General features: G+C 57.2%; 54 protein-coding genes and 1 riboswitch (2 of these 55 cut by a window edge). Of the genes, 28 read left to right on the top strand and 26 right to left on the bottom strand.

Annotated features, from left to right (window positions below):
• Both ACQG03_RS07220 and ybiJ read left to right on the top strand, forming a co-directional pair.
• Nucleotides 1-122: the 3' end of a DksA/TraR family C4-type zinc finger protein gene (locus ACQG03_RS07220; RefSeq protein ID WP_022647518.1), read on the top strand. 145 nt of this gene lie to the left of the window's left edge; 122 of the gene's 267 nt are visible here — the last part of the coding sequence; its start codon lies beyond the left edge, outside the window; the stop codon is at nt 120-122.
• Between the two features lie 285 nt (nt 123-407).
• Nucleotides 408-668, top strand: a complete 261-nt coding sequence (ybiJ, locus tag ACQG03_RS07215) for a DUF1471 family protein YbiJ (RefSeq protein WP_003858474.1) — start codon at nt 408-410, stop codon at nt 666-668.
• Between the two features lie 116 nt (nt 669-784).
• On the opposite strand, the gene ybiB is transcribed toward ybiJ, so the two are convergent.
• Nucleotides 785-1,747: a DNA-binding protein YbiB gene (gene ybiB, locus ACQG03_RS07210; RefSeq protein WP_022647517.1), complete on the bottom strand. Its 963-nt coding sequence runs from the start codon at nt 1,745-1,747 to the stop codon at nt 785-787.
• A 256-nt stretch (nt 1,748-2,003) separates the two neighbouring features.
• On the opposite strand from ybiB, the gene ACQG03_RS07205 reads away from it, so the two are divergent.
• The 5 genes from ACQG03_RS07205 to ACQG03_RS07185 all read left to right on the top strand — a co-directional run bounded on the left by ACQG03_RS07205 (nt 2,004) and on the right by ACQG03_RS07185 (nt 7,371).
• A complete protein-coding gene (locus ACQG03_RS07205; protein ID WP_022647516.1) occupies nt 2,004-2,540 on the top strand; it encodes a fimbrial protein in 537 nt (178 codons plus the stop codon).
• A gap of 69 nt (nt 2,541-2,609) precedes the next feature.
• Nucleotides 2,610-3,284, top strand: a complete 675-nt coding sequence (locus tag ACQG03_RS07200) for a fimbrial biogenesis chaperone (protein ID WP_022647515.1) — start codon at nt 2,610-2,612, stop codon at nt 3,282-3,284.
• 22 nt (nt 3,285-3,306) lie between these two features.
• Entirely contained in the window at nt 3,307-5,850 is a 2,544-nt protein-coding gene (locus tag ACQG03_RS07195) for a fimbria/pilus outer membrane usher protein (protein WP_139153951.1), read from the top strand.
• A 22-nt stretch (nt 5,851-5,872) separates the two neighbouring features.
• Nucleotides 5,873-6,862: a fimbrial protein gene (locus ACQG03_RS07190; protein WP_022647513.1), complete on the top strand. Its 990-nt coding sequence runs from the start codon at nt 5,873-5,875 to the stop codon at nt 6,860-6,862.
• Between the two features lie 5 nt (nt 6,863-6,867).
• Nucleotides 6,868-7,371, top strand: a complete 504-nt coding sequence (locus ACQG03_RS07185; RefSeq protein WP_063163424.1) for a fimbrial protein — start codon at nt 6,868-6,870, stop codon at nt 7,369-7,371.
• On the opposite strand, the gene dinG is transcribed toward ACQG03_RS07185, so the two are convergent.
• Complete coding sequence (gene dinG / locus ACQG03_RS07180; RefSeq protein WP_063163425.1) at nt 7,358-9,535, bottom strand: ATP-dependent DNA helicase DinG; 2,178 nt, start codon at nt 9,533-9,535, stop codon at nt 7,358-7,360. The two genes, ACQG03_RS07185 and dinG, sit on opposite strands and share 14 nt — an antisense overlap.
• A 96-nt stretch (nt 9,536-9,631) precedes the next feature.
• Entirely contained in the window at nt 9,632-11,014 is a 1,383-nt protein-coding gene (gene rhlE / locus ACQG03_RS07175) for an ATP-dependent RNA helicase RhlE (protein ID WP_017693771.1), read from the bottom strand.
• Nucleotides 11,015-11,218: 204 nt separating this feature from the next.
• On the opposite strand from rhlE, the gene cecR reads away from it, so the two are divergent.
• Genes cecR through ACQG03_RS07150 form a run of 5 tightly spaced genes read left to right on the top strand, consistent with a single transcriptional unit; the run spans nt 11,219 to nt 16,907 of the window.
• Nucleotides 11,219-11,896 carry a transcriptional regulator CecR gene (gene cecR / locus ACQG03_RS07170; protein ID WP_023299641.1) on the top strand — a complete coding sequence of 226 codons (678 nt, stop codon included), beginning with the start codon at nt 11,219-11,221 and terminating at the stop codon, nt 11,894-11,896.
• Nucleotides 11,893-12,888, top strand: coding sequence for a secretion protein HlyD (gene hlyD, locus ACQG03_RS07165; protein WP_022647509.1), 996 nt, complete (start codon nt 11,893-11,895; stop codon nt 12,886-12,888). The genes cecR and hlyD overlap by 4 nt, the downstream gene beginning before the upstream one ends.
• Nucleotides 12,881-14,620, top strand: coding sequence for an ATP-binding cassette domain-containing protein (locus ACQG03_RS07160; RefSeq protein WP_063163426.1), 1,740 nt, complete (start codon nt 12,881-12,883; stop codon nt 14,618-14,620). Before hlyD ends, ACQG03_RS07160 begins: the two co-directional genes overlap by 8 nt.
• Nucleotides 14,610-15,743: an ABC transporter permease gene (locus ACQG03_RS07155; protein WP_022647507.1), complete on the top strand. Its 1,134-nt coding sequence runs from the start codon at nt 14,610-14,612 to the stop codon at nt 15,741-15,743. Before ACQG03_RS07160 ends, ACQG03_RS07155 begins: the two co-directional genes overlap by 11 nt.
• A gap of 57 nt (nt 15,744-15,800) precedes the next feature.
• Nucleotides 15,801-16,907, top strand: a complete 1,107-nt coding sequence (locus ACQG03_RS07150) for an ABC transporter permease (RefSeq protein WP_022647506.1) — start codon at nt 15,801-15,803, stop codon at nt 16,905-16,907.
• Here the strand turns inward: ACQG03_RS07150 and ACQG03_RS07145 are convergent.
• Nucleotides 16,869-17,279 carry a YbhQ family protein gene (locus tag ACQG03_RS07145; RefSeq protein ID WP_003858499.1) on the bottom strand — a complete coding sequence of 137 codons (411 nt, stop codon included), beginning with the start codon at nt 17,277-17,279 and terminating at the stop codon, nt 16,869-16,871. The genes ACQG03_RS07150 and ACQG03_RS07145 overlap by 39 nt on opposite strands.
• Before the next feature lie 133 nt (nt 17,280-17,412).
• On the opposite strand from ACQG03_RS07145, the gene ACQG03_RS07140 reads away from it, so the two are divergent.
• Genes ACQG03_RS07140 through ACQG03_RS07130 form a run of 3 tightly spaced genes read left to right on the top strand, consistent with a single transcriptional unit; the run spans nt 17,413 to nt 20,371 of the window.
• Nucleotides 17,413-18,174 (top strand): endonuclease/exonuclease/phosphatase family protein, encoded by a 762-nt coding sequence (locus ACQG03_RS07140; protein WP_022647505.1) that lies wholly within the window; start codon nt 17,413-17,415, stop codon nt 18,172-18,174.
• Complete coding sequence (clsB, locus tag ACQG03_RS07135; protein WP_022647504.1) at nt 18,171-19,409, top strand: cardiolipin synthase ClsB; 1,239 nt, start codon at nt 18,171-18,173, stop codon at nt 19,407-19,409. The genes ACQG03_RS07140 and clsB overlap by 4 nt, the downstream gene beginning before the upstream one ends.
• On the top strand, nt 19,409-20,371 hold the full coding sequence (locus ACQG03_RS07130; RefSeq protein WP_003858505.1) for a lysylphosphatidylglycerol synthase domain-containing protein: 963 nt from the start codon (nt 19,409-19,411) through the stop codon (nt 20,369-20,371). Before clsB ends, ACQG03_RS07130 begins: the two co-directional genes overlap by 1 nt.
• A 531-nt stretch (nt 20,372-20,902) precedes the next feature.
• On the opposite strand, the gene ACQG03_RS07125 is transcribed toward ACQG03_RS07130, so the two are convergent.
• The 6 genes from ACQG03_RS07125 to moaA all read right to left on the bottom strand — a co-directional run bounded on the left by ACQG03_RS07125 (nt 20,903) and on the right by moaA (nt 24,376).
• Nucleotides 20,903-21,610: a Bax inhibitor-1/YccA family protein gene (locus ACQG03_RS07125; protein WP_015571081.1), complete on the bottom strand. Its 708-nt coding sequence runs from the start codon at nt 21,608-21,610 to the stop codon at nt 20,903-20,905.
• A 58-nt stretch (nt 21,611-21,668) separates the two neighbouring features.
• Nucleotides 21,669-22,121: a molybdopterin synthase catalytic subunit MoaE gene (gene moaE, locus ACQG03_RS07120; RefSeq protein ID WP_063164001.1), complete on the bottom strand. Its 453-nt coding sequence runs from the start codon at nt 22,119-22,121 to the stop codon at nt 21,669-21,671.
• A 1-nt stretch (nt 22,122) separates the two neighbouring features.
• Nucleotides 22,123-22,368 carry a molybdopterin synthase sulfur carrier subunit gene (gene moaD / locus ACQG03_RS07115; protein WP_022647502.1) on the bottom strand — a complete coding sequence of 82 codons (246 nt, stop codon included), beginning with the start codon at nt 22,366-22,368 and terminating at the stop codon, nt 22,123-22,125.
• Complete coding sequence (gene moaC, locus ACQG03_RS07110) at nt 22,361-22,846, bottom strand: cyclic pyranopterin monophosphate synthase MoaC (protein ID WP_006809528.1); 486 nt, start codon at nt 22,844-22,846, stop codon at nt 22,361-22,363. Before moaC ends, moaD begins: the two co-directional genes overlap by 8 nt.
• Nucleotides 22,847-22,849: 3 nt before the next feature.
• Nucleotides 22,850-23,362, bottom strand: coding sequence for a molybdenum cofactor biosynthesis protein B (gene moaB / locus ACQG03_RS07105; protein ID WP_022647501.1), 513 nt, complete (start codon nt 23,360-23,362; stop codon nt 22,850-22,852).
• A gap of 24 nt (nt 23,363-23,386) precedes the next feature.
• Nucleotides 23,387-24,376, bottom strand: a complete 990-nt coding sequence (moaA, locus tag ACQG03_RS07100; protein WP_017384935.1) for a GTP 3',8-cyclase MoaA — start codon at nt 24,374-24,376, stop codon at nt 23,387-23,389.
• A riboswitch (molybdenum cofactor riboswitch) is annotated at nt 24,364-24,497 on the bottom strand. Its footprint overlaps the gene before it by 13 nt.
• A 226-nt stretch (nt 24,498-24,723) precedes the next feature.
• Here moaA and yvcK point away from each other — a divergent pair.
• On the top strand, nt 24,724-25,632 hold the full coding sequence (yvcK, locus tag ACQG03_RS07095) for a uridine diphosphate-N-acetylglucosamine-binding protein YvcK (RefSeq protein WP_063164000.1): 909 nt from the start codon (nt 24,724-24,726) through the stop codon (nt 25,630-25,632).
• Nucleotides 25,633-26,148: 516 nt separating this feature from the next.
• Here yvcK and uvrB read toward each other — a convergent pair.
• The gene (gene uvrB, locus ACQG03_RS07090) at nt 26,149-28,164 is read right to left on the bottom strand and encodes an excinuclease ABC subunit UvrB (protein WP_003858519.1); all 2,016 of its coding nucleotides are present in this window, start codon (nt 28,162-28,164) and stop codon (nt 26,149-26,151) included.
• A gap of 748 nt (nt 28,165-28,912) precedes the next feature.
• On the opposite strand from uvrB, the gene ACQG03_RS07085 reads away from it, so the two are divergent.
• Complete coding sequence (locus ACQG03_RS07085; protein WP_022647498.1) at nt 28,913-29,635, top strand: ABC transporter ATP-binding protein; 723 nt, start codon at nt 28,913-28,915, stop codon at nt 29,633-29,635.
• Here ACQG03_RS07085 and bioD read toward each other — a convergent pair.
• From bioD to bioB, 4 genes are read right to left on the bottom strand one after another with little or no spacing between them, the layout of a single operon-like run.
• A complete protein-coding gene (bioD, locus tag ACQG03_RS07080) occupies nt 29,598-30,299 on the bottom strand; it encodes a dethiobiotin synthase (protein ID WP_074148407.1) in 702 nt (233 codons plus the stop codon). The two genes, ACQG03_RS07085 and bioD, sit on opposite strands and share 38 nt — an antisense overlap.
• Entirely contained in the window at nt 30,292-31,047 is a 756-nt protein-coding gene (gene bioC, locus ACQG03_RS07075; RefSeq protein ID WP_023299633.1) for a malonyl-ACP O-methyltransferase BioC, read from the bottom strand. Before bioC ends, bioD begins: the two co-directional genes overlap by 8 nt.
• Complete coding sequence (bioF, locus tag ACQG03_RS07070) at nt 31,031-32,188, bottom strand: 8-amino-7-oxononanoate synthase (RefSeq protein WP_063163817.1); 1,158 nt, start codon at nt 32,186-32,188, stop codon at nt 31,031-31,033. The genes bioC and bioF overlap by 17 nt, the downstream gene beginning before the upstream one ends.
• Nucleotides 32,185-33,225 (bottom strand): biotin synthase BioB, encoded by a 1,041-nt coding sequence (gene bioB, locus ACQG03_RS07065; protein ID WP_038415709.1) that lies wholly within the window; start codon nt 33,223-33,225, stop codon nt 32,185-32,187. Before bioB ends, bioF begins: the two co-directional genes overlap by 4 nt.
• 86 nt (nt 33,226-33,311) lie before the next feature.
• On the opposite strand from bioB, the gene bioA reads away from it, so the two are divergent.
• Nucleotides 33,312-34,601, top strand: a complete 1,290-nt coding sequence (gene bioA / locus ACQG03_RS07060) for an adenosylmethionine--8-amino-7-oxononanoate transaminase (protein WP_074148406.1) — start codon at nt 33,312-33,314, stop codon at nt 34,599-34,601.
• Between the two features lie 47 nt (nt 34,602-34,648).
• Nucleotides 34,649-35,125, top strand: a complete 477-nt coding sequence (locus ACQG03_RS07055; RefSeq protein ID WP_003858531.1) for a kinase inhibitor — start codon at nt 34,649-34,651, stop codon at nt 35,123-35,125.
• An 84-nt stretch (nt 35,126-35,209) separates the two neighbouring features.
• On the opposite strand, the gene hutH is transcribed toward ACQG03_RS07055, so the two are convergent.
• The 5 genes from hutH to hutI all read right to left on the bottom strand — a co-directional run bounded on the left by hutH (nt 35,210) and on the right by hutI (nt 41,455).
• Entirely contained in the window at nt 35,210-36,730 is a 1,521-nt protein-coding gene (gene hutH / locus ACQG03_RS07050) for a histidine ammonia-lyase (RefSeq protein WP_063163815.1), read from the bottom strand.
• On the bottom strand, nt 36,727-38,415 hold the full coding sequence (gene hutU, locus ACQG03_RS07045; protein ID WP_003858533.1) for a urocanate hydratase: 1,689 nt from the start codon (nt 38,413-38,415) through the stop codon (nt 36,727-36,729). The genes hutH and hutU overlap by 4 nt, the downstream gene beginning before the upstream one ends.
• A gap of 127 nt (nt 38,416-38,542) precedes the next feature.
• Entirely contained in the window at nt 38,543-39,277 is a 735-nt protein-coding gene (locus ACQG03_RS07040; protein WP_063163814.1) for a histidine utilization repressor, read from the bottom strand.
• A gap of 19 nt (nt 39,278-39,296) precedes the next feature.
• Nucleotides 39,297-40,235 (bottom strand): formimidoylglutamase, encoded by a 939-nt coding sequence (hutG, locus tag ACQG03_RS07035; RefSeq protein WP_063163813.1) that lies wholly within the window; start codon nt 40,233-40,235, stop codon nt 39,297-39,299.
• Nucleotides 40,232-41,455: an imidazolonepropionase gene (hutI, locus tag ACQG03_RS07030; protein ID WP_426726107.1), complete on the bottom strand. Its 1,224-nt coding sequence runs from the start codon at nt 41,453-41,455 to the stop codon at nt 40,232-40,234. Before hutI ends, hutG begins: the two co-directional genes overlap by 4 nt.
• A gap of 223 nt (nt 41,456-41,678) precedes the next feature.
• Here hutI and ACQG03_RS07025 point away from each other — a divergent pair, with 223 nt between their 5' ends.
• Complete coding sequence (locus ACQG03_RS07025) at nt 41,679-42,962, top strand: putative acyl-CoA thioester hydrolase (RefSeq protein ID WP_017384948.1); 1,284 nt, start codon at nt 41,679-41,681, stop codon at nt 42,960-42,962.
• 103 nt (nt 42,963-43,065) lie between these two features.
• On the opposite strand, the gene pgl is transcribed toward ACQG03_RS07025, so the two are convergent.
• A complete protein-coding gene (pgl, locus tag ACQG03_RS07020) occupies nt 43,066-44,061 on the bottom strand; it encodes a 6-phosphogluconolactonase (protein WP_022647487.1) in 996 nt (331 codons plus the stop codon).
• Nucleotides 44,062-44,180: 119 nt separating this feature from the next.
• Here pgl and ACQG03_RS07015 point away from each other — a divergent pair, with 119 nt between their 5' ends.
• Nucleotides 44,181-44,999, top strand: coding sequence for a pyridoxal phosphatase (locus ACQG03_RS07015; RefSeq protein WP_022647486.1), 819 nt, complete (start codon nt 44,181-44,183; stop codon nt 44,997-44,999).
• On the opposite strand, the gene modC is transcribed toward ACQG03_RS07015, so the two are convergent.
• The 4 genes from modC to ACQG03_RS06995 all read right to left on the bottom strand — a co-directional run bounded on the left by modC (nt 45,000) and on the right by ACQG03_RS06995 (nt 47,854).
• On the bottom strand, nt 45,000-46,058 hold the full coding sequence (gene modC / locus ACQG03_RS07010) for a molybdenum ABC transporter ATP-binding protein ModC (protein ID WP_063163811.1): 1,059 nt from the start codon (nt 46,056-46,058) through the stop codon (nt 45,000-45,002). It abuts the gene before it with no gap.
• Nucleotides 46,058-46,750: a molybdate ABC transporter permease subunit gene (gene modB, locus ACQG03_RS07005; RefSeq protein WP_006809548.1), complete on the bottom strand. Its 693-nt coding sequence runs from the start codon at nt 46,748-46,750 to the stop codon at nt 46,058-46,060. Before modB ends, modC begins: the two co-directional genes overlap by 1 nt.
• Nucleotides 46,747-47,523 (bottom strand): molybdate ABC transporter substrate-binding protein, encoded by a 777-nt coding sequence (gene modA, locus ACQG03_RS07000; protein WP_063163810.1) that lies wholly within the window; start codon nt 47,521-47,523, stop codon nt 46,747-46,749. The genes modB and modA overlap by 4 nt, the downstream gene beginning before the upstream one ends.
• A gap of 178 nt (nt 47,524-47,701) precedes the next feature.
• The gene (locus ACQG03_RS06995) at nt 47,702-47,854 is read right to left on the bottom strand and encodes an AcrZ family multidrug efflux pump-associated protein (RefSeq protein ID WP_003858549.1); all 153 of its coding nucleotides are present in this window, start codon (nt 47,852-47,854) and stop codon (nt 47,702-47,704) included.
• A 127-nt stretch (nt 47,855-47,981) separates the two neighbouring features.
• Here ACQG03_RS06995 and modE point away from each other — a divergent pair, with 127 nt between their 5' ends.
• The 7 genes from modE to gpmA all read left to right on the top strand — a co-directional run bounded on the left by modE (nt 47,982) and on the right by gpmA (nt 55,798).
• Complete coding sequence (modE, locus tag ACQG03_RS06990) at nt 47,982-48,770, top strand: molybdenum-dependent transcriptional regulator (protein ID WP_045309133.1); 789 nt, start codon at nt 47,982-47,984, stop codon at nt 48,768-48,770.
• A 67-nt stretch (nt 48,771-48,837) separates the two neighbouring features.
• Complete coding sequence (gene modF / locus ACQG03_RS06985) at nt 48,838-50,310, top strand: molybdate ABC transporter ATP-binding protein ModF (RefSeq protein ID WP_022647483.1); 1,473 nt, start codon at nt 48,838-48,840, stop codon at nt 50,308-50,310.
• Between the two features lie 201 nt (nt 50,311-50,511).
• Nucleotides 50,512-51,528 (top strand): UDP-glucose 4-epimerase GalE, encoded by a 1,017-nt coding sequence (gene galE / locus ACQG03_RS06980; RefSeq protein ID WP_022647482.1) that lies wholly within the window; start codon nt 50,512-50,514, stop codon nt 51,526-51,528.
• A 9-nt stretch (nt 51,529-51,537) separates the two neighbouring features.
• The gene (gene galT / locus ACQG03_RS06975) at nt 51,538-52,584 is read left to right on the top strand and encodes a galactose-1-phosphate uridylyltransferase (protein WP_022647481.1); all 1,047 of its coding nucleotides are present in this window, start codon (nt 51,538-51,540) and stop codon (nt 52,582-52,584) included.
• 2 nt (nt 52,585-52,586) lie between these two features.
• Nucleotides 52,587-53,735 (top strand): galactokinase, encoded by a 1,149-nt coding sequence (gene galK / locus ACQG03_RS06970; RefSeq protein WP_023305717.1) that lies wholly within the window; start codon nt 52,587-52,589, stop codon nt 53,733-53,735.
• Nucleotides 53,729-54,772 (top strand): galactose-1-epimerase, encoded by a 1,044-nt coding sequence (gene galM, locus ACQG03_RS06965; RefSeq protein ID WP_023299620.1) that lies wholly within the window; start codon nt 53,729-53,731, stop codon nt 54,770-54,772. The genes galK and galM overlap by 7 nt, the downstream gene beginning before the upstream one ends.
• A 273-nt stretch (nt 54,773-55,045) precedes the next feature.
• On the top strand, nt 55,046-55,798 hold the full coding sequence (gpmA, locus tag ACQG03_RS06960; protein ID WP_003858562.1) for a 2,3-diphosphoglycerate-dependent phosphoglycerate mutase: 753 nt from the start codon (nt 55,046-55,048) through the stop codon (nt 55,796-55,798).
• 61 nt (nt 55,799-55,859) lie between these two features.
• Here the strand turns inward: gpmA and aroG are convergent, their stop codons facing one another.
• A protein-coding gene (gene aroG / locus ACQG03_RS06955; RefSeq protein ID WP_022647478.1) for a 3-deoxy-7-phosphoheptulonate synthase AroG crosses the window boundary here: on the bottom strand, nt 55,860-56,889 show its 3' portion. 23 nt of this gene lie beyond the right edge of the window; only the last 1,030 of its 1,053 coding nucleotides appear in the window; its start codon lies off the right edge, out of view; its stop codon occupies nt 55,860-55,862.

The raw sequence follows: 56,889 nt of genomic DNA, 5'->3' as shown, positions 1-56,889 counted from the left end.
CACGACGTAAAGCCATTCCCGGAGTACGGCTTTGCATCACCTGTCAGCAGGAGAAAGATTCAAAAAATGCTTCACATTCAGGATATAATCGTAGAGGATCGAAAGACAGCCAGTTACGTTGACTTTCCTTTACCGTAGTTAACCGCACCAACAGTTTACTTTACGCTCACGACTTTCAGCGAAGCGCGTAGCAAAACGTGCCCTTCTGATTGTGTCTGTAAAGCGTATCCGCAAGAAGTGTCAATTGCGCTTCTGATTTTATTAATAATCAATAAGTTATTTGTCATTCAATTTTTTTGACCAACCACGTCAATTCTCTTCGATTTTATCTTCCGCTAAAAAGCGTGATACTTATCACATCGACGGAACATCGTCCCCTTAACAGAATAACCTGCGAGAATTGACCTATGAAAACCATCAAATATGCTGTTGCCGCTGTTGCCCTGTCCGCTCTGTCTTTCGGCGCTTTCGCTGTAGAGCCAGTCTCCTCTACTCAGGCACAGGATCTGAACAAAATCGGTGTGGTGAGTGCTGAAGGCGCGACCACGCTGGACGGTCTGGAAGCAAAACTGGCTGAAAAAGCTGCCGCCGCGGGCGCAAGTGGATACACCATCACTTCCACTAACGGTAATAACAAACTGAGCGGTACTGCGGTTATCTACAAGTAATCGAACAAATTATGCTCCACCCTCGCCATACCCTCTGGTGAGATGCTCCAACCCTCATTGACCCTGTTGTTGTTACCCTTGTTTGCCCGTCCGCCACTGGACGGGCTTTTTTTTGCTTAAAATGACTGCGCCACGCGCTGCAACCCGGCTTCCACGGACTCGACTTCCCCTGCAGCCAGCAGGCAGCAGGCCATTTGCAGCTTGATTGACTGCGGAACCGGCACCTTCCCGGCCAGACACTGCACAATCCAGCGCGCGGTGACCTGCGGATCTTTCGACTCAGGCAGGATCGCATCTCTGTTCTCTTCCCCACGTTCAACAACGACCCGCGTCCCGGCGGGCTCAATCAGCATCAGCTGTGGACAACGCTGCGGGTTGGCGTAAACCTCGCCTTCTGTCCCGTGCATCAGCAGCGCGCGTCCACCGATTTCGGCAAAGAATTGCCCGACTCGCGTCACGTATTCCGGATGGGAGACGCTGGAAAGACGCAGCGCGGCGTCTTCGGCAAACGGCGTCGCCAGCTTCGCCAGGGTGTGAGCGCTGTTACGTACGCCCATGCGCCAGCGCATGTCCAGCTGCTTTTCCAGCGGTGGGCAGAGCGCGCTAACGGGGATATAGACCGGCTGATTCCCCTCCAGCTTTGCCTGTGCCTGACCGGCATGGAGGGTCGGTTCAATACCTAACAACGCCAGGATGGTTTCTGTCAGCACGCGCGTCGGATCTTCGCTCACGCCATGCACTACTACCGGGAAACCGAGTTTCTGCAACAGAATAGCCAGCAGCGGCGTGAGGTTTGCCTGCTTACGCGCGCCGTTGTAGGTCGGGATCACAATTGGCATCGGCTTCGTGACGGGCGGGGTTAAGCGCATGGTCTGCGACTGCATGGCCTCATAAAAGCCGCGCATCTCCGCCTCACCTTCCCCTTTAATACGCAGCGCAATCAAAATGCCGCCCATTTCCAGTTCCGGCACGTCGCCATTCAGCATATGCGTGTACAACGCGCGGGCTGTTTCCTGGTCCAGATCGCGAGCGTGGTTTTTCCCACGCCCTACCTCTTTGATAATTTTGCGGTAATCCACGACATTTCTCCTGACTGCATTATCTTGTTAACAATATAGCCCGATGAACACAGACCCGATAGTGTTTTGTGATCATTATCAACCTGCTGTTTTCATATAAAAAAATTAAACTCAAGCACTATTTACATTATTTGTGATTGGGACAAAAGATCCGCAGCGACCCTTTTTTTGATTAAATAAACATCGAAAAATCATTAAGGGTCAACGGTAAAAACGTCCAGGCAACGCTTTTACCAGAATCACATCAGGATTAACTATGAACAAGGTTGCATTAGGTTTTTTTATCGCCGCAACGGTGGGATGTTCTGCATCCGCATTTGCGGCAACTAACGGTGAAGGCCAGATTAATTTCACCGGTGAAATTATCGATTCTGCTTGCCAGGTCGTGAATGGATTAAGTAATCCATTAAACGTTCAGTTGGGTAAGGTGTCTAAAACGGTATTTACCGGCGCAGGCTCTACCAGCACATCAACGAAGTTTGATATTAAGTTAACCAATTGTCCGGAAACAGTGACCTCGGCTGCGATTAACTTCGGTGGTACCCCGGATGCGGATAATAATGCCGCGCTGGCATTAACGCCAGATACCGATGCGGCAACCGGTGTAGCGATTCAGTTGATGGATGCTTCCGGGCAGCCTGTCACTCTGTATACGCCTTCGCAGCAATATCCTTTAGCCTCCGGCACAGCAGTTAACGACCTGGAATTCGGTGCGCGTTATATTCAAACTCAGGCCGCCATTACCGCAGGCCCTGCCAACTCTGTATCGACTTTCACCGTTATTTATAACTGATCTTATCAATCCTGAGATATTAATGCTTTTGCGGGCATTAATATCTCTTCTATTTATTGAGAAATCTTTATGCGCCACGGTTATTTACTGAGCACTCTTTTACTGATAGCAGCCTCTGCACATGCGGGCGTCGTGATTAATGGTACCCGGCTGGTCTATCAAGGAGATAAAAAGGAATCATCTCTTGGCCTGTCAAACCCGGATACGACGGATTATCTGGTACAGTCCTGGGTCGATTCTGGCGGTAAAAACCCGGCCAAAGCCCCATTCCTGATCACCCCGCCGCTTTTCCGTCTGGATGCAAAAGAAGATAACGTTCTGCGCGTGGTACGCACGGGCGGAAATTTACCGGAAGACAGGGAATCTCTGTACTGGTTGAATATCAAAGCGATCCCTTCCTCAAAACACGTTGAGGGAGTAAATACGCTGCAAATTGCCATTAATACCCGCATTAAATTGCTGTATCGCCCGTCCGCGGTAAAAGGCCGACCAGAAGATGTGGCGGATAAGCTTGAATGGCATCGCGAAGGTAACGACCTGGTAGTGAATAACCCTACGCCTTTCTATATGAATTTCCAGACCGTCACGCTTAACGGTCAGAAAGTCACAAAAGCGACCTGGGCTGTTCCGAAATCAGAAACACATTTTGCCATACCGGGTAATGTCGGGGGCTCAAACGTGACGTATTCCATTATTAATGATTACGGCAGCATCAGCCATTCCTGGTCGAAATCCGTTCATTAATTGTTCCGGTAATAAAATAATCATGTACAGCCACAAAAAGCCGTTCACCTGCCGAATGTCTTCATTGCTGGTCATTCTCTGTGGCCTGGCAATAGCCATCTTTGCGCAGCAGGTTATGGCTGATGATTATTTTAACCCCGCCCTGCTGGATATAGATAATCCCCAGCAGGGTAAAACCGATCTGTCCGTCTATGAAAAAGGTCCCGGCCAGGCACCGGGGAAATATGAGGTCGCGGTGTTTATCAATAATAATAAAATTGATACCCGCAACGTGACCTTTACGCTTGAGAAAGATTCGCAGGGCAACGACACGTTACAACCTTGCTTTAGCATGGGTGAGTTAAAAAGCCTCGGTATCAGGACCCAAAAGTTTCCTCAGCTCATGGCCAAAGGCCAGTGTGCCGATTTAGGTGTCATCCCTGCTTCATCTGCAATCTTTCACGTTCGCAACCAGCAGCTGCTGCTGAGCATTCCGCAAAAGGCGCTCGGACAGGTGCCACGCGGTTACATCGACCCGAAAGAGTTTGACGAAGGGATCAACGCGGGCCTGCTTAATTACAGCGTCAACGCCAGCCAGAGCCATGCGCGCCAGCAGGGTGAAGAGGATAGCAGTAGCCAGTACGTAAACCTGCGTCCGGGTTTAAACGTTGGCGCATGGCGCCTTCGCAACTATTCCACCTGGAATCGCAGCACCACAGGCAATGAGGAGGAACAGAAATTCACCTCCGTTTATACCTATGCGCAACGCGATATTGTGGCGATGAAAAGCGATATCACCGTTGGCCAGAGCTCATCACCTGCTGATGTTTTTGACAGTGTCCCTTACACCGGCGTGGAGCTGAAATCCGATAACGACATGCTTCCCGACAGCGAAAAAGGCTATGCGCCTATTATTCGTGGCACCGCCCACAGCAACGCGCTGGTGATGGTGCGCCAGAACGGGTACGTGATTTATCAGAACACGGTCGCGCCGGGGGCCTTCGAAATTAACGATCTCTACCCCACCGGCAGCAGCGGCGACCTCCAGGTCACGGTGAAAGAAACTGACGGCAGCGAAAGTCATTTCGTGGTGCCGTTTGCCTCCGTTCCGGTATTGCAGCGTGAAAAAAACCTGCGCTACAGCGTAACTGCCGGGCGTTATCGTTCTTATGACAAAGATGTTGAAAAGACCCCGTTTGCTCAGGGGAGCGCCATCTATGGTTTACCCCACGGCTTCACGGCCTACGGCGGCGTACAGCAGAGCAGTCATTATCAGTCGCAGGCGATAGGCGCCGGGAAAAACATGGGCGATTTAGGGGCGTTCTCCATTGACGTGACTCGCGCCAGAGCCCTGCTGAAAAAACAGCAGTCCAGCACAGGCAAATCGTGGCGCGTACGCTACAGCAAAGATTTCGCCGGTTCAGGCACCAACTTTTCGCTTGCGGGCTATCGCTACAACAGCAAGGGGTTTTACACCCTGGACGACACCATGGAGTCGTATACCCGCGCCGATAACTGGTCTGCGCCACAGCAGCGCCGCGCCCGTACCGAAGCCACCATCGACCAGACGCTACCAGAAGGCTGGGGATCGGTCACGCTGAGCATGGTGAAGGAAACCTACTGGAGCCAGAATCAGGACATGACCTCCATGAGCGTCAGCTACAACAACAGCTGGCACGGCGTTAGCTACAGCCTTAGCTACAGCATGAACAAAAACACCCACGACAGCGATCTGGACGGTAATGCGGTGACGAACGACAACCAGTTCTCGCTGAGCGTTTCGGTTCCGCTGGATCGCTGGATGCATAACACCTGGGCCACGTACAACCTGAACAACACGAAAGATGGCACCACGCAGAACATCGGCCTGAACGGTACGGCCCTGAAAGAAGACAACCTGAACTGGAATCTCCAGGAGGGGCTGAGCAGCACCGGCAGCGGTAACTCCACCAGCGTTAACGCCGACTACAAAGCGACATACGGTGAAGTGAGCGGTGGCGTCAGTCAGGATAAATATCAGCAAACACTGAACGTCGGCTTGCAGGGAGGCGTGATTGCCCATGCAAACGGCATCACGCTAAGCCAGCCGCTCGGTGAGACCATTGCGCTCGTGAAAGCCCCGGGTACGCACGGCACGCATATCACTAACCAGACCGGCGTTGAAACCGACTTCCGCGGCTACACCGTCGTACCGTTCGTCACCGCGTATCGCCACAACACTATTGCGCTGGATACGGAAACGCTGCCGGAGGACGCCGACGTCACCCATGCGGCACAAATTGTGACGCCAACCCGCGGAGCCATTGTGCGCGCCAGCTTCACGACGCGCGTGGGCAATCGCGTCCTGATGACGCTCACGCAAAACGGTAAACCGCTGCCGTTCGGCGCAACGGTTACCACCGAGGACAAGGACAGCGAATTTATCGTCGGGAATGATGGCCAGACCTATCTCTCGGGTCTGCCACAGCAAGGGCATCTCCGCGTTTCCTGGGGACAGGAGGCAAACGAGCATTGCGTCGCTGACTATGTGCTCACGGATGAGAAAGCGAAAACCAGCATCATTAACGCTGCCGCGCAGTGTCACTGATCTCCCCTAAAGGCAAAACATTATGCAAATGATTAAACAGTGCTTTTTCTTACTGATTCTGGGAACCGCTGCGTTATTCATGCCGCATGCGAAGGCGACCTGCACCACGCCGGATCTCCCCAAAATGATCAACGTGGCATCCATTTCTGTCCCGACGACGCTGGCAGTTGGCGCAACTATCCCGGGTACAGAGCAGAGCGTTCATGTTGCCGGGCATTGCGATCAGAGTACCGACAGCGGCCTGGAGATTGTCTCCTGCTACTACGGCACCGGAGCGGAAATGCCAGGGCTCAGGGGGGTATACGAATCCGGCGTGCCGGGGATTGGCGTAGCATTGATGAATGATCACGGGCAGCGAATTAGCGGCGCTGGCGGCGTGCAGTGCGATTCACGTGGAACGCCAGTTGGCTACGTCTCTACCGATGGAACACAGACTTTTAGCTTTGAAATAACGCTTGAGCTGGTTAAAACGAGTGACACCGTGACATCCGGTACGCTGGTGCAGTCTCAAACCGAATTTGGCATTGGCGTTTTCGGCCATGAAGGGATCGGCAACCCTAACCACATCGCCTATGCAGGTAATGTTATTCTTCATCAGGTCACCTGCTCCGTTTTACCGAAAAATCTCACCGTTAATTTGGGCGATTTTCCCGTCAGTGATTTCATCAGCGTAGGTTTTTTATCCAGCCCTGCTCAAAAATTTAATATCACCGTCAACTGTGACACAACCGTACAGCCTGAGCTAAAAATCACCAGCGCGAATGGATATGACACAGCATTTGAGGGGGTGATCAAACTCACGCAGCAGACCGGCATGGCTACAGGCGTCGGAGTAAGAATGCTATTTGATGACCATCTCGCCACCTTCGGTACCTATGTAAGTACCCAAAATCAGGCCGTAGCCAACGAAACGCTGGTGATCCCGTTTGAGGTTCGCTACGAGCAGGTCAGCAATGTAGTCACCCCCGGGCCAGCCAATACTGTGGCAACCATCACCCTCGCTTATAAGTGAACGTCATGAAAAAAACCGCATTGATTCTCGCGCTGGGGCTGATCGCCCAGACCCACGCCGATGATATACAGATCCAGATGACGGGTAACATTTACGCCAACACGTGCGTCATTGACAGTGCCAGCCGCAACCTGACGGTGGACTTAGGCCAGGCGGCATCGGGTAGTTTTAAAGACGTGGGCGATACCGGCGAGTGGAAGGACTTTTCCCTTTCGGTGTCGCACTGCCCGGCCACGCTGGCGCTTGCCACCGCCTTTTTCTACGGTCAGGCCGACAGCACCCATCCCACCAAATTTGCCAATCTCGGTAGCGCAAAGGGGCTGGCACTGGAGCTGGCAGATCGTCAGGACAAGATACTGATTGCCCCGCAGGCCGCCTTTAACGCTGCCATAAACCCGTCAGACCACACGGCCACGTTCCCGCTGGCCGCACGCTATTACGCCACCTCGATGCCCATCTCTGCCGGCACGTTCAGCAGCGTGATCCAGGTGACCTTCACTTACCAGTAGGACCGCGCCCCTTAGCACGGAAGCTTTTTCGACGCCCGGCAGCCAGTTTTGTCGGGCGTTTTTTTACTTCCGGCACGTCCGGCTGCTCAATCGGGAAGATCGGCAGCGCATTCAGCAGCCGCTGGCCGTAGTTTTTGGTGAGCAGTCGTTTGTCATAAATCACCACCTCGCCCCAGCAGCCGTGGCTACGGATCAAGCGCCCGACCTGCTGAATCAGGTTAAACGACGCTGCAGGCAGGCTTTGCACTTCAAACGGATAACGGTTAAGGCTTTTCAGCCATTCGCCTTCGGTGATCACCACCGGGCTGTCGATGGGCGGGAAGGCGATTTTATGGATATGCACCTGCGTCAGGTAGTCGCCTTTCAAATCAAGCCCTTCCGCAAAGGACTGTAACCCCACCAGCACGCTGCGCTCGCCGTTATCAATGCGTTTACGGTGGGTTTCCACCAGCCGATAGCGCGGCTGATCGCCCTGCACCAGCAGGAGTAAGCGCAGATCGGTGACGTGCTCCAGGAAGCGTTGCATCGCCCGACCGCTGGCAAACAGCACCAGCATACCGGGGTATTTTTTACTCTCAACCTGCTCGCGGAAGTAGGCCGCCATTTCCGCAATATGCTGCTCTTCGTTATCGATAAGCGGCTCATAATTCATGCGCGGAATGACCAGCTTTCCCTGCTCACAGTGGTTGAACGGCGAGTCCAGGGCCACAAAGCGGTCGCCCGCTTTCTCTTTCAGGCCGCTCATCTCCTGCAACCTTGAGAAGCTGTTCAGGGAACGCAGAGTCGCTGACGTCACTACCACGTGCGGAACGCTGCGCCAGATCAGCTTTTCCAGCTGATCGGCCACGCGGATGCCCACGCAGTGGAAGAAGAGATGTCCCTGCCCGTCTCGTACTTCGCGGGTGGCCCACTTAGTCACCGGCGCGCCGGATGCCTGCGCCATCGAAGCCAGCCGCCAGAGTTTGCTCTGCGCTTCAAACATCCCCAGCGCGCGATTCATTTGCAGCAGAATGCGGTGCAAACGCACCACGTCGTGGGTACCGGTTTTCTCGCTGAGATCGTTTAAGAACATCTCCGCCAGCCCGCGCAGCTTTTCCAGGTGCTTCGCCAGCTGCTGGCAAATCTCCATCACTTCCTGCGGCAACTCACCCATCGCAAAGCGGTGTTCCGCCTCCTGGGTGGCGGGGAGATACAGGTTAAGAATATTATTCAGCGAGGCGATGAGGCTGTACACCTCTTCACAGTGCTCGCTCAACCGCTCCGGAACCGCCAGCGGCGGCGTGGTTTTCGGACGGAACTGCTCCATGCAGGTTGCCACCAGTTTGCAGAACAGATCCAGTTGCAGGCGAAACCACGGGGCGGTAATTTCCGCGCTCATCTCCAGCGCATCTCGCGCCACGTCGGGCAGATGATGACCTTCATCGAGCACCAGCAGCAGGTTTTTGGGCTCCGGCAGGACCGCTTCACTCTCCAGTGCAGCCATGACCAGCGCGTGGTTGGCGACAACCACCTCCGCTTCCTGAATCTCACGCCGGGCGACAAAGAACGGACACTCGCGATAGTAGTGACAGTTACGGTTCAGGCAGCTTGCTTTATCGGTGCTGAGCCTGCGCCACAGGTCGTCGCCGATCGCCTGGTTGGTGTGATCCCGCAGGCCGTCCCACTTGTAGCCGTCGAGATCGGCCTTCAGCTTTGCGCACTGCTCCTGCTCCGCCTTGTTGTTTGGCGTCAGCTCGTCATCAAGAAACGCGAGCAGATCCTGTTGGGAGGGTTCACTGCTGGCCAGAGCCGTCAGATTGCGCGGACAGACGTAGCGCCCGCGACCAAAGGCGGCGGTAAACCGTAAATCGGGGATAATTTTGCGCAGCAGCGGCAAATCTTTGCTGAAGATCTGATCCTGCAAGGCCACGTTAGCGGTACTGACCACCAGCGTTTTATCTTCTTCCCGCGCGATGGCAATGCCGGGAATAAGATACGACAGGGTTTTCCCGACGCCGGTCGGGGCTTCAATCGCCAGATGTCGCCCGTCGTCCCCGGCGAGCGTTTTTGCCACGTCGGCAATCATCTGCCGCTGCGGGGCTCGGGGAATAAAATCGGGGATCTGCTGTTGTAGCGCCTTATACCATGCGCCAATTTGCGCCTTGAGCGCAGCGGTTAAAGCCATCGGAAACCTGAAATACTGTATAAACAGCCACTATTGTGGCACTTTCTCTCCGCTGCCGCAAAAAGAAAAGCCCGGCTTTACGACCGGGCTTCCAGATTACTGCGGGTTAGCAGGCTTACGCGGGCGGCGTCGGCGCTGTCCCTCGCCTGCCGGTTTCCCTTCGCCGCTACGCCATGGGTTTTCACCGGCCGGTTTGCTGTCGTTATTACGACGCGGCGGTTTGCCCGAAGATTTCGGCGCGCCGCCTTCGGCACGACGCGGCTGCTGACCGCGACCACCGCCGCCCTGACCGCGCCCGCCACCCTGACGACCGTTCTGAATTGGCTCGGCTTTGATTGACGGGTCAACTTCATAGCCCGGGGTTTCAATGCGCGGGATCTCTTTCTTCAGCAGGCGTTCGATGTCGCGCAGCAGCTTGTGCTCATCCACGCAAACCAGAGAGAGCGCTTCCCCGGTTGCCGCCGCGCGTCCGGTACGGCCGATACGGTGAACGTAATCTTCCGGCACGTTTGGCAGCTCGTAGTTCACCACGTGCGGCAGCTCTTCGATATCCAGACCGCGTGCGGCGATGTCGGTTGCCACCAGCACGCGTATGTCGCCTGACTTGAAGTCTGCCAGCGCGCGGGTACGCGCGCCCTGGCTCTTGTTGCCGTGAATGGCCGCGCTGCGGATGCCATCTTTATTCAGCTGTTCCGCCAGGTGATTGGCGCCGTGCTTGGTGCGGGTAAACACCAGCACCTGCTGCCAGTTGCCCTGGCCGATCATCTGGGAGAGCAGTTCCCGCTTGCGCTTCTTATCTACAAAGTGCACGTGCTGCGTCACCTGCTCGGAGGCGGTGTTGCGGCGCGCGACTTCCACTTCCAGCGGGTTATGCAGCAGCTTTTCCGCCAGCGCCTTGATCTCGTCGGAGAAGGTCGCGGAGAAGAGCAGGTTCTGACGACGCGTCGGCAGCTTCGCCAGCACGCGACGAATGTCGTGGATGAAGCCCATGTCCAGCATACGGTCGGCTTCGTCCAGCACCAGAATTTCGATGTTATCGAGCTTCACCGCGTTCTGGTGTTCGAGATCCAGCAGACGCCCCGGGGTTGCCACCAGCACGTCCACGCCGCCGCGCAGCTTCATCATCTGCGGGTTAATGCTTACCCCGCCGAAAACTACCAGCGAACGAATGTTGAGATAGCGGCTGTATTCACGCACGTTCTCACCAATCTGGGCCGCCAGCTCGCGGGTTGGGGTGAGGATCAGCGCACGCACCGGACGACGGCCTTTGGCGTGTGGCTGGTTTTTTACCAGCAGCTCCAGCAGCGGCAGGGTAAAGCCCGCGGTCTTACCGGTACCGGTCTGCGCGCTTGCCATCAGGTCACGGCCCTGCAAAACGGCCGGGATAGCCTGCTGCTGAATAGGGGTTGGCTCAACGTAGCCCTGCTCTGCGATGGCGCGCAGAATTTCCGGGTTCAGACCAAGGGAATCAAAAGACATAAAAACTCCGAACCGCCCCGACCATCACAGGTGTAGTTTTCAGGGAGATATAACGAATAGAAGGACAAAAACCACAATGTCGCGAAGGAGCGGAGTGTAGCAGCTTTTGTGACGTGGCGCATAAAATATCCCCGGCGATGACTCGACGTTTGCGCAAATCAGGCATAATCTTAATCAATCGATTGATTAATTCTTAATGCTGCTATGAATACAACCCCAACGACAACCAAAGGTGAACAGGCGAAAAGTCAGCTTATCGCCGCTGCGCTGGCGCAGTTTGGCGAGTATGGTCTGCATGCCACCACGCGGGATATCGCCGCGCAGGCCGGGCAGAATATTGCGGCCATTACCTACTATTTTGGCTCAAAAGAGGATCTATACCTCGCCTGCGCCCAGTGGATCGCGGATTTTATCGGCACCAGCTTTCGCCCACACGTGGAAGAAGCCACCGCGCTGTTCAGCCAGCCAGAGCCGGACCGGGTTGCCATCCGCCAGTTGATCCTTAACGCCTGTCACAACATGATCCGCCTGCTGACGCACGACGATACGCTGAACCTGAGCAAATTTATCTCACGCGAGCAGCTCTCCCCCACTGCCGCGTACCAGCTGGTACACGATCAGGTGATCGCCCCGATGCACAGCCATCTGACCCGGCTGATCGCCGCCTATACCGGACGGGACGCCAGCGATACGGACACCATTTTGCATACCCACGCCCTGCTGGGCGAAGTGCTCGCCTTCCGTCTGGGGCGTGAGACCATCCTGTTACGTACGGGCTGGACACAATTCGATGAGGATAAAGCCGCGCAAATTAGCCAGGTCATTACCTGTCACGTTGATCTGATCCTGCAAGGCTTAACGCAAAGGAGCCAGAAGTCATGAAAAAACCTGTCGCCATCATTCTGGTGGTTGTTGTCTTGCTTGCTGCGGGAACAGGCGGCTGGCTGTGGTATCAGAGCCAGCAGGATCGTGGCCTGACGCTGTACGGCAACGTGGATATCCGCACCGTGAACATGAGCTTCCGCGTCGGCGGACGGCTGGCCTCGCTGAGCGTTGACGAAGGCGATGCCATCAAAACCGGGCAGACGCTGGGGATGCTGGACAAAGCCCCGTTTGAAAACGCGTTGATGCAGGCAAAAGCGGGCGTCGCCGTCGCACAGGCGCAGTACGACCTGATGCTGGCGGGCTATCGTGATGAAGAGATCGCCCAGGCGGCCGCTGCCGTTAAGCAGGCAAAAGCCGCCTATGACTATGCGCAGAATTTCTATAACCGTCAGCAAGGCTTATGGAAAAGCCGCACTATTTCCGCCAACGACCTGGAAAATGCGCGCTCATCCCGCGACCAGGCGCAGGCGACGCTGAAATCTGCCCAGGATAAGTTAAGCCAGTACCGCACCGGTAACCGCGCGCAGGACATTGCCCAGGCGAAGGCCAGCCTTGAGCAGGCGCAGGCGCAGTTAGCCCAGGCGGAGCTGGATCTGCACGACACCACGTTAATCGCCCCGTCTGACGGTACGCTGATGACCCGCGCCGTGGAGCCGGGCAGCATGCTCAGCGCGGGCAGCACCGTGTTAACGCTCTCCTTAACCCGTCCGGTGTGGGTGCGCGCTTACATTGATGAGCCGAATCTTGGCCAGATGCAGCCGGGCCGCGAACTGCTGCTCTACACCGATGGTCGCCCGGACAAGCCGTATCACGGCAAAGTGGGCTTCGTCTCCCCAACGGCCGAGTTCACGCCAAAAACCGTTGAAACCCCGGATCTGCGTACCGACCTGGTGTATCGCCTGCGCATCATCGTCACCGATGCGGACGACGCGCTGCGTCAGGGCATGCCTGTTACCGTGACCTTAAACGACGGGGAACAACATGAATGATGCGGTTATCCAGCTCAATAATCTGGTCAAACGCTTCCCGGGAATGGCTAAACCGGCGGTCGCGCCGCTGAACTGTACGATTCAGAAAGGCTATGTGACCGGGCTGGTGGGGCCGGACGGCGCGGGTAAAACCACGCTGATGCGGATGCTGGCGGGATTGCTGAAGCCGGATGAAGGCAGCGCCAGCGTGCTTGGCCTCGATCCCATCAAAGACGACGCGGCGCTCCACGGCATACTCGGCTATATGCCGCAGAAGTTTGGTCTGTATGAAGATCTGACGGTAATGGAAAACCTCAACCTGTATGCCGATCTGCGCAGCGTTACCGGCGAATCCCGGCAGAAAACCTTCGAGCGTCTGCTGGCGTTTACCTCCCTCGGCCCGTTCACCAATCGGCTGGCGGGCAAACTTTCCGGCGGGATGAAGCAGAAGCTGGGGCTGGCCTGCACGCTGGTGGGCGAACCGAAGGTGCTGTTGCTGGATGAACCCGGCGTCGGCGTGGACCCGATTTCCCGCCGCGAGCTGTGGCAGATGGTGCACGAGCTGGCGGGTGACGGCATGCTGATCCTCTGGAGTACCTCTTACCTTGATGAAGCAGAGCAGTGCCGTGACGTGCTGCTGATGAACGAAGGCGAACTGCTCTATCAGGGCGAGCCCACCGAGCTGACGCAAACCATGGCCGGGCGCAGTTTTCTGCTACACAGCGCGCAGGAATCCAACCGCAAGCTGCTGCAACGGGTGCTGAAGTTGCCCCAGGTGAGCGACGGGATGATTCAGGGCCGTTCGGTGCGCGTGATCCTCAAAAAAGAGGCCACCGCCGACGATATCCGGCGTGCGCAGGGGATGCCTGAAATCGACATGACAGAGACCGCGCCGCGCTTTGAAGATGCGTTTATCGATCTGCTGGGCGGGGCGGGAACCTCAGAATCACCGCTTGGCGCCATTCTGCACACGGTGGAAGGCACGCCGGGCGAAACGGTCATTGAAGCGAAATCGCTCACCAAAAAATTCGGCGATTTCGCTGCCACCGATAACGTCAATTTTGCCGTGAAGCGCGGCGAGATATTTGGCCTGCTCGGGCCGAACGGTGCAGGGAAATCCACCACCTTTAAAATGATGTGCGGCCTGCTGGTACCGACCTCCGGCAAAGCGCTGGTGCTGAACATGGATCTCAAAGTCAGCTCCGGCAAGGCGCGCCAGCATCTGGGCTATATGGCGCAGAAGTTTTCGCTCTACGGCAACCTGACGGTGGAGCAAAATCTGCGATTTTTCTCCGGCGTCTACGGCCTGCGGGGACGGGCGCAGAACGAGAAAATCGGCCGCATGTGCGACGCCTTTGGCCTGACCGATATCGCCTCACACGCTACCGACGCGCTGCCGCTTGGCTTCAAACAGCGGCTGGCGCTGGCCTGTTCGTTGATGCACGAGCCCGACATCCTCTTTCTTGATGAACCTACGTCAGGCGTGGACCCCCTCACCCGCCGTGAATTCTGGTTGCATATCAATAGCATGGTGGAAAAAGGCGTGACCGTGATGGTCACCACCCACTTTATGGACGAGGCAGAGTATTGTGACCGCATCGGGCTGGTCTATCGCGGCAAGCTGATTGCCCACGGCACGCCGGACGACCTGAAAGCGCAGGCCGCCGACGACGCACAGCCGGACCCGACCATGGAGCAGGCGTTTATCACCCTCATCCACGACTGGGATAAGGAGAATCCTCATGCGCAGTAACGCCCTCTCCTGGCGCCGGGTGCGCGCCTTGTGCGTCAAAGAGACGCGGCAGATTGTGCGTGACCCCAGCAGCTGGCTGATTGCGGTGGTGATCCCCCTGCTGCTGCTGTTTATTTTTGGCTACGGGATTAACCTCGATTCCAGCAAGCTGCGGGTCGGGATCCTGCTGGAGCAGCAGAGCGAAGAGGCGCTGGACTTCACCCACGCCATGACCGGCTCGCCCTACATCGATGCCACCATCAGCGACAACCGGCAGGAACTGATCCAGAAAATGCAGGCCGGTAAAATTCGCGGTCTGATCGTCATCCCGGTCGATTTCGCCGCCAACATGGCACGCCCGGGCGCCGATGCGCCAATTCAGGTGATCACCGACGGCAGCGAACCGAACACCGCCAATTTCGTGCAGGGCTATGCGGAGGGGATCTGGCAGCTCTGGCAGATGCAGCGCGCCGAAGACCGGGGGGAGAAGTTTGAACCGCTGATTGACGTGCAGACGCGCTACTGGTTTAACCCCGCCGCCATCAGCCAGCATTTTATTATCCCGGGTGCAGTCACTATCATCATGACGGTTATTGGCGCGATCCTCACCTCGCTGGTGATCGCCCGCGAATGGGAGCGCGGCACCATGGAGGCGCTGCTCTCCACCGAAGTGACGCGCGTCGAGCTTTTGCTCTGCAAGCTGATCCCCTACTACTTCCTCGGCATGCTGGCGATGCTGCTCTGTATGCTGGTCTCGGTATTTATTCTTGGCGTGCCGTACCGCGGTTCGCTGGTGGTGCTGTTCTTTATCACCAGCCTGTTTTTACTCAGCACGCTGGGAATGGGGCTGCTGATCTCCACCATCACCCGCAACCAGTTTAACGCCGCGCAGGTGGCGCTTAATGCCGCCTTCCTGCCGTCGATTATGCTCTCCGGCTTTATCTTCCAGATTGACAGTATGCCAGCGGTGATCCGTGCCGTGACCTACATCATTCCGGCACGCTACTTTGTGAGCACCCTGCAAAGCCTGTTTCTGGCGGGGAACATCCCGGTAGTGCTGATTATCAACACCCTGTTTTTGCTGGCGTCGGCGGTGATGTTTATCGGGCTGACGTGGATGAAAACGAAAAGAAGATTAGATTAGCCATCGGATTTTGTAGGTCGGGAAAGCGCAAGCGCCACCCGACAGGAGGACGACGCGATGTTTCACCGTTTATGGACATTGATCCGCAAAGAGCTGCAATCCTTGCTGCGCGAGCCGCAGACCCGCGCCATTCTGGTGCTGCCGGTGCTGCTTCAGGTTGTACTGTTTCCGTTTGCCGCCACGCTGGAGGTCACCAACGCCACCATCGCCATTTACAACGAAGACAATGGCAAGCATTCCGTCGAGCTGACACAGCGTTTCGCCCGCGCCAAAGCCTTTACCCATGTCCTGCTGCTGCAAAGCCCGCAGGCGATCCAGCCCACCATCGACACGCAGAAAGCATTATTGCTGGTGCGCTTCCCGGCGGATTTCTCCCGCAATCTGGACACCTTCCAGACCGCGCCGATGCAGCTGATCCTCGACGGACGTAACTCCAACAGCGCCCAGATAGCGGCGAACTATTTGCAGCAGGTAGTGAAGGACTACCAGCAGGAGCTGATGGCGGGCAAACCCAAACCCAACAACAGCGAGCTGGTGGTGCGCAACTGGTACAACCCGAATCTGGACTACAAGTGGTTTGTGGTGCCGTCGTTAATCGCCATGATCACCACTATTGGCGTGATGATTGTCACCTCGCTGTCCGTGGCACGCGAACGTGAGCAAGGTACACTGGATCAGCTGCTGGTCTCGCCGCTCGCTACCTGGCAGATATTTGTCGGCAAAGCGGTGCCAGCACTGATTGTCGCGACGTTCCAGGCCACCATCGTGCTGGGGGTGGGAATATGGGCGTACCAGATCCCGTTTGCCGGATCGCTGGCGCTGTTTTACTTCACGATGGTGATTTACGGCCTGTCGCTGGTGGGGTTTGGGCTGCTGATTTCCGCGCTCTGCTCAACGCAGCAGCAGGCGTTTATCGGGGTGTTTGTCTTTATGATGCCGGCGATTTTGCTTTCAGGGTACGTGTCGCCAGTGGAGAACATGCCGGTGTGGTTACAGGATCTGACATGGATAAACCCGATTCGTCACTTCACGGATATCACCAAGCAAATCTATCTGAAGGATGCGAGTCTGGATATTGTGTGGGGAAGTTTGTGGCCGCTACTGGTCATCGCGGCCACAACGGGCTCAGTGGCCTATGCGATGTTTAGACGAAACATCGCGTAGCTTTTTCTCTTTGGTGAGCAACGACACCACCGCAGGCCCTGCGAGGATAGCCAGACCCGCCAGGGCCAGCAGCAGGTTGTTTTGCAGCACGCGTGACAACAGCCACAGGACGATCATTGCCGCACCAAAATACCAGGTGGTGGTGAGCTCTTCGAGCACATCACCCACTTCACGCCAGCGCGCGTCGTGGTGACGCTGTAAAAACAGCATCGACAGCACGGTCACGCCGTAAACCACACATAACCCTAAGCCGACACGCACCAGCGTGCCGCTCATCCAGCCCATCACCAGTACGGCCACGACCAGTAAATGCAACATTATCTGCCAGCAACTCAAACCGGTTGCGACACGAACGCGTTGTTGCCACTTCATGGCTTCTCTCCTGAAGGATTTTTCTCTGCTAATTCAGACTACCGCACTTTACGGAAAATTCCGTAACGCCGCATCTTTTTGTGACGCCTACTACACTTTATTTTCATCGGGATAGTCACCCAGGAAGGTGTTTATGAGCAAAAGAACGCAGCATTTCTCGCTTAAGGTGCTGACGATAAATATTCATAAGGGCTTCACAGCATTTAACCGCCGCTTCATTTTACCGGAGCTGCGCGACGCGGTACGCACCGTCAGCGCCGATATTGTCTGCCTCCAGGAGGTCATGGGCGCGCACGAAGTGCACCCGATGCATTTCGAAAACTGGCCCGACACGCCCCATTACGAGTTTCTGGCGGATACCATGTGGAGCGATTACGCCTACGGGCGCAATGCGGTCTACCCGGAGGGGCATCACGGTAACGCAGTGCTGTCGCGTTTTCCTATCGAGCATTATGAGAACCGGGACGTCTCCGTTGGCGAGAGCGAAAAACGCGGGTTGTTATACTGCCGCATCACGCCACCGGCGCTCGATTTTCCCATTCATGTGGGCTGCGTTCATCTTGGCCTGCGTGAGGCCCACCGTCAGGCTCAGCTACAGATGCTGGCAGACTGGACCAATGCGCTGCCGGAGGGCGAGCCCGTGGTGGTGGCCGGTGATTTTAACGACTGGCGACAGCGGGCCAATCATCCTCTGAAGGTGAATGCGGGGCTGGAGGAGATTTTTACCCGCTCACGCGGTCGTCCCGCGCGGACGTTTCCGGTGCGCTTCCCCCTGCTGCGCCTTGACCGCATCTACGTAAAAAATGCCCACGCCAGCAGCCCGACGGCGCTGGCTTTACTCAACTGGCGACATCTCTCCGACCATGCCCCACTCAGCGCGGAGATCCACTTATGAAATGCACATGGCAGGAAGGTAACCGTATTACGCTGCTGGAAAATGGCGATAACTTTTATCCGGCGGTCTTTGAGGCGATTAGCCACGCACAGCAGAAAGTCTTTCTGGAAACGTTTATCTGGTTTGAAGACGACGTGGGCAGGCAGTTGCACAGCGCGCTGCTGCAAGCCGCTCGTCGCGGTATAAAAATCGAGGTCCTGCTCGACGGATATGGTTCGCCGGATCTCAGCGACGAATTTGTTAACGAGCTCACCGCCGCAGGGGTGGTATTCCGCTATTACGATCCCGGCCCGCGTCTGTTCGGGATGCGCACCAACCTGTTCCGCCGAATGCACCGCAAAATTGTGGTGGTGGACGAAACGGTGGCCTTCGTTGGCGGCATTAACTACTCCGCCGAGCATATGTCGGATTATGGTCCCGAAGCGAAACAGGACTACGCGATCCGCATTGAGGGACCGGTGGTACAGGACATCCAGCTGTTCGTGCTGGAAAACTTACCCGGCAAAGAGGCCGCACGCCGCTGGTGGCGACGCCGCCATCGCCCGGAAGAGAACCGCAAGCCCGGCGAGGCGCAGGCGCTGTTCGTCTGGCGGGATAACGAGGAGCACCGGGACGATATCGAACGTCACTACCTGAAGATGCTGGCGAACGCGAAGCGCGAGGTAATTATCGCCAACGCCTATTTCTTCCCCGGTTACCGGATTTTGCACGCCATGCGCAACGCGGCCCGACGCGGCGTAAGCGTGAAGCTCATCGTCCAGGGTGAGCCCGATATGCCGATTGTGAAGGTGGGCGCGCGTCTGCTCTATCGCTATCTGGTCAAAAGCGGCGTGCAAATCTATGAATATCGCCGCCGCCCGCTGCACGGCAAAGTGGCCGTGATGGATGACCACTGGGCGACCGTTGGCTCAAGCAACCTCGATCCGCTGAGCTTATCGCTCAATCTGGAAGCGAACCTGATCATCCACGATCGCCAGTTTAATCAGACCCTGCGCGATAACCTTCAGGGTCTGATCAATAAAGACTGCGTGCGTGTGGATGAGTCCATGGTGCCGAAACGCAGCTGGTGGAACGTTGGCATCGGCGTGGTGGTGTTCCACTTCCTGCGCCACTTCCCGGCCATGGTGGGCTGGCTGCCCGCGCATACACCGAAACTGGCGCTGGTGGATCCGCCAGTGCAACCCGAAATGGAAACCCAGGACCGCGTAGAGGCGGAAGATGGAGGGAAAACCTGATGTCGAAATCTCATCCTCGCTGGCGGCTGGCGAAAAAAATCCTGACCTGGCTGTTCTTCATTGCCGTCGCGGTCCTGCTGGTGGTGTATGCCCAAAAGGTGGACTGGGAAGAGGTGTGGAAGGTTATTCGCAACTACAACCGGACAGTCCTGCTGGGGGCGGTTGGCCTGGTGATTGTGAGCTACCTGATGTACGGCTGCTATGACCTGTTGGGACGCGCCTACTGCGGGCATAAGCTTGCCAAACGGCAGGTTATGCTGGTGTCATTCATCTGCTACGCCTTTAACCTGACGCTGAGCACCTGGGTGGGCGGGATTGGCATGCGCTATCGCCTGTACTCCCGCCTTGGCTTACCGGGCGGCACCATCACGCGTATTTTCTCGCTGAGTATCACCACCAACTGGCTGGGGTATATCCTGCTCGGCGGGGTGATTTTCACCATTGGCGTGGTGCAGCTGCCTGCGCACTGGTACATCGATGAGGCCACCCTGCGCATTCTGGGCATCGTACTGCTGCTGATCATCGCCGCCTACCTTTGGGCCTGCGCCTTTGCCAAACGTCGTCATATGACCATTAAAGGGCAGAAGCTGGTGCTGCCGTCATGGAAGTTTGCCGTCCTGCAAATGGTGGTTTCCAGCGCCAACTGGATGGCGATGGGGGCCATTATCTGGCTGCTGATTGGCGAAGATGTGAATTACTTCTTCGTGCTGGGCGTGCTGCTGGTAAGCAGTATTGCCGGGGTGATTGTGCATATTCCAGCGGGGATCGGCGTACTGGAAGCGGTGTTTATCGCGCTGCTTGCGGGGGAGCATGTGTCTCACGGGACGATTATCGCTGCCCTGCTCGCGTACCGCATGATCTACTACTTCTTGCCGCTGGCGCTGGCAACGGTCTGTTATCTGGTGCTGGAGAGTCGGGCGAAGAAGCTGCGCGCGAAGAACGAGAAGGCGATGGCAAAATAAAAGCAAAACGGCAACTTCGTTGCCGTTTTTAGGGTTTGTTCCCTCTCCCTGTGGGCTGAGGGATCCCCAGTAATTTTTTTATGCAGAAGCAATAAAGTTGCTTTCTAAATGACTGAGGGCTGTCAGCGATGCTCTGGTCCGGCTGTAAATCGCTGAGGCGTTTCCTGCAGGCCGGGGCGAGGCGCAGGGATGCGCCGAGAGGGCGGCTTTACAGGGACGTTGCCTCCGCCCGTACCCGATAAGCCGGAAGGAATAAGCCGAGGGCACCGCGAAGCGGCGATTTACCGCCGGGAGCCCGGGTCGCCAGGGTGGTGGCGACTGAGCCACCCTGGCACGTTCACCGGTCATATCGTTACAGAGTAGCAAGGAACATAAAGTGAACGGAATGACCACCACCGCCGTATGTTCCCCTCACCCTAACCCTCTTCCCGGAGGGGCGAGGGGATTGCTCAGTGCTCGCATTAATTTGTGGGGAACCCTCAGCCCTGTGGGAGAGGGTCAGGGTGAGGGCATCAGACAGCGCCACCCTCACTAACGCCGGTTGCCAAAAATACGCAGCAGCATCAGGAACAGGTTGATGAAGTCCAGATAAAGCGTCAGTGCGCCCAGAATCGAGTATTTGCGCAGGTTTGAACTGTCGCGAACATCAATTTGTTCACCGATGTTTTTCAGTTTCTGGGTGTCGTAAGCGGTTAAGCCCACGAAGATCACCACCCCGATATAGGTCACCGCCCACATCAGCGCGTCACTCTTCAGCCACAGGTTAACCAGCGACGCCAGCACAATCCCAATCAGCCCCATAAACAGCATGTTGCCGAAGCCGCTCAGGTCACGTTTGGTGGTGTAACCGTACAGGCTCATCACACCGAACATCCCGCCGGTCACCACAAACGTGCTGGCGATGGAAGAGTAGGTGTAAACGATGAAAATACTGGAAAGCGTCAGCCCGGTCAGCGCCGAATAGAGCATAAACAGCGTGGTCGCCATACCCGCACTGAGCTTGTGCACCAGCCCGGAGAGCACGAACACCAGCGCCAGTTGCGCAATAATCAGCCCAAAGAAGGTGATTTTGCTTGAGAAGATAAACATCATCAGTTCAGGCGTGTTTGCCGCATACCACGCGATAAACGCGGTAAGCAGCAGGCCAACCGTCATCCAGCCATACACCTGAGCCATGTAGGTTTGCAGCCCGCTACGGGTCTGCTGAACTATCGAATCGGAACGCGGAAATCGGTCCATGATTCACTCCTGATTAAGTAAACACACACGTTAAGAGTAACACATCCGCGTAAACCAACTACCAACGGCTGGCGGCATGCTTATCGCTGTCGCGTGATTCTACCCAGCGCTCACCTTCCGGCGTCGCTTCACACTTCCAGAACGGCGCTTTGGTTTTAAGGTAATCCATGATGAACTCCCCCGCCGCAAAAGCACTCCCGCGATGGGCGCTGGTGACGCCGACAAACACAATTTCTTCGCCGGGCCACATTTCGCCGATGCGATGGATAACCGTAACGCGCCCCAGCGGCCAGCGGCCTCGCGCCTCTTCCACAATGGCCGCCAGCGATTTTTCGGTCATTCCCGGATAGTGCTCCAGCGTCAGCGCTTTTACGCTGTCACCGAGATTATGATTACGCACTTTCCCGGTAAAGGTCACGACCGCGCCGTCTTCGTCGCGCCCGGCCAGCCAGTCATATTCCGTGCCCACGTTAAAACGCTCATGGCCAACCAGAATTCGGGTTTCCGTCATCTCAACCCCCTGTGACCGGCGGGAAGAAGGCCACTTCATCCCCATCAGCCAGCGGGTGGGTCAACTCCACCAGCGTCTGATTCACGGCGGCCAGCAATTTGCCTTCATCCAGCGCCAGCGCCCAGCGGTCGCTTTGCGCCGCCAGATGCGCACGCAGGGCGGCGACGTTTTCGAAAGAGCCGTCCAGCGTCAGGCTGTCGGTATTGATCAGCTCACGGACCTGGGCAAAAAAGAGCACCTTAATCATGGCTTTCCACCTTAAAATCACCGGATTTGCCGCCGCTTTTTGCCAGCAGACGCACCGGGCCAATCACCATATCTTTCTGCACCGCTTTACACATGTCGTAGATGGTCAGCGCCGCCACGGAGGCTGCCGTCAACGCCTCCATCTCCACGCCGGTTTTCCCGGTTAAGCGGCACAGGGACTCGATACGCACGCGATTATGCTCCGGCTGCGCCTGCAAATTTACCTCCACTTTGCTGAGCATCAGCGGATGGCAGAGCGGGATGAGGTCCCAGGTACGTTTAGCGGCCTGAATACCGGCGATGCGGGCGGTGGCAAACACATCACCCTTGTGATGGCTACCGTCGATAATCATCGCCAGCGTCTCCGGCAGCATGGTGACGAACGCTTCAGCACGCGCCTCGCGCACCGTTTCGGCTTTGGCGGAGACATCCACCATATGCGCTTCGCCAGCGGCGTTTATGTGGGTCAGTTGTGACATAGCTTATTTCTTTAAATGGGGATGGAAATTACACGGACGGGTACGGGCATCCAGCTGCGGGGCAATAATGTTTTCCCACGCGGTGCGGCAGGCTTTGGTCGAGCCCGGCATGGCGAAGATCAGCGTCTTGTTCGCTACCCCCGCGACGGCACGGGACTGGAGCGTAGAGGTGCCAATCTCTTCAAATGAGAGCATGCGGAACACTTCGCCGAAGCCTTCTACTTCGCGATCGAACAGCGGAAGCAGCGCTTCCGGCGCCTGGTCGCCTGCGGTAAAGCCGGTGCCGCCAGTGATCAGTACAACCTGGACGTCATCACTCGCAATCCACTGTGAAACCTGAGCGCGAATGGCGTAACGGTTCTCTTTGACGATCGCTTTATCAACAATCTGGTGCCCGGCTTCGTGTGCCGCCTCGCGCAGCCAGTGGCCGGAGGTATCATCCTCTTCACCACGACGTTCGGAAACGGTAAGAATAGCAATGCGTGTCGGGATAAATTCCGCGCTTACCTGACTCATCTTCTGGTTCCTTCTAAAGCCTGATTACCCGCCGATATAGGACAGGTTCTGAGTAATGCCGGTGTTGCCCTGATGCAGGAAATGGGTCTGCTTTTTGTGCGTCAGCGCCTCGGAAATGCGTGCTTCAAGCGCGTCCTGTTGGGCGTCGTCTTCCAGCAAATCGCGCAGATCGACGCCGCCATCCCCGAACAGGCAGAGGTGCAGCTTGCCAACAGAGGAGACGCGCAGGCGGTTGCAGCTGGCACAGAAGTCTTTTTCATAGGGCATGATCAGGCCGATTTCGCCTTCATAATCCGGATGACAAAAGACCTGCGCCGGGCCATCGCTGCGCTGGCGGATCTGGTGGATCCAGCCGCGTTTCAGCAGTTCGTCACGCAGGACCATGCCGGAGATGTGATGGCGACGGAACAGCTCGCTGCCCTCCCCGGTCTCCATCAGCTCAATAAAACGCAGTTGAATGCGGCGCGGTTTGATCCACGCCAGAAAGGTGTCCAGCTGATGGTGGTTCACATCACGCATCAACACGGTATTGACTTTGACCTTGTCGAAACCGGCGGTGAACGCGGCATCGATGCCGTCCATTACCTGCTGGAACTTATCCTGGCCGGTAATGGCGTGGAACTGACGGGCGTCCAGGCTATCGACGCTGACGTTGATCGCCGTCAGCCCCGCATCGCGCCAGTTCGCCACGTCACGCGCCATGCGGTAACCGTTGGTGGTCACCGCTATCTGGCGGATACGTTCGTTTTCACGCACGGCGGCAATGATGTCAGGAAAATCACGGCGCAGGGAGGGCTCTCCCCCGGTAAGACGCACTTTTTCCGTACCGAGTTCAGAGAACGCGCGCGTGACGCGGCGTACTTCATCCACGGAGAGAAAGCCGTTGTTGGTGACGCTGCCCGGCTTGTAGCCATCGGGCAGGCAGTAGGTGCAACGGAAGTTACACACGTCGGTAATCGACAAACGTAAGTAGAAAAACTTACGCGCGAAAGCATCAGTAAGTTGTGAAGCCATGTACACCTTTCCAGATCGGGAGGCACAGTCATTTCTTTCTGTACCCTGGTGGCAAATCCGCCACGGCCAGGGCGCCATATCTCTCGACACAGGCGCCAGGGCTAGAGTGTATGTTTTCAGTTTTGAAAACGTGGTTATGGCGATAGTAGCGTGGAAATCGCCACTTCGCCATTGTCGCTTTTCGCTATATAAATTTATACATAACGATGTTATCGTGCATTTTCACTACAGAATACGCAAAAACAGCGCTTTCGCATTGATATACGTCATTATGGTTTGTGAGAGGCATCGTCTTTAAGGAGTAGTTGCGTTACTGTGACGCAAGCTTAACAGGATAAGGAATAGGTATGCGTAATCGCACTTTTGCGGATCTGGACCGCGTGGTCGCTCTTGGAGGAGGTCACGGTCTGGGACGGGTTATGTCGTCGTTATCGTCCCTGGGCTCACGCCTGACGGGCATCGTGACAACAACGGACAACGGCGGCTCAACCGGGCGGATCCGACGTGCTGAAGGCGGGATAGCCTGGGGTGATATGCGCAACTGCCTCAACCAGCTCATCACTGAGCCAAGCGTGGCCTCGGCGATGTTTGAGTACCGTTTTGGGGGAAATGGCGAACTTTCAGGCCATAACCTTGGAAATCTGATGTTAAAGGCGCTGGATCACCTGAGCGTGCGCCCTCTGGAAGCGATCAATTTAATTCGTAACCTGCTAAAAGTGGATGCGTTCCTGATCCCGATGTCCGAACAGCCGGTAGATTTGATGGCGATCGATGCTGACGATCACGAAGTGTATGGTGAAGTGAATATCGACCAGCTTCTCCTTCCGCCAAAAGAGCTGATGACCTACCCCAGCGTACCCGCAACGCGTGAAGCGGTTGAAGCGATTGGCGATGCCGATCTGATCCTGATTGGGCCGGGGAGTTTTTATACCAGCCTGATGCCGATCCTGCTGGTGAAAGAGCTGGCGCAGGCGCTACGCAGAACGCCTGCGCCCATGGTCTATATCGGTAATTTAGGCCGCGAACTCAGTCCGGCGGCGGCAAGCCTGTCGCTGGCGGATAAGCTGGACCTGATGGAACAGTATGTTGGTAAGAAAATTATCGATGGTGTCGTGGTCGGGCCAAAAGTAGATGTGTCGGGGATTGGCGATCGCGTGGTGGTGCAGGAGCCGCTGGAAGCGAGCGATATTAAATATCGCCACGACCGCCATCTGCTGCGCGAGGCGCTGGAGAAGGCGATTCAGGCATTAGGTTAGGTTCGTTTTGTGCGGCCTGATGCCCTCACCCCGGCCCTCTCCCTTTGGGCTGAGGGTTCCCCACAAATTAATGCGAGCACTGAGCAATCCCCTCGCCCCTCCGGGGAGAGGGTTAGGGTGAGGGGAACATACGGCGGTGGTGGTCATTCCGTTCACTTTATGTTCCTTGCTACTCTGTAACGACATGACCGGTGAACGTGCCAGGGTGGCTCAGTCGCCACCACCCTGGCGACCCGGGCTCCCGGCGGTAAATCGCCGCTTCGCGGTGCCCTCGGCTTATTCCTTCCGGCTTATCGGGTACGGGCGGAGGCAACGTCCCTGTAAAGCCGCCCTCTCGGCGCATCCCTGCGCCTCGCCCCGGCCGTAAGGCAAACGCCTCAGCGATTTACAGCCGGACCAGGGCATCGCTGACAGCCCTCAGTCATTTAGAAAGCAACTTTATTGCTTCTGCATAAAAAAATTACTGGGGATCCCTCAGCCCACAAGGAGAGGGAGAAAACGCCACCGGGCAAAAAACTACGATGCCGCAATAAACAGATCCCGCAGTTGATGAAGCTGATCGCGGATTTGCGCAGCCTCTTCGAACTCCAGATTCTGCGCGTGCTGCATCATCTGCCCTTCCAGCTCGTGGATCTTTTGCTGCAACGCTTTCGGGGTCAGCGCGACGGTATCCTCTTCCACCACTGAACGGGCCTTGCCGCGGCCTTTCGCTTTGGTCTTCGCAATGTTCTGACCCAGCGCCAGGATATCCACCACCTTCTTGTTCAGCCCCTGCGGCGTGATGCCGTGCTCTTCGTTATAGCGCTGCTGCTTCTCGCGACGACGTTCCGTTTCGCCAATCGCTTTGGCCATCGACGGGGTGATTTTATCCCCGTACAGAATCGCCTTCCCGTTGACGTTACGCGCGGCGCGGCCAATGGTCTGGATCAGCGAGCGCTCGGAACGCAGGAAGCCCTCTTTGTCCGCGTCCAGAATCGCCACCAGCGACACTTCCGGCATATCCAGACCTTCTCGCAGAAGGTTGATACCCACCAGCACGTCGAACTCGCCCAGGCGCAGGTCGCGGATGATCTCCATACGCTCCACGGTATCAATATCCGAGTGCAGATACCGCACCTTCTCGCCGTGTTCTTCCAGATACTCCGTCAAATCCTCCGCCATACGTTTGGTGAGCGTGGTCACAAGCACGCGCTCGTTGATGGCGGAACGGGCACGTATTTCCGAGAGCAGATCGTCCACCTGCGTCGCCACCGGACGCACCTCGATAATCGGATCCAGCAGCCCGGTCGGACGCACAACCTGGTCCACCACGTCATCACCGGATTTCTCCAGCTCGTAGTTGCCCGGCGTCGCCGATACGTAGATGGTCTGCGGAGCAAGCGCCTCAAATTCTTCAAACTTCATCGGACGGTTGTCCAGCGCTGACGGCAGTCGGAATCCGTACTCCACCAGCGTCTCTTTACGCGCGCGGTCACCGCGGTACATCCCGCCGATCTGGGGGATCGTAACGTGGGATTCGTCGATCACCAGCAGGCCGTCCGCCGGAAGGTAGTCAAACAGCGTCGGCGGCGCTTCGCCCGGCCCGCGTCCGGAGAGGTAGCGCGAGTAGTTTTCGATGCCGGAGCAGTAGCCCAGCTCGTTCATCATCTCCAGATCGAACTGGGTACGCTGGCTCAGGCGCTGCTCTTCCAGCAGCTTGTTATTCGCCAGCAGCACCTTGCGGCGGTCTGCCAGCTCAATTTTAATCTCTTCCATCGCCTGTACGATACGCTCGCGTGGCGTCACGTAGTGCGTTTTCGGGTAGATGGTGAAGCGCTGGATCACCGACTCCACATGACCGGTCAGCGGGTCGAACAGCGACAGGCGTTCAACCTCTTCATCGAACAGCTCCACGCGCAGCGCCATGTCGTCCGATTCCGCCGGGAAGATATCAATCACCTCACCACGTACGCGGAAGGTCCCGCGCTGGAACGCCTGATCGTTACGGGTGTACTGCAGCTCCGCCAGACGGCGCAAAATCGCCCGCTGATCGATGATCATCCCCTGCGTCAGGTGCAGCATCATCTTGAGATAGAGATCCGGATCGCCCAGGCCGTAGATCGCCGACACCGAGGCCACCACCACCACATCACGACGCTCCAGCAGCGCCTTGGTCGCCGACAAACGCATCTGCTCGATATGTTCGTTCACCGAGGCATCTTTCTCGATAAACGTGTCGGAGCTGGGAACGTAGGCTTCCGGCTGGTAGTAGTCGTAGTAGGAGACGAAATACTCCACCGCGTTTTCCGGGAAGAACTCTTTCATCTCACCATACAGCTGCGCCGCCAGCGTTTTGTTCGGCGCGAGAACCATCGTAGGACGCTGGAGATCGGCAATGACGTTGGCAATAGTGAAGGTTTTACCCGAACCGGTTACCCCCAGCAGGGTCTGGTGCGCCAGCCCGTCTTCCAGCCCCTCTTCCAGGCGACGAATGGCCTCGGGCTGATCCCCGGAAGGACGGAAAGCAGAATTCAATTTGAACGGTTTACTCATGGGCGACGACCTGATGACAGAATAAGCGGCAGGTGAGTAATTTTACTCGTTGTGGCCAGGATTGCCAGTAAAAAACACTGGATGGAAAACCAGTAGCGTGTCAGGATATTTAGCGTAGCGCAGAGAGGATTAGTGCGTTCGCGAGCTAAATTTCAACTGTGACAATATAAAACACCAGCCTCAGGGGGTTATCCCCAGAACTATTACTTTTTTAACATTTGTCAAGGGCGGTTATGAAAGTTTTATGGCAACAGGTGTCGCTGGCGCTGAGGGAATTGCTTTTATCTAATTCGTTAAAAAATATAGACTATTTCCTAAAGCCGCGTTTCGCATCAATTTGGGCGTAACCCGCGTATTCTCTCGCTTATCGCGTGTTTTCTAACTCTAATGCACAAGGTTATCCACAGGAATAGTGGATAACTGCCTCCAGCCCGTACAGCATGCACTCCAGCAAATTCCCGGTTTTTCCCACGAAGCGGCAGTAAAAAATTTTTATCACTCTTTTTTGCCTGGAAAACGTTCATTTTTTCATAAGTAACCGGCGAGATCTTAATCACAATTCCGTCATTTTCCCTGCACCACGATTCGACACGCACGGCACCGGGAGCGTGCAATTCGAACAAACGTTAAGCTTTTAGCAGTGGGTTATTCCTAAAAATGGCTCTTTTTTAATCATTATTTTGTTTCTGGCAGGCGTTTTGCAAATATCAGTCTGAGCATTACCCCACACATTTTTAAGGAGAGAAAGATGTTGAGTCTGCGTGCTGTAAATCAGTTTTACGGAAGCCAACATACGCTATGGAACGTGAATATCGATTTCCCGCAAGGCATCTGTACGGGCATTGTTGGCCTGCCTGGCATGGGTAAATCCACGCTCATGAACTGCATTACCGGAAAGGTGCCCGTTGAGAGCGGCACCATCATCTGGCATGAGGCTGGCGCGCCGCCGCGTAATTTGCTCAGCCCTGCGTCAGCATTCACGGCGCCGCCAACGATAGGCTACGTCCCGCAGGATCGGCGGATATTTTCCCAGCTGACCGTCGATGAAAATCTGCATATCGCTATGCGGGCGACGGGGAAATCCGACCCGACATCAAAAAATGACGTGTACGCCCTGTTTCCGGAGCTCTATCCGCTGCGACAGAGCCGTGCCTCTGCGCTGTCCCCCGACGACCAGTATCAGCTGGCCCTCGCCAGTGCTCTGGTTAATCGCCCGCGCGTGTTGATTCTGGATGAGCCCATGTATGGCGCAGGGCAAGGCTTCGCCCGCAGGCTGGGTCAACTGCTGGTACGGTTGAATCGGGAGCTGGGAATGACGGTGCTGTTAGCGGAGCAACAGCTGTCGTTTATCCGCCGGGTAGCGGATCGTTTCTGCATGCTCTATCGCGGGCGTAACGTGGCACAGGGCCACGTTAACGAGCTGGATGACGACCTTATTGCGCACTGGATGGCGCGGGACATAAGGCGCTGAGGTCAAGATAGCGTCCGGTTTCCGCCTGCTCTGCGCCGTCGGCAAGCCACGGGATCTCGCCGAGAAACGGCGCAGGCAGCACCCGCTTCAGCGTCGCCAGATACTCAGCATGACGTTTACCCGGCGCAACCACGTCATTGGCAATCCACCCTGCCAGACGCAACCCGGCCTGCTGCACGGCCTGAGCGGTCAGCATGGCGTGATTGATACAGCCAAGCTTCACCCCCACCACCAGAATGACCGGAAGCTGTTCGGCCTGCACCCAGTCAGCAAATGTCTGCTCGTCGGACAGCGGGGTAAACCAGCCGCCAGCCCCCTCCACCAGCACCCAGTCGGCCTGCGTTTCCAGGTTGCGTAATCCGGAAGAGAGCACCGAAAAATCAATCGGACGATCTTCATCGGCGCTGACGATGTGCGGCGAGGTGGGTTCAGCAAAGGTATAGGGGTTCACCGCAGAATAGGCCAGCGCAAGGCTGCTGTTACGCTGTAGCGCCAGCGCATCAGTATTGCGTAAGCCTTCCGGCGTCATCTCGCTGCCGGAGGCTACGGGCTTATACCCGGCCGTTGTTTTCCCCAGCAGACGCGCCGCCTGCAACAGCGCAGCGCTGGCAACCGTTTTACCGACCTCAGTGTCCGTACCGGTAACAAAATAACGTTCAGTCACGTTCAATAATCCCATGAAAAAGATGATAAGAGAGCGGGAACCGGCCCCGATCCTGCGGCCAGGCCAGCCCGAGACGCTGGAGTTGTCCGCGGGTAAGGGGTTTCTTCTCCCGTCCGGCGTGCAGGTGCGTCGCGCCTATGCCCTTAAGAGAGCGCATGGCGCTTAACGCATCGCTAAATTCGAGGGTGACGGTCTGGACCTCACTGCGATAGCGCCAGCCTGCCAGCGCCTGAGTGACCTGTTCGTGTGAGAGAAACCGGTTGGCGTGCGGCTGCGCATCCACCGCCCTCCACGCCTGATTCAGCTCCGGCAACGAACTTTCCAGCAGGGTGGTAAAGGCCACCGCTCCGCCGGGCCGTGCCACGCGGTAAAGCTCGCGTAGCGCCTGCGACAGGCTGGTGCACCACTGCACCGCCAGATGGCTCCAGACGAGGTCAAACAGGGCATCCTCCAGCGGGATGGCCTCGATATCGGCCACCAGATAGCGCTCTGCTGACTGCTGCTGGCGGGCTTCATCCAGCATCTGCGCGGATAAATCCAGCGCCGTGACGTGGCTCCCCGTTGCGCGCCAGTAGCGGCTATTGCCGCCTGGCCCGCAGCCCGCGTCCAGCACCTGCATAAAATGCCCCTCACCGAGCGCGGCCAGCAGCCCGCGCGCGCTCAGGCGTTGCAGCTCATCGTGCTGTGAATAGCTTTGCGCTGCCCGGCCAAACGCAGCGGCAACGGCCTGTTTATTGACGGGAGACATACAGTGCCTCCAGAAGCGTATCGATATCCTGCGGCTCGTGCGCTGCCGTAAGCGTCAGACGCAAGCGCGCGGTGCCTGGCGGCACGGTGGGTGGGCGGATCGCCGTGACCCACTGCCCGCTTTCTCGTAGCGCCTGTGCCAGCATCAGCGCCCGATGGTTTTCACCCACAATCACGGGCTGAATGGCGCTGTGCGAGTCGGTAAGCCGGTAAGGCAGTTCGCTTACCCCCCGGCGAAAACGCTGAATATGGTCGGCCAGGCGAGCCCGGCGTTCAGCGCCGTCTTCGCCGCGGATCACCGCAAGCGACGCAGAGAGTGCCACGGCCTGCGCCGGGGGCATGCTGGTGCTGTAGATCAGGTGCCGGGCGAACTGTACCAGGTAGTCGGCCACCGGCTCGCTGCACAACACCGCGGCACCGCTGACGCCGAAGCCTTTGCCGAAGGTGACCACCAGCAGTTCCGGCCTGACGCCCTGCTGATAAGCGCTTCCGCGCCCCTCCTCGCCGATGACGCCAATGCCGTGGGCATCGTCGACCAGCAGCCAGGCGTTCTGTTGTTTTGCGGCGTCGTGCAACGCGGCCAGGGGCGCGCTGTCGCCGTCCATGCTAAATACCCCTTCCGTGACCGCCAGCTGAAGCCCTGAACAGGGTTTACCCAGCAGGACGTTCAGCTGAGAGGCATCGTTATGGGCAAAACGCCGCAGCTGTGCCGGGCTGAGACTGGCGGCTTCAAGCAGGGAGGCGTGGCTCAGGCGGTCCGCGATGATGCGGTCGTCTTTGCCCATCAGGGCGGCAATCACCGCCTGATTCGCGGCAAAACCGGAGATAAACAGTAGCGCCCGCGGGTAGCCCAGCCAGTCGGCCAACGCTTCCTCCAGCGCCTGATGGGCCGTGGTGTAGCCGCTGACGTGCCCGGAGCCACCGCTGCCCACGCCGTAACGATCCGCGCCCTGCTGCCAGGCACGAACGATCTGCGGGTGCTGGCTCAGGCCCAGATAATCGTTGCTGGAGAAATTACAGAACCGCTCTCCTTCCCGGGTGAGAAAACGGCCTGCACCGTTTTCCACTACCCTGCGTACCCGAAATGCATCCGCCGCCCGCCGCTCGTCGAGCGCGGTCCTGATACGTGCCTGCCAGGTCATACGGCTGCCGCGTTGTAGAACTGGTCAGTGTCGGCGTTGAAAATCTGCTGCTCCAGCTGCTGCTGTTGCTCGTTATCCCCCGCCTGTACCCCGGTCTGGTGTGGGTTCAGCCCCAGCTTGCGGAACAGCTGAACGTCTTTGTCCTCTTCCGGGTTTGGTGTGGTCAGCAGTTTGCAACCGTAGAAGATGGAGTTGGCCCCGGCCATAAAGCACATCGCCTGGGTCTGCTCGCTCATCTGCTCGCGACCGGCAGAGAGGCGAACGTAAGAGGTTGGCATCATGATGCGCGCCACCGCGATGGTGCGGATGAAATCGAAGGCATCCACGTCCTCATTATCCGCCAGCGGCGTACCTTTTACCTTCACCAGCATGTTGATGGGCACACTTTCCGGCGGGGTCGGCAGGTTCGCCAGCTGTAATAGCAGGCCGGCACGATCTTTTACCGTTTCGCCCAGTCCCACGATCCCGCCGGAACAGACCTTGATCCCCGCATCACGCACTTTATCCAGCGTGTCCAGACGCTCCTGATAGGTGCGCGTGGTGATGATGTTGCCGTAGAATTCCGGCGAGGTATCGAGGTTGTGATTGTAGTAATCCAGCCCTGCCGCCGAGAGGCGCTGCGCCTGCTCCTCGTTCAGCGTACCCAGTGTCATGCAGGCTTCAAGCCCCATCTCCTTCACCCCCTTCACCATCTGCTCCAGATAGGGCATGTCGCGCTCATGGGGGTTTTTCCACGCCGCGCCCATGCAGAAGCGGGTTGAGCCAGCGTTTTTGGCCTTGCGCGCTGAGTCGAGCACCTGCTCGACTTCCATCAGGCGCTCGGATTCGAGACCGGTTTTATAGCGCGCGCTTTGCGGGCAATATTTGCAGTCTTCCGGGCAAGCCCCGGTTTTAATCGACAGCAGCGTGCTGACCTGAACATGACGCGGATCGAAGTGCTGGCGGTGCACCTGTTGCGCCTCAAACATCAGCTCCAGGAAAGGTTTGTTGAATAATTCAGTGACTTGCGACATCGTCCAGCGTGCGTGGTGAGCCATCGGGCTTCTCCAAAGGGTTTTGTTAATTGTCGGTTCGGTTTATACTTGTAAACCTAAAACTTTTCAAAATGGTTTACAAGTCGATTATGACCCAGGACGATCTCGCCTTCGACAAGCAGCATATCTGGCACCCTTACACCTCCACGACCCGCCCCCTTCCCGTCTATCCGGTAGCCTCGGCCCACGGCTGCGAGCTGCATCTCGCCAGCGGCGAGCGGCTTGTTGACGGGATGTCCTCCTGGTGGGCGGCGATCCATGGCTACAACCACCCGCGTCTGAACGCGGCGATGAAAGCGCAGATTGACCAGATGTCACACGTGATGTTTGGCGGGATCACGCATCAGCCCGCGGTGGATTTATGCCGTCGCCTGGTAGCGATGACGCCTGAATCGCTGGAGTGTGTTTTCCTTGCTGATTCCGGCTCGGTGGCCGTGGAAGTGGCGATGAAAATGGCGTTGCAGTACTGGCATGCGAAGGGCGAAACGCGCCAGCGGTTCCTCACCTTCCGCAACGGCTATCACGGCGACACCTTCGGGGCGATGTCGGTGTGCGATCCGGACAACTCCATGCACAGCCTGTGGAAAGGCTACCTGCCGGAAAACCTGTTTGCGCCAGCCCCGCAGAGCCGCTTCGACGGCGAATGGGACGAGATGGACATGGTGGGCTTCGCGCGGTTGATGGCGGCCCATCGCCACGAGATTGCCGCCGTTATTCTCGAACCGATTGTGCAGGGCGCGGGCGGAATGCGGATGTATCACCCCGAGTGGCTGAAGCGCATTCGGAAGATGTGCGACCGCGAAGGGATTTTGCTGATTGCCGATGAGATCGCCACCGGCTTTGGTCGTACCGGGAAGCTGTTTGCCTGCGAGCATGCGGGGATCGCGCCGGATATTCTGTGCCTGGGGAAAGCGCTCACCGGCGGCACCATGACGCTCTCCGCCACGCTCACCACCCGCCAGGTTGCCGACACCATCAGCGACGGCGACGCGGGCTGCTTTATGCACGGCCCGACGTTTATGGGCAACCCGCTGGCCTGCGCAGTGGCAAGCGAAAGCCTCGCCATTCTGGAGAGCGGCGAGTGGCAGACGCAGGTGGCGGCGATTGAGGCGCAGCTGAAGCAGCAGCTAAGCGTGGCGGCGGATGCGGAATACGTCGCGGACGTCCGCGTGCTGGGCGCCATCGGGGTGATCGAGACAACGCATCCGGTGAACATGGCCGCGTTGCAGCGCTTCTTCGTTGACCTGGGCGTTTGGGTGCGACCTTTCGGTAAGCTGATTTACCTCATGCCGCCGTACAGCATTTCTCCGGATCAGCTCCACAAGCTGACCGGGGCAGTGGTTAAAGCCGTTAACATATCAGCGCATTTCACGATTTAACCCCATGCGTTACACTTTCTGAATGAGTGAGTAACGAGGGAAATAGGATGAAAATCATCAGTAAAGATTTGCGCGACGGCGAAAAGCTGCCGGAACGTCACGTGTTTAACGGGATGGGTTATCAGGGAGATAATATCTCTCCCCATCTGGCGTGGGACGATGTACCAGCGGGAACCAAAAGTTTTGTCGTGACCTGCTACGATCCGGATGCGCCAACCGGCTCGGGCTGGTGGCACTGGATCGTGGCAAACCTGCCCGCCGACACCCGCGTGCTGCCGCAGGGTTCCGGTTCCGATCTGGTTGCCCTGCCCGACGGTGCGATTCAGACCCGCACGGACTTTGGCAAAGCGGGCTACGGCGGCGCGGCGCCGCCAAAAGGGGAAACGCACCGCTATATCTTCACGGTGCACGCGCTGGATGTGGACAAGATTGAGGTTGACGAAGGGGCGAGCGGGGCAATGGTAGGCTTTAACGTCCATTTCCATTCGCTGGGCAGCGCGTCGATTACGGCGATGTATTCATAAAAAAAGCCGGGTGGCGGCTACGCCTTACCCGGACTACATTTCGTATTCGTAGGCCCGGTAAGCGCAGGCCACCGGGCAAAAAAATCACAGCACGGAAGGTAGCAGTCCTGCAAGGGTTTCTTCTTCCAGAAGCTGTATCGCCTTATCAATATCCGGCGCAAAGAAGCGGTCCTCATCGTAGTGCGTAACGTGCTCGCGCAGCGTATGACGCGCCTGCTCCAGCAGCGGGCTGGATTTTAGCCCTTCGCGTAAATCAATACCCTGACACGCCGCCAGCCATTCCACCGCCAGCACGCCGCGGGTGTTGGAGGCCATCTCCCACAGTCGACGCCCGGCAGCCGGGGCCATCGAAACGTGATCTTCCTGATTTGCTGACGTTGGCAGGCTGTCCACGCTGTGCGGATGCGACAGGGCTTTGTTTTCGCTTGCCAGTGCCGCGGCGGTGACCTGGGCGATCATAAAGCCCGAGTTCACGCCGCCGTTGCGCACCAGGAACGGCGGCAGCTGGGACATGTGTTTATCCATCATTAGTGCGATTCGACGCTCGGACAACGCTCCGATTTCGGCCATCGCCAGCGCGATATTATCTGCGGCCATCGCCACCGGCTCGGCGTGGAAGTTGCCGCCGGAGACCACCTCGTTTTCCTGAGCAAACACCAGTGGGTTGTCGGACACAGCATTGGCCTCCACCAGCAGCACTTCTGCCGCCTGGCGAAGCTGTGTCAGGCATGCGCCCATCACCTGCGGCTGGCAGCGCAGAGAATACGGATCCTGCACCTTCTCGCAGTTGTGATGCGAATCGGCAATGTCGCTGGTATCGGTAAGTACGTGGCGGTACATGGCTGCGGCATCAATCTGACCACGCTGGCCGCGCACCTCGTGGATGCGGGCATCGAACGGACGACGCGAGCCGAGCACCGCTTCAGTGGTCAGCGCACCACACACCACCGCGGAGGCGAACAGATCTTCCGCTTCAAACAGGCCGCGCAGCGCAAAGGCCGTCGACGCCTGCGTACCGTTGAGCAGCGCCAGCCCTTCTTTTGCCGCGAGGGTGATCGGCGCTAAGCCGGCTTTTTTCAGCGCCTCTTTCGCAGGCAGCCACTCCCCTTGCCAGCGCGCCTTGCCTTCACCCAGCAGGAGCAGCGACATATGCGCCAGCGGTGCCAGATCGCCGGAAGCTCCAACGGAGCCTTTTGCCGGTATCAACGGATAAACTTCCGCATTCACCAGCGCCATCAGCGCCTGGATCACGCTCAGACGAATGCCGGAAAACCCACGCGCCAGGCTGTTGATTTTCAACACCATCATCAGGCGGACGATCTCATCGTCCAGCGGCTGGCCAACCCCCGCCGCGTGCGACAACACCAGCGAACGTTGTAAATTCTCCAGATCGTGCGTGGCAATGCGGGTCTGTGCCAGCAGGCCAAACCCGGTATTGATGCCGTAGGCGGTGCGCCCCTCCGCTACAATCGCCTCCACGCAGGCCACGCTGTCGTTAATGGCACGGTGGGCGCTTTCATCAAGGGCGAGTGTCACCGGCTGACGCCAGACGTGACGCAGCTGTTTGAGCGACAAAGAGCCGGGAGTAAGTGTTAACGCGTTCATGCAGGCTTTCCTTGTGTGGCGGGGATCATCGGCAGGTTCAGGCCCTGCTCTTTGGCACAATCAATGGCAATCTCGTAACCCGCATCCGCGTGGCGCATCACGCCGGTTGCCGGGTCGTTATGCAGCACGCGAGCAATACGTGCCGCCGCTTCGTCGGTACCGTCACAGACGATGACCATCCCGGAGTGCTGGGAGAAGCCCATCCCGACTCCGCCGCCGTGGTGCAGCGACACCCAGGTTGCGCCGCTGGCGGTGTTCAGCAGGGCATTCAGCAGCGGCCAGTCGGAGACCGCATCCGAGCCGTCGCGCATGGCTTCGGTTTCACGGTTCGGACTGGCGACAGAGCCGGAGTCCAGGTGGTCGCGGCCAATGACGATCGGCGCGGAGACTTCGCCGCTGCGCACCATTTCGTTAAAGGCGAGGCCGAGTTTTTGCCGCCACTCCAGCCCGACCCAGCAGATACGCGCTGGCAGGCCCTGGAAATTAATGCGCTCGCGCGCCATGTCCAGCCAGCGGTGCAGGTGCTCGTCGTCGGCGACAATTTCCTTCACTCTGGCGTCGGTTTTGTAGATATCCTCCGGGTCGCCGGACAGGGCAACCCAGCGGAACGGCCCGATGCCGCGGCAGAACAGCGGACGAATATAGGCGGGCACGAAGCCGGGGAAGTCAAAGGCGTTATTCACCCCCATCTCTTTCGCCATCTGGCGGATGTTATTCCCGTAATCAAAGGTCGGAATACCCATCTTACTGAAGGCCAGCATCGCGGAGACGTGTTCCGCCATGGCGCGTTTAGCCGCCAGTACCGTGCCCTCAGGATCGGTTTCCGCTTTTTGCTGGTAATCTTCCCACGTCCAGCCTTTTGGCAGGTAACCATGAAGCGGATCGTGAGCGCTGGTCTGGTCGGTGACCAGATCCGGACGCACGCCGCGCGCCACCAGTTCCGGCAGAATATCCGCCGCGTTGCCGCACAGGGCAACCGACACGGCTTTGCCTTCAGCGGTGTACTTTTTGATGCGCGCCAGCGCGTCATCGAGGTTGTCGGCCTGTTCATCAACATAGCGGGTACGCAGACGGAAATCGATGCGGCTCTGCTGGCACTCAATGTTCAGGGAGCACGCGCCGGCCAGCGTCGCGGCCAGCGGCTGCGCGCCGCCCATGCCGCCCAGTCCGGCGGTGAGCACCCAGCGGCCTTTCAGTGAGCCGTTATAGTGCTGTCGGCCCGCTTCCACGAAGGTTTCATAGGTGCCCTGCACAATCCCCTGGCTGCCGATGTAGATCCAGCTACCCGCGGTCATCTGGCCGTACATGGCCAGCCCTTTTGCGTCCAGCTCGTTGAAGTGTTCCCACGTCGCCCAGTGCGGCACCAGGTTAGAGTTGGCAATCAGCACACGGGGCGCATTTTTATGGGTTTTGAATACGCCAACCGGTTTGCCGGATTGCACCAGCAGCGTTTCGTCGTTTTCGAGATTCGTCAAAGACTCGACAATCGCGTCATAGCACGCCCAGTTGCGTGCGGCGCGACCAATGCCGCCGTAGACCACCAGCTCATGGGGATTTTCTGCTACCTCAGGATCAAGGTTGTTCATCAACATGCGCAGCGGTGCTTCGGTGAGCCAGCTTTTTGCGGTGAGCGTGGTGCCGCGCGCGGCGCGGACATCCTGCTTGCGGTATTTATCTGACGACATTGTGTGTTCCTCATAAGGGACAGGTGATGCATTTAGATATACTTGTATAGACAAGCACACACAAGGTCGGATTTAACAAAAAAGATACAATTTTGCTATATTGCGTTAGCGATCACGCTTATAAAACTTATGATATAAAGTGGCCCTGCAACCGGTAACGATTCCCCGGGAACAGCAGCTTCGCATGCGACACGATCTGCGAGGATGACCAGGTACGACGGCGGATCAGCAGGCAGGGATCGTGCTCTTTAATACGCAACAACTCGCACTCCTGAGGCGTGGCGCGCACGGCCTCCACGATATGCTCCCCTTCCGTCAGCGGGGCGACGAGCGAGAGATACGCATGCGGTGTGGTTTGGGTGTAATCCTGGTTCAGGTAGTCCGGGATCCGCTCCGCGTTGACGCAGCGATCTTCAATCTGGACCGGAATATCGTTCTCATAATGCACCATCACCGAATGGAAGATCCGGGTGCCCTCTTTAACGTTCAGCTCGATGGCCTGTTCGGCGCTGGCCTGCGTCTCTTCAAGCACCAGCACTTCGCAGTGGTGCTGATGGTTGCGGGCGGCAATTTCATCGGCAATGCTGCGGATTTCAAACAGCGCCGACTGTCCTTTTGGCTCGGCGACAAAGGTTCCGACACCCTGCAAACGCACCAGCAACCCTTCATCGGTCAGTTCCCGCAGCGCCCGGTTAATGGTCATTCGACTAAAGCCATACTGCGCGACCAGTTCAGCTTCGGAGGGAATACGGTCGTGCGGACGCCAGACGCCGGCAGCAATTTTTTCGCTGATCGCCTTTTTCACCTTCTCATAAAAAGGTGCGGGTGGGCTGGAGGGTTGCTGCGGTGAGCGTGAAAACATGCTGACTCCTGTAATGTGGTTATGCCCACCAGTGAGCAATTTGCCAGGCCAGTCGGGCGGCAAGCTTCGCCCCCTGACCGTCCCGGTCGTAGTGCGGATTATATTCCACCAGATCCGCCGCCTGTAGTTTACCGCTTCGGCAGATACGCTCAATCACCGGGAACAGATCCAGCGCCGGGATCCCCAACGCCGCAGGGGCGGATACGGCGGGCATTTCTGCGGCGGGCAGCACATCAAGGTCTATGGTGAGATAAACCCGGTCTGCCTGCGCAAGCACGCTATCCAGCGCGGATAGCGCATCCCGGCGAAAATCGAGATCTTCAACCAGCATCACGTTCAACCGTTCAGCTTCCTCCCACAGCGCCTGGGTATTCGCCGCACGGCTTACCCCCAGGCAGGCGTAGTGAAACGACCGCGACTGCGACGCGCAGTAGTGCGCCAGCTGGCGGAACGGCGTGCCGGACGTAGCCCGTTCAGCCTTACGCAAATCGAGGTGCGCATCCAGGTTGATCACCGCAATGCGATCGTTCGGAAAGGCATCCAGCACGCCGCGCCCGTGCGCCCAGGCGGTTTCATGTCCACCGCCGAAAACCAGAGTACGCATCCCGGATTGCTGGCACGCGGTAATGGCCTCGCTCAGCGCCTGCTGTGCCGCCTCCAGCGCATTGCCTTCAACAAAAATGGAGCCCATATCCACGAGGCGCGCATGCCCCTGATGGCTCGCCATATTCGCCAGCGCGCCGCGCAGCACATCGGGAGCCTGTGCAGCACCGGGCCTGCCCTGGTTACGCTTAACCCCTTCATCACATTCAAAGCCCAGCAGGGCGATGCCTGACGGCACGGGTGCAAAGTGTTCGCGCTGCTGTATGGTCTGGAAGAGACGTTTCGCGGTGCTGGATTCGGCGCTGTCGTCACGACCCTGCCAGACCTGCGGGGAAACGGGATGCCACAATTTCATGCTACCTGCCCCCGAAACACGCGTTGATATAAAGGATTCCGCCCCGGCTCGTAAACCATCTCAACCGGATGATTCGCCTCCCAGACGACGAAATCAGCCACATAACCGGGCTTTAACTGCCCGTGTGTCGCACCACGACCTAGCGCCTGCGCCGCATGCCGCGTCACGCCAGCCCAGGCCTCTTCCGGCGTGAGGCCAAACTGGACGCAGGCCATGTTCATTGCCAGATGCAGGCTGGCAAACGGGCTGGTGCCCGGGTTGTAGTCGGTAGCCACCGCCATCGGCACGCCCTGCTCTCTGAGCTGCGCCACCGGTGGACGCTGGCGCTCCTGAAGAAAATAGAACGCGCCGGGGAGCAATACCGCCACCGTGCCGCTTTGCGCCATCGCCCGAATACCTGCATCATCGAGATACTCAATATGATCGGCCGACAGCCCCTTATACTGGCTGACCAGCGCCGCGCCGCCCAGATTCGACAGCTGCTCTACATGCCCTTTAACCGGTATCCCGAGCGCGGCGGCGGCCTGGAACAGGCGCTCGGTTTGCGCCGGGGTAAAGCCGACGTTTTCACAAAATACGTCCACCGCTTCAAATAACTCTTTTTGCCACAGCGTGGGCAAGATCTGCTCACAGACCAGCGTGAGATAGGCATCCGGATCCTGTCGGTACTCGGCAGGAACGGCGTGCGCGGCCAGCAGCGTCGGGCTGATATCGACCAGATTGTTCAGGCTGAGCTGGCGGGCAACCAGCAGCATTTTCTCTTCGGCCTGGGCATTCAGTCCGTATCCCGATTTGATTTCAATGGTCGTTACGCCTTCATTCATCAGCCGCTGGAGCCGCTGCTGTGCCACCGTCAGGAGCATTTCCGGCGAACTGTTGCGGGTCGCCGTGACCGTGGCGTTAATACCGCCGCCCTGCGCGCTGATGGTCTGATACGACACGCCGTTAAGCCGTTGTTCCCATTCCGCTGCGCGATCGCCGCCGAACACCAGATGGGTGTGGCAATCGATCAGGCCGGGAGTAACCAGACGCCCGTCGAGATCGACACACTGACGATGCCCGGAGGGGATCTCGGCTTCAGTAATAACGGCCGCAATCGTCTGGCCGCGCACGACGAGGGCATGTTGTTCTTTCAGGCCGTAGGGTTCCGGCTCACCTGTCGCCAGGGTCACCAGTCGCGCATTTCGCCATATCACATCATCGGGATGAAGCTGCTGCATGTGCCTTCCGCTTGTCATGGGTTGTATAGACATTTATTTTCATCTGTCACCTGCTGTCAACCGCCTTGCAGCAAAATGTTATTTATTTGTGATGACTTTCCCGTCGCCTGCGGGCAAAAATGCAACTTTTCCCGTTTTTATCTTCCCGTTTCGCTCAACTTAGTATAAAAAAGCAGGCTATTTCGTCTATTCAGATAAGACTTGCATACCCAGGAGCATTACCTTGAATATTTCCAGGATTTCCCGTCTGGCGTTGGCACTCGCCTTTGGCGTGACTTTATCCGCTTGCAGTTCAACACCACCGGATCAGCAACCTTCTGAGCAGGTTGCTCCGGGCACCGCTTCCCGTCCGATCCTGTCAGCGGCTGAAGCGAAGAACTTCACCCGTGCGCACTATTTCTCGGCGATGGATCCCAATGCAGCCCCATGGACGCCTTCTTCTATTAACCTGCCGAAACAGCCAGACTTCGTTGTCGGCCCGGCCGGGGCAGAGGGCGTTACGCACACCTCAATTCAGGCAGCTGTTGATGCCGCAATCACCAAACACAGCGCATCTCGTCAGTACATTGCCATCCTGCCGGGTGAGTACGAAGGAACCGTTTATGTTCCGGCTGCACCGGGAAGCATTACGCTTTACGGACTTGGCGAAAAAGCGGTCGACGTGAAAATTGGCCTGGCGATTGATTCAGAGATCGACAGCACCACCTGGCGCCATCTGGTGAACCCGGCCGGTAAATACATGCCAGGTAAACCGGCGTGGTATATGTTTGATAACTGCCAGCGCAAACGTGCCGCCACCATTGGCGTGATGTGCTCGGCAGTATTCTGGTCACAGAACAACGGCCTGCAATTGCAGAACCTGACCATTCAGAACACCCTGGGCGACAGCGTTGACGCCGGTAATCACCAGGCCGTGGCGCTGCGTAGCGATGGCGACAAGGTACAGATTAACAACGTCAATATCCTGGGCCGCCAGAATACCTTCTTCGTGACCAACAGCGGCGTGCAGAATACCCTTCAGAACAATCGTCTGACGCGTACTCTGGTCACCAACAGCTACATTGAAGGCGACGTGGATATGGTCTCCGGTCGCGGCGCGGTGGTATTTGATAACACCGACTTCCGCGTGGTGAATTCACGTACGCAGCAGGAAGGTTACGTCTTTGCCCCGGCCACGCAGTCCAATCTGTTCTATGGCTTCCTGGCCGTGAATAGCCGCTTTACTGCTGCTGGCGATGGCGTGGCGCAGCTTGGCCGCTCTCTGGACGTGGACTCCGCCACTAACGGCCAGGTCGTGATCCGCGACAGCGTGATTAACGAAGGCTTTAACATGGCGAAACCGTGGGCGGATGCGGCGATCTCGAAACGTCCTTTCTCCGGCAACACCGGCACGGTGGATGATAAAGACAACGTGCAGCGTAACCTGAACGACGCTAACTTCAACCGCATGTGGGAATACAACAACCGCGGTCTGGGTAGCAAAGTGGTTGCTGAACCGAAGCAGTAAAATGCCTGCTGCCGGGTGGCGGCTACGCCTTACCCGGCCTACCTCATGCATTAACCACGCATAAAAAAACCTCGCATGTGCGAGGTTTTTTTTCGTCTACGGATCAGTGAGCGTTAATCACAACCCACATCGGCCCTTGTCCGACCGCATAGCGTCCTTTCTCTTCCAGTAGACCCTGCACGCCTTTGATTTCATAGAGCGCGATGTGGTGGGATTTCTGCCCCGCCGCAATCAGGTATTTGCCGCTGTGATCGACATTAAAGCCGCGCGGCTGGGTTTCTGTCGGCTGGAAGCCCTCAACTGCCAGAACGCTGCCGTCTTCAGAGACGCTGAAGATGGTGATCAGACTGGAGGTACGGTCACAGGCATACAGGTGGCGGCCATCCGGCGTGATGTGAATGTCTGCCGCCCAGCGTGTGTCGGAGAAATCAGCTGGCATCATGTCCAGCGTCTGTACGCACTCGATCTGCCCGTTAGGATCGTTCAGCTCCCAGACATCTACCGAGCTGTTCAGCTCGTTAACGACATAGGCATACTGCTGATTCGGGTGGAAGACCATATGGCGCGGGCCTGCGCCTTCCACGGTGGTGACTTCCGCCGGGCTCTGCGCGACCAGATGACCGTCATCGCTCAGGGTAAACAGGCAGATGCGATCCTGCTTCAGCGCTGGCACCCACAGCGTGCGGTTATCCGGCGAAATGTTGGCGGAGTGGCAACCTTCCAGCCCTTCTACCACGTCGACGGTTTCAACGGGAATACCGTCTTCCAGGCGGGTGACGCTCACGCAGCCTGCATTGTAGGAGCCGCTGAAGATAAAGTTGCCTTTATGGTCGGTAGAAATATGGGTCGGGCTGCCCGGCAGCGGCGCTTCTGCGGTATAGGTCAGCGCGCCGTCATCCGGGGAGATGCGGTATGCGAGTACGCGGAATTCCGGGCGTACCCCGACATAAAGAAAACGTTTATCCGGGCTGACGACCATCGGCTGCACCTGGCCTGGCACATCAACAACCTGAACCAGCGTAAGCGAACCTTCTGTATTCAAACGCCAGACATGGATCTGCTGACTTTCAGGACTGGCGGTATAAACGGTTTGTTTCATGAATACTCCTGATTATTTTTAACGGTGAATGCTGAATTGTAGTCCGGGATTTTGCAGGGTTCCGCTCTCGGTGTACCATCCCGACAGACCTTAAATTCAACATTAACCCGGAAGAAAAAATGACCTCGCGAGTGATTGCCCTGGATTTAGACGGAACACTGCTTACCCCTCAGAAAACCCTGCTCCCCTCTTCTCTTGAGGCCCTCAAACGAGCCCGGGAAGCGGGGTATCAACTTCTCATCGTAACGGGTCGACATCACGTAGCCATTCATCCTTTTTATCAGGCACTGGGCTTAGATACACCTGCAATTTGTTGTAATGGCACTTATTTGTATGATTATCAGGCAAAAAAGGTTTTAACCTCTGATCCGCTTCCCGTTCCGCAGGCGCTGCAATTGATTGATTTACTGGATGAGCACGCGATTCACGGCCTGATGTATGTGGATAACGCCATGCTGTATGAACGCCCTACCGGCCATGTGATCCGCACCAGCAACTGGGCCCTGTCTTTGCCGGAAGCGCAGCGACCGGTGTTCACTCAGGTTTCCTCCCTGCGCCAGGCGGCGGAAGACGTCCAGGCAATCTGGAAATTTGCCCTGACCGATGAAGACACCGCCAAACTGAACACCTTCGCAAAACATGTCGAGCATACGCTGGGTCTGGAATGTGAATGGTCCTGGCACGATCAGGTGGATATCGCCCGTAAAGGCAACAGCAAAGGAAAGCGTTTGACCCAGTTCGTTGAGTCACAGGGCTGGTCAATGCAGGACGTGATTGCCTTCGGCGATAACTATAACGACATCAGCATGCTGGAAGCGGCCGGAACGGGCGTGGCGATGGGCAACGCCGATGATGCGGTGAAAGCGCGTGCTAACGTGGTGATTGGCGATAACACCACCGACAGCATCGCGCAGTATATTTATACCCACCTGCTGTAATCAGGCGGTGATAGAGACGCTCTTGATTTGCGCGTAAAGCCACAGGCCAGGCTTGATGCCCAGCTCATCCCTGGCCCACGGGCTGATGCGCGCCCACAGCGTTCTGTTGCCCACTTCCAGTTGCACTTCTACCTGGCCGTTATCATCAAAACACTGCGCCACTTTTGCGCGCAAAATATTGCGGATACTGGTTTGCAGCGGCGGTTGCAGCACCAGGGAGACATCCGACGCCTGAATGCGGATCCGTAACGTGGACTGAATCGGCGTATCGATTTTATTCACCCACAAATGCTGGTCACCCAGCGCCAGCGCGGTCATCGCATAATGTGGATGGTGCTCCAGCACGCTCACCTTCAGAATGCTGCTCTGCTGCTCCTTTGGCAGCCACGGATGCATAACGCTGCTGCCCCATACCTCTTCCAGATTGCCGAATGCCTTCACCCTGCCCGCCTCCAGCACCAGCACTTTGTCGGCCAGATGTAAGATCTCATCCAGCGAATGGCTGACGTACAGCATGGGCACGTTGATTTCCCGCGCCAGACGTTGCAGATACGGCAGCAACTCGCGCTTGCGCGGAATATCCAGCGAGGCCAGCGGCTCATCCAGCAGCAACAATTCCGGCGCGGTTAACAGGGCGCGGCCAATTGCCACGCGCTGTTTTTCACCACCCGACAGCGAAGACGGGAGACGATCGAGCAGCGGTTCGATGCCCAGCAGCGCCACCAGCTTATCGAACTGTCCGGCCATGCTTTTTGACATGCCATAGCGCAGATTTCCGCGCACGCTGTAGTGCGGAAACAGGCGCGCATCCTGAAACACATAGCCGATGCGGCGCTTATCCGGTGACAGGCAGACCTTCTTCTCCGCGTCGTTTAAGACGCGGTTATTTAACACAATTCTGCCAGACTGGGGACGCGTCAGGCCGCTAATCGCATTAATCAGCGACGTTTTCCCTGCCCCGGAAACGCCAAAAATGGCGGTGATACCGCTGGCAGGCAGCGTTTCGTTAAGCGTCAGAGTGTGGCTGCCCAGGGTTTGCGTAAAGTTGAGTTCCAGCATCACGGTTTCCCCATCCGTTCACGGCTAAGGCGCGCCAGCCATTCAGACACCAGCAGCGAGACCAGGGCGAGTACAATCGAAATAATACACAGCCGGGCCGCCGCACCTTCGCCACCCGGGGTTTGAATCAGGGTATACATGGCCGACGGGATGGTCCGCGTCTCGCCGGGAATGTTGGACACAAAGGTGATGGTCGCGCCGAACTCACCCAGTGAGCGGGCGAAGGCTAACACCGTACCGACGATAATGCCCGGTAAGGTGAGCGGAAGCGTAATGGTCAGGAATACCCGCCAGCGGCCTGCACCCAACGTGCGGGCGGCCTGCTCTAGCCGGATATCCACCCCTTCCAGCGCCAGGCGGATAGCGCGCACCATTAGCGGGAAGGACATTACTGCCGCGGCCAGAACCGCGCCGCGCCAGCTGAAAGCAAAGGTCAGGCCGAACCAGTCGTACAGCCATTCGCCGATAAAACCACGTCGCCCCATGGAGATCAGCAGCAGATAGCCGACCACCACAGGCGGTAACACGAGCGGAAGATGGAGAACACTGTCGAGCAGGGCTTTGCCTGGAAACTTCACGCGAACCAGTAACCAGGCAAAGAACACCCCAAAGGGCAAACTCAGCGCAACCGCCAGGGAAGAGACTTTCAGGCTCAGCAGCACGGCCTGCCATTCAGGTTCGGTCAATATCATTCGTGAGTCGTAAATCCGTAACGTTTAAAGATAGCGGACGCTTCAGGCCCCTTCAGGTAGTCAACGAAGGCCGCCACGGTCGCATTTTTATGTCCATCAACTATCGCAACAGGATATTCTACTTTCTTATGCGAGTCTTCCGGGAAGGTACCGACCACCTTCACACCTTTACTGGCGACGGCGTCGGAGCCGTAAACGATCCCGAGTGGCGCTTCGTTACGCTCCACCAGCGCCAGCGCGCCGCGCACATCTTCTGCGGGAGCCAGCTTCGGTGATAAGGTCTCCCATGCGCCCAGTTTTTGCAGCGCTTCTTTCGCATAAATCCCGGCAGGAACATGCTCCGGATCGCCCACCGCCAGACGGCCACCGTTGAGCAGACGGGTCCAGTCCGTCTGTTTGTTGATGGCGATGTCGCCCTGCTTGCTGTTTGCGGGCGCGACCACCACCAGGCTATTTCCCAGCAGGGTTTCGCGGCTAGCCGTATCAACAGATTTTTTCTCCACCGCGTAGTCCATCCATTTCTGATCGGCAGAGATGAACAGATCAGCCGGAGCCCCCGCTTCGATCTGGCGGGCCAGCGTCGACGAGGAGGCAAACGACGAAACGACCTCGACGTTTTTCTCTTTTTTGTATACCGCAGCAATATCCTGCATCGCGTTAGTCAGCGACGCCGCCGCAAAGACCGTGATTTTTCCTTCATCCGCCAGCGCGTGGCCGGTGAGTGAGAGAGTCAGCGTTGCTCCTGCGAAAAGGCGTACCCATGAACGTGCCATTTGAAGCTCCTGTGCGTATCGTTATATACAAATAAATATAACGACATATCGCAGGTGTTCCTAGCGCTAAATCGTACCCATTAATGCGTAAACTCAAGGAACGTTGTAAAAGATATCGGCGGGAGAGGAATAAACTTGAGAGCAAAACGCCCGGGCTGGCCGGGCGTTTTGGAGGAAATCATTGCTGCTTTTTAGGCTGGTCACGACGATGACCAATATTCGAAAAGACGTTGAACACTTCACCCAGGCCGTAGATGGCACCGAGGATGATAGCCATCACTACTGGCACCATGATTACCGCGAATACCAGACTTTTCAACAACTCTAACATGGTTTTCTCCAGATCTTGTGAACGGCTTATTCTACCCTGAAAAGTAAGAAAAACATCCCCTTTTGTGCGGTGCGCTTTCCGCCCCCGGACATTTGGGTCACAATAACCTTTTTGCCGGGACATTGTTATGCAGGCCGAAATTCTCCTCACCCTACGACTTCAGCAGAAGCTTTTCGCCGATCCGCGACGCATCGCCCTGTTAAAACAAATAGAACAAACTGGCTCGATTAGCCAGGGAGCCAAAAACGCCGGCATCAGCTATAAAAGCGCCTGGGATGCGATTAACGACATGAACACCCTGAGCGAACAAACGCTGGTAGAGCGCGCCACCGGCGGAAAAGGCGGCGGCGGTGCCGTGTTGACGCGTTACGGGCAACGCCTGATCCAGCTCTATGACTTACTGGCGCAGATCCAGCAAAAAGCATTTGATGTGCTGAGCGATGACGACAACCTGCCGCTGGACAGCCTGCTGGGCGCCATCTCCCGTTTCTCTTTGCAGACCAGCGCCCGCAACCAGTGGTTTGGTACGGTGACGGGGCGCGATCATTCGCAGGTGCAGGAGCATATTGAGATCCTGCTCGCGGACGGCACAACGCGCCTGAAAGCCGCCATCACCGCGCAAAGTGGTCAACGCCTTGGGCTGAACGAAGGTCAGGAGGTGCTGGTATTACTCAAAGCGCCCTGGATCAGCATCACGCTTAACCCTGAGCAGGCCTCCGAGGCCGACAACCAGCTACGCGGGCGTATCAGCCACATCGAGCGCGGCGCAGAACAGTGTGAAGTGCTGATGACCCTGCCGGATGGACAGTCGCTCTGCGCCACCGTTCCGGTGAACGACGCGACCGAATTAGATGAAGGTGCTGTGGTGACCGCATATTTCAATGCAGACCGGGTAATTATCGCCACATTGTGCTAAGCGCATTGACAACCCCACCAACACTGAGTATCCCTGACATCTGTTGCTGCAAAAAATGGGATAACACATGTCATCATTGCATATTTCGCAAGGCACGTTTCGTCTTAGCGATACCCGTACCTTATCGCTGCCAGAGTTAACCCTTCGCGCCGGAGAAAGCTGGGCGTTTGTGGGCACGAATGGCAGCGGAAAATCCGCGCTGGCCCGCGCTCTGGCAGGCGAATTAACCCAGCTGAAGGGTGAGCGTCAGTGCACCTTTACCCGGCTGACGCGCCTTTCCTTTGAACAGCTGCAAAAGCTGGTCAGCGATGAGTGGCAGCGTAACAATACCGATTTGCTCAGCCCCGGCGAAGAAGATACCGGCCGCACGACGGCGGACATTATCCAGGATGAGATAAAAGATCCTGCCCGCTGTCAGCAGCTGGCGGAGCAATTTGGCATTACCGCCCTGCTTAACCGCCGCTTTAAATATCTCTCTACCGGCGAGACGCGCAAAACGCTGCTGTGCCAGGCGCTGATGAGCGAGCCGGAACTCCTGATTCTGGATGAACCGTTTGACGGACTGGATGTGCAGTCCCGCGCGCAGCTGGCAGCGTTGCTGGCGTCGCTTAACCAGCAGGGATACACCCTTGTGCTGGTCCTTAACCGCTTTGATGAGATCCCGGATTTCGTACATTACGCGGGCGTGCTGGCGGACTGTAGCCTGACCGAAACCGGCGAGAAAGCCGTACTGCTCCGGCAGGCGCTAATTGCACAGCTGGCCCACAGCGAGAAACTGGACGGTATTGCGCTGCCGGAGCCGGATGCCCCTTCGGCACGCCACGGGCTGGATCCTGACCAGCCGCGCATTGTGCTGCGCGATGGGGTGGTTGCTTACGACGATCGCCCTATTCTTAATCATCTCAGCTGGACGGTTAATCCTGGTGAGCACTGGCAGATCGTCGGCCCCAACGGGGCGGGTAAATCCACGCTGCTAAGCCTGATCACTGGCGATCACCCGCAGGGTTACAGCAACGATTTGACCCTCTTCGGCCGCCGCCGCGGCAGCGGGGAAACCATCTGGGATATCAAAAAGCATATCGGTTATGTCAGCAGCAGCCTGCATCTGGACTACCGGGTGAGCACTACGGTGCGAAACGTGATCCTCTCTGGCTTCTTCGACTCCATTGGTATTTATCAGGCGGTATCCGACAAGCAGCACAAGCTGGCGCAGCAGTGGCTGGATATTCTGGGTATGGACAACCGGGTAGCCGATGCGCCATTCCACAGCCTGTCGTGGGGGCAGCAGCGGCTGGCATTGATCGTCCGCGCGCTGGTTAAGCATCCTACGCTGCTGATTCTGGATGAACCGTTGCAGGGGCTGGATCCCCTCAACCGTCAGCTGATCCGCCGCTTTGTGGATGTCCTGATTAGCGAAGGTGAAACCCAGCTGCTGTTTGTCTCCCACCATGCTGAGGATGCCCCGTCCTGCATCACCCATCGGCTGGAATTTGTGCCTGACGGCGAGCATTACCGCTACCTGCTGAGCAAAATCGATTAACGCGTGGAGGGCGCTGCCCTCCGCTTTTCAGACAACCTGCAACAATACATCTCTATCTCTTTGATCTACAATGCACTCAGTCTGTGAAAAAGCGCCTGTGAAAACCAGTGTAAACGATACCACTATTTTATCCCATGTCACACTTTTCGCGTCTCTGATATGCTATGGTTAATTCATACCATAAGCCTAATGGAGCGAAATATGCGAGTTCTGGTAACAGGTGGTAGCGGTTACATAGGAAGTCATACCTGCGTACAACTTCTGCAAAGCGGCCACGATGTCGTCATTCTTGATAACCTGTGCAACAGTAAGCGCAGCGTGCTGCCGGTCATTGAACGCCTTGCGGGTAAACAGCCGACTTTCGTGGAAGGCGATATCCGCAATGAAGCATTGATGACTGAAATCCTTCACGATCACGCGATTGAAACCGTTATCCACTTCGCGGGCCTGAAAGCGGTTGGCGAATCGGTAGCAAAACCGCTTGAGTACTACGACAACAACGTCAACGGTACCCTGCGTCTGATCTCCGCCATGCGTGCGGCAAACGTGAAAAACTTTATCTTCAGCTCTTCCGCGACCGTCTACGGCGATCAGCCAAAAATTCCTTACGTTGAAAGCTTCCCGACCGGAACGCCACAAAGCCCGTATGGCAAAAGCAAGCTGATGGTCGAGCAGATCCTGACCGACCTGCAAAAAGCCCAGCCTGAGTGGAGCATCGCGCTGCTGCGCTACTTCAACCCGGTTGGCGCGCATCCGTCAGGCGACATGGGTGAAGATCCGCAGGGCATTCCAAATAACCTGATGCCGTATATCGCGCAGGTTGCCGTAGGGCGTCGCGACTCCCTGGCGATTTTTGGTAACGATTATCCCACCGAAGACGGCACCGGCGTGCGCGATTACATTCACGTGATGGATCTGGCCGACGGCCACGTGGCGGCGATGCAGCAGCTGGCGGATAAACCGGGCGTGCATATTTACAACCTCGGCGCCGGCGTCGGCAGCAGCGTGCTGGATGTGGTGAATGCCTTCAGTAAAGCCTGCGGCAAGCCAGTGAAGTATCACTTCGCGCCGCGTCGTGATGGCGACCTCCCGGCTTACTGGGCCGATGCCACCAAAGCGGATAAAGAGCTTAACTGGCGTGTTACCCGCACGCTTGATGAAATGGCACAGGATACCTGGCACTGGCAGTCACGCCATCCGCAGGGTTATCCGGATTAAGGATTTGTCATGACGCAATTCAATCCCGTCGATCACCCGCATCGTCGTTTTAACCCGCTCAGCGGGCAATGGATTTTAGTTTCACCGCATCGCGCCAAGCGCCCCTGGCAGGGGGCGCAAGAGACGCCTGCCAAACAGTCGCTGCCGCAGCACGATCCGGACTGCTTCCTCTGTCCGGGCAACACGCGCGTGACGGGCGATACAAACCCGAACTACAAAGGCACCTTCGTTTTCACTAACGATTTTGCGGCGCTGATGACCGACACGCCGGACGCGCCGGAAAACCACGACCCGCTGATGCGCTGTGAAAGCGCCCGCGGCACCAGCCGCGTGATTTGCTTCTCTCCCGATCACAGCAAAACGCTGCCGGAGCTGAGCGTTGAGGCGCTGAAAGAGGTGGTCAGCACCTGGCAGGCGCAAACGGCGGAGCTGGGCCAGACCTATCCGTGGGTGCAGGTATTTGAAAATAAAGGCGCGGCGATGGGCTGCTCTAACCCGCATCCGCACGGCCAGATCTGGGCGAACAGCTTCCTGCCGAACGAAGCCGAACGTGAAGACCGGCTGCAAAAAGCCTATTTCGCCCAGAACGGTTCGCCGATGCTGGTGGATTACACCCAGCGTGAACTGGCGGACGGCAGCCGCACTGTGGTGGAAACCGAGCACTGGCTTGCGGTAGTCCCTTACTGGGCGGCGTGGCCGTTTGAAACGCTGCTGCTGCCAAAGGCCCATGTTCAGCGTATTACGGACCTCAGCGACGCCCAGCGAGACGACCTTGCCCTGGCGCTGAAAAAACTGACCAGCCGCTACGACAACCTGTTCCAGTGTTCCTTCCCCTACTCCATGGGCTGGCACGGTGCGCCGTTTAACGGCGAAGAGAATCAACACTGGCAGTTACATGCACACTTCTATCCGCCGCTGCTGCGTTCTGCGACGGTACGTAAATTCATGGTGGGCTATGAAATGCTGGCGGAAACCCAGCGCGACCTGACGGCGGAACAGGCGGCAGAACGCCTGCGTGCCGTTAGCGACGTCCATTACCGCGAATCAGGAGTCTAAAAATGAGTCTGAAAGATAAAACACAATCCCTGTTTGCTGAAAAATTTGGCTACCCTGCCACCCATATTATCCAGGCGCCAGGCCGCGTTAATCTGATCGGCGAGCACACCGACTATAACGACGGTTTTGTCCTGCCGTGTGCCATCGACTACCAGACGGTAATCGCCTGCGCGAAACGTTCAGATCGTAACGTGCGAGTGATCGCCGCGGATTACGGCAACGAAATTGATGAATTTTCCCTTGATGCGCCGATCGTGACCCACGACAGCCAGCAGTGGTCGAACTATGTTCGCGGCGTGGTGAAGCATCTTCTGAAGCGTAACAAGAATTTCGGCGGGGCCGATCTGGTGATCAGCGGCAACGTGCCGCAAGGGGCGGGATTAAGCTCTTCCGCATCGCTGGAAGTGGCGGTCGGCACCGTGTTCCAGCAGCTTTATCATCTGCCGCTGGACGGGGCGCAAATCGCCCTCAACGGTCAGGAAGCGGAAAACCAGTTCGTGGGCTGCAACTGCGGCATTATGGATCAGCTGATTTCCGCGCTGGGCAAGAAAGAACATGCTTTGCTGATTGACTGCCGCTCCCTCGGGACCAAAGCGGTTCCACTGCCAAAAGGTGCGGCTGTGGTGATCATCAACAGCAACTTCAAACGCACACTGGTGGGGAGCGAGTACAACACCCGCCGCGAGCAGTGTGAAACCGGCGCGCGCTTCTTCCAGCAGCCAGCCCTGCGTGATGTCTCACTTGACGAATTTAACAAGGTTGCCCACGAACTGGATCCGGTTGTCACGAAGCGCGTGCGTCACGTGCTGACGGAAAATGCCCGTACCGTAGAAGCCGCCTCTGCGCTGGCGAAAGGTGACCTGAAACGGATGGGCGAGCTGATGGCCGAATCGCATGCCTCCATGCGCGACGATTTCGAAATCACCGTGCCACAAATCGACACCCTGGTTGAAATTGTGAAAGCCACGATTGGCGACAAAGGCGGCGTGCGTATGACCGGGGGGGGATTTGGCGGCTGTGTCGTCGCCCTGGTGCCGGAAGAGCTGGTCCCTGCCATTCAGGACGCGGTGGCTAAACAGTACGAAGCCAAAACGGGCATCAAAGAGACTTTCTATGTCTGCAAAGCATCACAAGGAGCCGGACAGTGCTAAACGAAACACCTACTCTCGCACCGGATGGTCTGCCGTATCGCCTGTTGACCCTGCGCAACAGCGCCGGGATGGTGGTTACGCTGATGGACTGGGGCGCAACGTTACTTTCTGCCCGCGTACCAATGCCTGACGGCAGCGTGCGCGAAACCCTGCTCGGCTGCGCATCGCCCGAGCAGTATATCGAGCAGACCGCTTTTCTGGGCGCATCCATAGGCCGCTACGCCAACCGCATCGCCAGAAGCCGGTTTACGCTGGACGGCGTAACCTATTCCCTGCTTGCCAGCCAGGGTGAAAATCAGCTGCACGGCGGCCCAGAAGGGTTTGATAAACGTCGCTGGAAGATTGTGCAGCAAAATGACGGTGAGGTCTGGTTCTCTCTGGACTCCCTCGACGGAGACCAGGGCTTCCCGGGCAATCTCACCGCAACCGCACGCTTTACCCTGACCGAAGATAATCGTATCGCCATTGAGTACCGCGCGACCGTCGACAAGCCGTGTCCGGTCAACCTGACTAACCACGCCTATTTCAACCTTGACGGCAATCAGACCGATGTCCGCAGCCACAAACTCCAGATCCTGGCGGACGCGTATCTGCCGGTCGATGAGATGGGGATCCCTTATCAGGGGCTGAAACCGGTAAGCGGTAATAGCTTTGATTTCCGTCAGCCGAAAACCATCGCCCAGGATTTCCTGAGTGATGACGATCAGCGCAAGGTGAAAGGCTACGACCACGCTTTCCTGTTGCAGGCGAAAGGCGATCTTTCTCAACCTGCCGCACAGGTCTGGTCTGCGGATGAGAAGTTACAGATGACGGTCTACACCACCGCACCTGCCCTGCAGTTCTACTCCGGTAACTACCTGGAGGGGACCACGGCGCGTGAACATAACGACTACGCCGCCTGGCAAGGTCTGGCGCTGGAGAGCGAGTTCCTGCCGGACAGTCCTAACCATCCTGAATGGCCGCAGCCTGACTGTGTGCTGCGTCCGGGTGAAGAGTACGTAAGCGTCACAGAGTATCATTTCATTCCGCGCGCATAATGTCCGGCGGCGCTACGCGTGCACGGGCCTACGAATGTAGGCCGGATAAGCGAAGCGCCATCCGGCAAAAAGCCTGGCCCTCACCGCGAGGGCTTTTTTCCGCTCAGCTTGCTGAAAATAGCGGCGATCGCAGACAAAATCATAACCCTGGATTCACATGCATCTTACACTCTCGAACTATTTTCGCTATGGTTAGGGTTAAGCGTTGCTGCTGGCACAGTCACGGCAATATAATGAGAATTGTTATCATTCAAAATGCTTGAGGAGTAAGAAATGGCTAATACTAAGCTTGTCCTGGTGCGCCACGGCGAAAGCCAGTGGAACAACGAAAACCGCTTCACCGGTTGGTATGACGTTGATCTGTCCGAGAAAGGCGTGAGCGAAGCAAAAGCGGCAGGTAAACTGCTGAAAGAAGAAGGCTTCACCTTTGACTTTGCTTACACCTCTGTGCTGAAACGTGCCATCCATACCCTGTGGAACATCCTGGACGAGCTGGATCAGGCCTGGCTGCCGGTTGAGAAATCCTGGAAACTGAACGAGCGTCACTACGGGGCGCTGCAAGGTCTGAACAAAGCAGAAACCGCAGAAAAATACGGTGACGAGCAGGTTAAGCAGTGGCGTCGTGGTTTTGCGGTCACGCCTCCAGAGCTGAGCAAAGATGACGAGCGCTACCCGGGCCACGATCCGCGTTACGCGAAGCTGACTGAGGCTGAACTGCCGCAGACCGAAAGCCTGGCGCTGACCATCGACCGTGTTGTGCCTTACTGGAACGAAACCATTCTGCCACGCCTGAAAAGCGGCGAGCGCGTCATTATCGCTGCTCACGGTAACTCCCTGCGTGCGCTGGTGAAATACCTGGACAACATGGGTGAAGATGAAATCCTCGAGCTGAACATCCCTACCGGCGTGCCGCTGGTGTACGAGTTCGACGAAAACTTCAAGCCAGTTAAACATTACTACCTGGGTAACGCCGACGAAATCGCTGCAAAAGCGGCGGCCGTGGCGAACCAGGGTAAAGCGAAGTAATTTTCGCCGGACATAAAAAAAGCGTGGAGCAATCCACGCTTTTTTATTGCCCGCGATAAACTTAACCGCGACGCGCTTTTACCGCATCCGCCAGCTGACGCAGGATCGCATCGGTATCATCCCAGCCAATGCAGGCATCCGTCACGCTCTTACCGTAGACCAGCGGCTCGCTGCCCTCCAGATTCTGATTGCCTTCCACCAGATGGCTCTCAATCATCACCCCAATCACTGCGCGTTCACCGTTGGCGATTTGCTGACAAACGTCTGCACCAACTTCCATCTGCTTTTTGAACTGTTTGCTTGAGTTCGCATGGCTGAAATCGATCATGATCTGCGGCGCCAGTCCCGCTTTCTCCAGACCCGCCTTCACTTCCGCCACGTGTTTTGCGCTGTAGTTAGGCTCTTTACCGCCGCGCAGAATGATATGGCAATCGCCATTACCGCTGGTATTCACGATAGCCGAGTGGCCCCACTTAGTCACCGACAGGAAGCAGTGCGGCGCGCCAGCCGCATTGATGGCATCAATAGCGACTTTGATGGTGCCATCAGTGCCGTTTTTGAAACCCACCGGGCATGACAGGCCAGACGCCAGCTCACGGTGAACCTGCGATTCAGTCGTACGCGCACCAATAGCGCCCCAGCTCATCAGGTCAGCCAGATACTGCGGGGTGATCATATCGAGGAATTCTCCGGCAGCAGGCAGCCCGCTGTCGTTAATCTCCAGCAGCAGCTTACGCGCAATACGCAGGCCGTCGTTGATCTGGAAACTGTTGTCCATGTGCGGATCGTTGATCAACCCTTTCCAGCCCACGGTGGTACGCGGTTTTTCGAAATAAACGCGCATCACAATTTCCAGTTCGCCCTTCAGCTCTTCGCGCAGGGTGAGCAGACGTGACGCGTACTCTTTGGCCGCAGCAGGATCGTGAATGGAGCACGGTCCGATGACCACCAGAAGACGATCGTCGCTACCTTTCAGGATCTTGTGGATCGCCTTGCGGGCATGAGACACCGTGTTGGCGGCATTTTCGGTGGCGGGGAATTTTTCAAGGAGCGCTACGGGAGGTAATAACTCATTGATCTCTTTAATGCGT

This window comes from Enterobacter cloacae complex sp. 342H5, assembly GCF_050030905.1.
GTDB classification, from domain to species: Bacteria; Pseudomonadota; Gammaproteobacteria; order Enterobacterales; family Enterobacteriaceae; genus Enterobacter; species Enterobacter intestinihominis.
This window is presented reverse-complemented; position numbering and strand designations above follow the sequence as displayed.

Coding starts and splice junctions, on each gene's coding strand:
- bioB (WP_038415709.1), bottom strand. CDS start 33,225: ATGGCTCACCACGCACGCTGGACGATGTCGCAAGTCACTGAATTATTC.
- ACQG03_RS06995 (WP_003858549.1), bottom strand. CDS start 47,854: ATGTTAGAGTTGTTGAAAAGTCTGGTATTCGCGGTAATCATGGTGCCA.
- pgl (WP_022647487.1), bottom strand. CDS start 44,061: ATGAAACAAACCGTTTATACCGCCAGTCCTGAAAGTCAGCAGATCCAT.
- uvrB (WP_003858519.1), bottom strand. CDS start 28,164: ATGAGTAAACCGTTCAAATTGAATTCTGCTTTCCGTCCTTCCGGGGAT.
- hutG (WP_063163813.1), bottom strand. CDS start 40,235: ATGAAATTGTGGCATCCCGTTTCCCCGCAGGTCTGGCAGGGTCGTGAC.
- modF (WP_022647483.1), top strand. CDS start 48,838: ATGTCATCATTGCATATTTCGCAAGGCACGTTTCGTCTTAGCGATACC.
- galK (WP_023305717.1), top strand. CDS start 52,587: ATGAGTCTGAAAGATAAAACACAATCCCTGTTTGCTGAAAAATTTGGC.
- moaB (WP_022647501.1), bottom strand. CDS start 23,362: ATGAGTCAGGTAAGCGCGGAATTTATCCCGACACGCATTGCTATTCTT.
- moaC (WP_006809528.1), bottom strand. CDS start 22,846: ATGTCACAACTGACCCACATAAACGCCGCTGGCGAAGCGCATATGGTG.
- moaA (WP_017384935.1), bottom strand. CDS start 24,376: ATGGCTTCACAACTTACTGATGCTTTCGCGCGTAAGTTTTTCTACTTA.
- ACQG03_RS07015 (WP_022647486.1), top strand. CDS start 44,181: ATGACCTCGCGAGTGATTGCCCTGGATTTAGACGGAACACTGCTTACC.
- modE (WP_045309133.1), top strand. CDS start 47,982: ATGCAGGCCGAAATTCTCCTCACCCTACGACTTCAGCAGAAGCTTTTC.
- galE (WP_022647482.1), top strand. CDS start 50,512: ATGCGAGTTCTGGTAACAGGTGGTAGCGGTTACATAGGAAGTCATACC.
- bioC (WP_023299633.1), bottom strand. CDS start 31,047: ATGTCTCCCGTCAATAAACAGGCCGTTGCCGCTGCGTTTGGCCGGGCA.
- ACQG03_RS07145 (WP_003858499.1), bottom strand. CDS start 17,279: ATGAAGTGGCAACAACGCGTTCGTGTCGCAACCGGTTTGAGTTGCTGG.
- ACQG03_RS07085 (WP_022647498.1), top strand. CDS start 28,913: ATGTTGAGTCTGCGTGCTGTAAATCAGTTTTACGGAAGCCAACATACG.
- ACQG03_RS07160 (WP_063163426.1), top strand. CDS start 12,881: ATGAATGATGCGGTTATCCAGCTCAATAATCTGGTCAAACGCTTCCCG.
- dinG (WP_063163425.1), bottom strand. CDS start 9,535: ATGGCTTTAACCGCTGCGCTCAAGGCGCAAATTGGCGCATGGTATAAG.
- ACQG03_RS07150 (WP_022647506.1), top strand. CDS start 15,801: ATGTTTCACCGTTTATGGACATTGATCCGCAAAGAGCTGCAATCCTTG.
- ACQG03_RS07125 (WP_015571081.1), bottom strand. CDS start 21,610: ATGGACCGATTTCCGCGTTCCGATTCGATAGTTCAGCAGACCCGTAGC.
- ACQG03_RS07205 (WP_022647516.1), top strand. CDS start 2,004: ATGAACAAGGTTGCATTAGGTTTTTTTATCGCCGCAACGGTGGGATGT.
- ACQG03_RS07140 (WP_022647505.1), top strand. CDS start 17,413: ATGAGCAAAAGAACGCAGCATTTCTCGCTTAAGGTGCTGACGATAAAT.
- gpmA (WP_003858562.1), top strand. CDS start 55,046: ATGGCTAATACTAAGCTTGTCCTGGTGCGCCACGGCGAAAGCCAGTGG.
- bioF (WP_063163817.1), bottom strand. CDS start 32,188: ATGACCTGGCAGGCACGTATCAGGACCGCGCTCGACGAGCGGCGGGCG.
- bioA (WP_074148406.1), top strand. CDS start 33,312: ATGACCCAGGACGATCTCGCCTTCGACAAGCAGCATATCTGGCACCCT.
- yvcK (WP_063164000.1), top strand. CDS start 24,724: ATGCGTAATCGCACTTTTGCGGATCTGGACCGCGTGGTCGCTCTTGGA.
- ACQG03_RS07190 (WP_022647513.1), top strand. CDS start 5,873: ATGCAAATGATTAAACAGTGCTTTTTCTTACTGATTCTGGGAACCGCT.
- clsB (WP_022647504.1), top strand. CDS start 18,171: ATGAAATGCACATGGCAGGAAGGTAACCGTATTACGCTGCTGGAAAAT.
- moaD (WP_022647502.1), bottom strand. CDS start 22,368: ATGATTAAGGTGCTCTTTTTTGCCCAGGTCCGTGAGCTGATCAATACC.
- ACQG03_RS07185 (WP_063163424.1), top strand. CDS start 6,868: ATGAAAAAAACCGCATTGATTCTCGCGCTGGGGCTGATCGCCCAGACC.
- hlyD (WP_022647509.1), top strand. CDS start 11,893: ATGAAAAAACCTGTCGCCATCATTCTGGTGGTTGTTGTCTTGCTTGCT.
- galT (WP_022647481.1), top strand. CDS start 51,538: ATGACGCAATTCAATCCCGTCGATCACCCGCATCGTCGTTTTAACCCG.
- ACQG03_RS07130 (WP_003858505.1), top strand. CDS start 19,409: ATGTCGAAATCTCATCCTCGCTGGCGGCTGGCGAAAAAAATCCTGACC.
- ACQG03_RS07155 (WP_022647507.1), top strand. CDS start 14,610: ATGCGCAGTAACGCCCTCTCCTGGCGCCGGGTGCGCGCCTTGTGCGTC.
- cecR (WP_023299641.1), top strand. CDS start 11,219: ATGAATACAACCCCAACGACAACCAAAGGTGAACAGGCGAAAAGTCAG.
- ACQG03_RS07195 (WP_139153951.1), top strand. CDS start 3,307: ATGTACAGCCACAAAAAGCCGTTCACCTGCCGAATGTCTTCATTGCTG.
- ACQG03_RS07200 (WP_022647515.1), top strand. CDS start 2,610: ATGCGCCACGGTTATTTACTGAGCACTCTTTTACTGATAGCAGCCTCT.
- rhlE (WP_017693771.1), bottom strand. CDS start 11,014: ATGTCTTTTGATTCCCTTGGTCTGAACCCGGAAATTCTGCGCGCCATC.
- modC (WP_063163811.1), bottom strand. CDS start 46,058: ATGCTGGAACTCAACTTTACGCAAACCCTGGGCAGCCACACTCTGACG.
- moaE (WP_063164001.1), bottom strand. CDS start 22,121: ATGACGGAAACCCGAATTCTGGTTGGCCATGAGCGTTTTAACGTGGGC.
- ACQG03_RS07055 (WP_003858531.1), top strand. CDS start 34,649: ATGAAAATCATCAGTAAAGATTTGCGCGACGGCGAAAAGCTGCCGGAA.
- hutH (WP_063163815.1), bottom strand. CDS start 36,730: ATGAACGCGTTAACACTTACTCCCGGCTCTTTGTCGCTCAAACAGCTG.
- ybiJ (WP_003858474.1), top strand. CDS start 408: ATGAAAACCATCAAATATGCTGTTGCCGCTGTTGCCCTGTCCGCTCTG.
- ACQG03_RS07040 (WP_063163814.1), bottom strand. CDS start 39,277: ATGTTTTCACGCTCACCGCAGCAACCCTCCAGCCCACCCGCACCTTTT.
- modA (WP_063163810.1), bottom strand. CDS start 47,523: ATGGCACGTTCATGGGTACGCCTTTTCGCAGGAGCAACGCTGACTCTC.
- hutU (WP_003858533.1), bottom strand. CDS start 38,415: ATGTCGTCAGATAAATACCGCAAGCAGGATGTCCGCGCCGCGCGCGGC.
- modB (WP_006809548.1), bottom strand. CDS start 46,750: ATGATATTGACCGAACCTGAATGGCAGGCCGTGCTGCTGAGCCTGAAA.
- hutI (WP_426726107.1), bottom strand. CDS start 41,455: ATGCAGCAGCTTCATCCCGATGATGTGATATGGCGAAATGCGCGACTG.